At 68.4% G+C, this 57,671-nt stretch carries 44 protein-coding genes and 1 tRNA gene (2 of these 45 running past the window's edge); 11 read left to right on the top strand and 34 right to left on the bottom strand.

Going from position 1 to position 57,671, the window contains the following annotated elements; translation table 11 throughout:
* The 19 genes from AC3WQM_RS03550 to sctV form a co-directional block, all read right to left on the bottom strand.
* Positions 1 to 973, bottom strand: the 5' portion of a protein-coding gene (locus AC3WQM_RS03550) for an ABC transporter ATP-binding protein (RefSeq protein ID WP_099789430.1). The gene continues 74 nt to the left of window position 1, outside the view; 973 of the gene's 1,047 nt are visible here — the first part of the coding sequence; it begins with the start codon at positions 971 to 973; its stop codon lies off the left edge, out of view.
* A gap of 31 nt (positions 974 to 1,004) precedes the next feature.
* Positions 1,005 to 3,266, bottom strand: a complete 2,262-nt coding sequence (locus tag AC3WQM_RS03545) for an ABC transporter permease (protein WP_492676961.1) — start codon at positions 3,264 to 3,266, stop codon at positions 1,005 to 1,007.
* Positions 3,267 to 3,294: 28 nt separating this feature from the next.
* Complete coding sequence (locus tag AC3WQM_RS03540) at positions 3,295 to 4,347, bottom strand: ABC transporter substrate-binding protein (RefSeq protein ID WP_492676960.1); 1,053 nt, start codon at positions 4,345 to 4,347, stop codon at positions 3,295 to 3,297.
* A gap of 123 nt (positions 4,348 to 4,470) precedes the next feature.
* Positions 4,471 to 5,811: a sensor histidine kinase gene (locus tag AC3WQM_RS03535; RefSeq protein WP_492676959.1), complete on the bottom strand. Its 1,341-nt coding sequence runs from the start codon at positions 5,809 to 5,811 to the stop codon at positions 4,471 to 4,473.
* 12 nt (positions 5,812 to 5,823) lie between these two features.
* Positions 5,824 to 6,564: a response regulator gene (locus AC3WQM_RS03530; RefSeq protein WP_492677185.1), complete on the bottom strand. Its 741-nt coding sequence runs from the start codon at positions 6,562 to 6,564 to the stop codon at positions 5,824 to 5,826.
* Positions 6,565 to 6,664: 100 nt separating this feature from the next.
* Entirely contained in the window at positions 6,665 to 14,791 is an 8,127-nt protein-coding gene (locus AC3WQM_RS03525; protein ID WP_492676958.1) for a DUF4781 domain-containing protein, read from the bottom strand.
* 63 nt (positions 14,792 to 14,854) lie between these two features.
* A complete protein-coding gene (locus tag AC3WQM_RS03520; RefSeq protein WP_489056635.1) occupies positions 14,855 to 15,886 on the bottom strand; it encodes an EscU/YscU/HrcU family type III secretion system export apparatus switch protein in 1,032 nt (343 codons plus the stop codon).
* Between the two features lie 8 nt (positions 15,887 to 15,894).
* A complete protein-coding gene (gene sctT / locus AC3WQM_RS03515) occupies positions 15,895 to 16,677 on the bottom strand; it encodes a type III secretion system export apparatus subunit SctT (RefSeq protein WP_099789444.1) in 783 nt (260 codons plus the stop codon).
* A 21-nt stretch (positions 16,678 to 16,698) separates the two neighbouring features.
* On the bottom strand, positions 16,699 to 17,187 hold the full coding sequence (locus tag AC3WQM_RS03510; protein WP_492676957.1) for a serine kinase: 489 nt from the start codon (positions 17,185 to 17,187) through the stop codon (positions 16,699 to 16,701).
* On the bottom strand, positions 17,184 to 18,530 hold the full coding sequence (locus tag AC3WQM_RS03505; RefSeq protein ID WP_492676956.1) for a FliI/YscN family ATPase: 1,347 nt from the start codon (positions 18,528 to 18,530) through the stop codon (positions 17,184 to 17,186). Before AC3WQM_RS03505 ends, AC3WQM_RS03510 begins: the two co-directional genes overlap by 4 nt.
* Complete coding sequence (gene sctL / locus AC3WQM_RS03500; protein ID WP_492676955.1) at positions 18,527 to 19,165, bottom strand: type III secretion system stator protein SctL; 639 nt, start codon at positions 19,163 to 19,165, stop codon at positions 18,527 to 18,529. The genes AC3WQM_RS03505 and sctL overlap by 4 nt, the downstream gene beginning before the upstream one ends.
* Positions 19,147 to 19,851: a SctK family type III secretion system sorting platform protein gene (locus AC3WQM_RS03495; RefSeq protein ID WP_492676954.1), complete on the bottom strand. Its 705-nt coding sequence runs from the start codon at positions 19,849 to 19,851 to the stop codon at positions 19,147 to 19,149. Before AC3WQM_RS03495 ends, sctL begins: the two co-directional genes overlap by 19 nt.
* Before the next feature lie 6 nt (positions 19,852 to 19,857).
* Complete coding sequence (sctJ, locus tag AC3WQM_RS03490) at positions 19,858 to 20,667, bottom strand: type III secretion system inner membrane ring lipoprotein SctJ (RefSeq protein WP_492676953.1); 810 nt, start codon at positions 20,665 to 20,667, stop codon at positions 19,858 to 19,860.
* 7 nt (positions 20,668 to 20,674) lie between these two features.
* Positions 20,675 to 21,088, bottom strand: coding sequence for a hypothetical protein (locus AC3WQM_RS03485; protein WP_489056630.1), 414 nt, complete (start codon positions 21,086 to 21,088; stop codon positions 20,675 to 20,677).
* Positions 21,089 to 21,143: 55 nt separating this feature from the next.
* The gene (locus tag AC3WQM_RS03480) at positions 21,144 to 21,350 is read right to left on the bottom strand and encodes a hypothetical protein (RefSeq protein WP_021004014.1); all 207 of its coding nucleotides are present in this window, start codon (positions 21,348 to 21,350) and stop codon (positions 21,144 to 21,146) included.
* A 143-nt stretch (positions 21,351 to 21,493) separates the two neighbouring features.
* Complete coding sequence (locus AC3WQM_RS03475; protein WP_492676952.1) at positions 21,494 to 22,684, bottom strand: FHA domain-containing protein; 1,191 nt, start codon at positions 22,682 to 22,684, stop codon at positions 21,494 to 21,496.
* 20 nt (positions 22,685 to 22,704) lie between these two features.
* Positions 22,705 to 24,483: a type III secretion system outer membrane ring subunit SctC gene (sctC, locus tag AC3WQM_RS03470; protein WP_492676951.1), complete on the bottom strand. Its 1,779-nt coding sequence runs from the start codon at positions 24,481 to 24,483 to the stop codon at positions 22,705 to 22,707.
* Entirely contained in the window at positions 24,480 to 24,746 is a 267-nt protein-coding gene (sctS, locus tag AC3WQM_RS03465; RefSeq protein ID WP_099789463.1) for a type III secretion system export apparatus subunit SctS, read from the bottom strand. The genes sctC and sctS overlap by 4 nt, the downstream gene beginning before the upstream one ends.
* Positions 24,747 to 24,788: 42 nt before the next feature.
* A complete protein-coding gene (gene sctV / locus AC3WQM_RS03460; RefSeq protein ID WP_489056627.1) occupies positions 24,789 to 26,864 on the bottom strand; it encodes a type III secretion system export apparatus subunit SctV in 2,076 nt (691 codons plus the stop codon).
* Between the two features lie 323 nt (positions 26,865 to 27,187).
* Here sctV and sctQ point away from each other — a divergent pair, with 323 nt between their 5' ends.
* From sctQ to AC3WQM_RS03445, 3 genes are all read left to right on the top strand, one after another.
* Positions 27,188 to 28,321 (top strand): type III secretion system cytoplasmic ring protein SctQ, encoded by a 1,134-nt coding sequence (sctQ, locus tag AC3WQM_RS03455; RefSeq protein ID WP_492676950.1) that lies wholly within the window; start codon positions 27,188 to 27,190, stop codon positions 28,319 to 28,321.
* A gap of 2 nt (positions 28,322 to 28,323) precedes the next feature.
* Positions 28,324 to 28,983 (top strand): type III secretion system export apparatus subunit SctR, encoded by a 660-nt coding sequence (gene sctR / locus AC3WQM_RS03450; RefSeq protein ID WP_099789470.1) that lies wholly within the window; start codon positions 28,324 to 28,326, stop codon positions 28,981 to 28,983.
* Between the two features lie 135 nt (positions 28,984 to 29,118).
* On the top strand, positions 29,119 to 29,808 hold the full coding sequence (locus tag AC3WQM_RS03445) for a DJ-1/PfpI family protein (RefSeq protein WP_492676949.1): 690 nt from the start codon (positions 29,119 to 29,121) through the stop codon (positions 29,806 to 29,808).
* On the opposite strand, the gene AC3WQM_RS03440 is transcribed toward AC3WQM_RS03445, so the two are convergent.
* The gene (locus AC3WQM_RS03440; protein WP_492676948.1) at positions 29,805 to 30,806 is read right to left on the bottom strand and encodes a GlxA family transcriptional regulator; all 1,002 of its coding nucleotides are present in this window, start codon (positions 30,804 to 30,806) and stop codon (positions 29,805 to 29,807) included. The two genes, AC3WQM_RS03445 and AC3WQM_RS03440, sit on opposite strands and share 4 nt — an antisense overlap.
* A 354-nt stretch (positions 30,807 to 31,160) precedes the next feature.
* Here AC3WQM_RS03440 and AC3WQM_RS03435 point away from each other — a divergent pair, with 354 nt between their 5' ends.
* On the top strand, positions 31,161 to 32,939 hold the full coding sequence (locus AC3WQM_RS03435) for an amidohydrolase (RefSeq protein ID WP_492676947.1): 1,779 nt from the start codon (positions 31,161 to 31,163) through the stop codon (positions 32,937 to 32,939).
* Complete coding sequence (locus AC3WQM_RS03430; protein ID WP_492676946.1) at positions 32,936 to 33,322, top strand: YybH family protein; 387 nt, start codon at positions 32,936 to 32,938, stop codon at positions 33,320 to 33,322. Before AC3WQM_RS03435 ends, AC3WQM_RS03430 begins: the two co-directional genes overlap by 4 nt.
* Positions 33,323 to 33,353: 31 nt before the next feature.
* On the opposite strand, the gene AC3WQM_RS03425 is transcribed toward AC3WQM_RS03430, so the two are convergent.
* The 3 genes from AC3WQM_RS03425 to AC3WQM_RS03415 all read right to left on the bottom strand — a co-directional run bounded on the left by AC3WQM_RS03425 (position 33,354) and on the right by AC3WQM_RS03415 (position 37,502).
* The gene (locus AC3WQM_RS03425; protein WP_492676945.1) at positions 33,354 to 35,867 is read right to left on the bottom strand and encodes a TonB-dependent receptor; all 2,514 of its coding nucleotides are present in this window, start codon (positions 35,865 to 35,867) and stop codon (positions 33,354 to 33,356) included.
* Positions 35,868 to 35,997: 130 nt separating this feature from the next.
* Positions 35,998 to 36,978 carry a FecR domain-containing protein gene (locus AC3WQM_RS03420; RefSeq protein WP_492676944.1) on the bottom strand — a complete coding sequence of 327 codons (981 nt, stop codon included), beginning with the start codon at positions 36,976 to 36,978 and terminating at the stop codon, positions 35,998 to 36,000.
* Positions 36,975 to 37,502 (bottom strand): sigma-70 family RNA polymerase sigma factor, encoded by a 528-nt coding sequence (locus tag AC3WQM_RS03415; protein ID WP_492676943.1) that lies wholly within the window; start codon positions 37,500 to 37,502, stop codon positions 36,975 to 36,977. The genes AC3WQM_RS03420 and AC3WQM_RS03415 overlap by 4 nt, the downstream gene beginning before the upstream one ends.
* Before the next feature lie 276 nt (positions 37,503 to 37,778).
* On the opposite strand from AC3WQM_RS03415, the gene AC3WQM_RS03410 reads away from it, so the two are divergent.
* On the top strand, positions 37,779 to 38,669 hold the full coding sequence (locus AC3WQM_RS03410) for a hypothetical protein (protein WP_492676942.1): 891 nt from the start codon (positions 37,779 to 37,781) through the stop codon (positions 38,667 to 38,669).
* Positions 38,670 to 39,179: 510 nt separating this feature from the next.
* Here the strand turns inward: AC3WQM_RS03410 and AC3WQM_RS03405 are convergent.
* The 5 genes from AC3WQM_RS03405 to AC3WQM_RS03385 all read right to left on the bottom strand — a co-directional run bounded on the left by AC3WQM_RS03405 (position 39,180) and on the right by AC3WQM_RS03385 (position 45,279).
* Positions 39,180 to 40,427: a PepSY-associated TM helix domain-containing protein gene (locus AC3WQM_RS03405; protein ID WP_492676941.1), complete on the bottom strand. Its 1,248-nt coding sequence runs from the start codon at positions 40,425 to 40,427 to the stop codon at positions 39,180 to 39,182.
* Between the two features lie 20 nt (positions 40,428 to 40,447).
* On the bottom strand, positions 40,448 to 41,182 hold the full coding sequence (locus tag AC3WQM_RS03400) for a DUF4198 domain-containing protein (RefSeq protein WP_492676940.1): 735 nt from the start codon (positions 41,180 to 41,182) through the stop codon (positions 40,448 to 40,450).
* A gap of 10 nt (positions 41,183 to 41,192) precedes the next feature.
* Entirely contained in the window at positions 41,193 to 43,574 is a 2,382-nt protein-coding gene (locus AC3WQM_RS03395) for a TonB-dependent siderophore receptor (protein ID WP_492676939.1), read from the bottom strand.
* 183 nt (positions 43,575 to 43,757) lie between these two features.
* The gene (locus tag AC3WQM_RS03390) at positions 43,758 to 44,780 is read right to left on the bottom strand and encodes a FecR domain-containing protein (RefSeq protein WP_492676938.1); all 1,023 of its coding nucleotides are present in this window, start codon (positions 44,778 to 44,780) and stop codon (positions 43,758 to 43,760) included.
* Complete coding sequence (locus AC3WQM_RS03385; RefSeq protein WP_492676937.1) at positions 44,770 to 45,279, bottom strand: sigma-70 family RNA polymerase sigma factor; 510 nt, start codon at positions 45,277 to 45,279, stop codon at positions 44,770 to 44,772. The genes AC3WQM_RS03390 and AC3WQM_RS03385 overlap by 11 nt, the downstream gene beginning before the upstream one ends.
* Positions 45,280 to 45,563: 284 nt before the next feature.
* On the opposite strand from AC3WQM_RS03385, the gene AC3WQM_RS03380 reads away from it, so the two are divergent.
* On the top strand, positions 45,564 to 47,921 hold the full coding sequence (locus tag AC3WQM_RS03380; protein WP_492676936.1) for a TonB-dependent receptor: 2,358 nt from the start codon (positions 45,564 to 45,566) through the stop codon (positions 47,919 to 47,921).
* Between the two features lie 220 nt (positions 47,922 to 48,141).
* Here AC3WQM_RS03380 and AC3WQM_RS03375 read toward each other — a convergent pair.
* The 5 genes from AC3WQM_RS03375 to tolB form a co-directional block, all read right to left on the bottom strand.
* Positions 48,142 to 48,217 (bottom strand) — tRNA-Lys (locus tag AC3WQM_RS03375).
* A 51-nt stretch (positions 48,218 to 48,268) separates the two neighbouring features.
* A complete protein-coding gene (locus AC3WQM_RS03370; RefSeq protein ID WP_492677184.1) occupies positions 48,269 to 49,087 on the bottom strand; it encodes a tRNA threonylcarbamoyladenosine dehydratase in 819 nt (272 codons plus the stop codon).
* Positions 49,088 to 49,150: 63 nt separating this feature from the next.
* The gene (gene ybgF, locus AC3WQM_RS03365) at positions 49,151 to 49,903 is read right to left on the bottom strand and encodes a tol-pal system protein YbgF (RefSeq protein WP_489061296.1); all 753 of its coding nucleotides are present in this window, start codon (positions 49,901 to 49,903) and stop codon (positions 49,151 to 49,153) included.
* Positions 49,903 to 50,421 carry a peptidoglycan-associated lipoprotein Pal gene (gene pal / locus AC3WQM_RS03360; RefSeq protein ID WP_489061297.1) on the bottom strand — a complete coding sequence of 173 codons (519 nt, stop codon included), beginning with the start codon at positions 50,419 to 50,421 and terminating at the stop codon, positions 49,903 to 49,905. Before pal ends, ybgF begins: the two co-directional genes overlap by 1 nt.
* Before the next feature lie 36 nt (positions 50,422 to 50,457).
* On the bottom strand, positions 50,458 to 51,774 hold the full coding sequence (tolB, locus tag AC3WQM_RS03355; protein ID WP_492676935.1) for a Tol-Pal system beta propeller repeat protein TolB: 1,317 nt from the start codon (positions 51,772 to 51,774) through the stop codon (positions 50,458 to 50,460).
* A 163-nt stretch (positions 51,775 to 51,937) separates the two neighbouring features.
* On the opposite strand from tolB, the gene msbA reads away from it, so the two are divergent.
* Positions 51,938 to 53,722, top strand: coding sequence for a lipid A export permease/ATP-binding protein MsbA (gene msbA / locus AC3WQM_RS03350; protein WP_492676934.1), 1,785 nt, complete (start codon positions 51,938 to 51,940; stop codon positions 53,720 to 53,722).
* A 3-nt stretch (positions 53,723 to 53,725) separates the two neighbouring features.
* Here msbA and AC3WQM_RS03345 read toward each other — a convergent pair whose 3' ends face one another.
* A complete protein-coding gene (locus AC3WQM_RS03345) occupies positions 53,726 to 54,475 on the bottom strand; it encodes a GntR family transcriptional regulator (protein WP_492676933.1) in 750 nt (249 codons plus the stop codon).
* A gap of 99 nt (positions 54,476 to 54,574) precedes the next feature.
* Here AC3WQM_RS03345 and AC3WQM_RS03340 point away from each other — a divergent pair, with 99 nt between their 5' ends.
* The 3 genes from AC3WQM_RS03340 to AC3WQM_RS03330 form a co-directional block, all read left to right on the top strand.
* A complete protein-coding gene (locus AC3WQM_RS03340; RefSeq protein WP_492676932.1) occupies positions 54,575 to 55,357 on the top strand; it encodes an SDR family oxidoreductase in 783 nt (260 codons plus the stop codon).
* Positions 55,358 to 55,404: 47 nt separating this feature from the next.
* Positions 55,405 to 56,337, top strand: coding sequence for a 3,5-dioxohexanoate:acetyl-CoA acetone transferase (kce, locus tag AC3WQM_RS03335; protein WP_492676931.1), 933 nt, complete (start codon positions 55,405 to 55,407; stop codon positions 56,335 to 56,337).
* A gap of 108 nt (positions 56,338 to 56,445) precedes the next feature.
* A protein-coding gene (locus tag AC3WQM_RS03330; protein ID WP_489061306.1) for an MFS transporter crosses the window boundary here: on the top strand, positions 56,446 to 57,671 show its 5' portion. Its footprint extends 106 nt past the window's final position; only the first 1,226 of its 1,332 coding nucleotides appear in the window; the start codon lies at positions 56,446 to 56,448; its stop codon lies off the right edge, out of view.

The following is a 57,671-nucleotide window of genomic DNA, read 5'->3' as shown; positions in this document are numbered from 1 at the left end:
GGCGCACCTCGGGCGACACCACGAAGATGTCGCCCAGCGGGCTGCGGAAGGTGTATTCCACCAGGCTGCCCACATAGGTCTGCTTGAGCACGCGCGCCGCCAGGCCGGTGCTGGCGACGGGCCCGATCACCCAGGCCTCGGGCCGCACCGCGATCTTCACCGGGCCGGGGCGCACGCCCGGCGCAGCCACCACGGTCAGCGCGCCGAGCGACACGCGCCCGTCTTCGCCGCACTCGCCGTCGAACAGCATCGCCTCGCCCATGAAGCCGGCGACGAACTCGGAGTTCGGCGCTTCGTACAGCTCGTGGGGCGTTCCCTGCTGCGCGATCACGCCCTGGTCCATCACGATGATGTGGTCGCTGACGGCCAGCGCCTCGTTCTGGTCGTGCGTGACGTAGGCCACGGTCAGCGCCAGGCGCTGCTGCAGCGCGCGGATCTCCTCGCGCATCGAGCGGCGCAGGCGGGCATCGAGGTTCGACAGCGGCTCGTCGAACAGCAGCACCGCGGGCTCCAGCGCCAATGCGCGCGCCAGTGCCACGCGCTGCTGCTGGCCACCTGACAGCTCGCTGGGCGTGCGCTCGTTCATGCCGCGCAGGCCGACCGTCTCGAGCATCAGCGCGGCCTTTTCGCGCGCCTGCGGCACGGGCAGGCCCGACATGCGCAGCCCGTACGAGACGTTCTCGATCACGTTCATGTGCGGGAACAGCGCGTAGCTCTGGAACACCAGGCTCACGTTGCGCTGCGCGGCGCCCAGCGCGGTCACGTCCTTGCCGTCGATCAGGATGCGCCCGGCGCTCGGGCTCTCCAGCCCCGCGAGCATGCGCAGCGTGGTCGTCTTGCCGCAGCCCGAGGGGCCGAGGATGGTGGTCAACGTGCCCTTGGGCACGCCGAAGCTGATGTTCTTCACCACCAGCGGCGCGTCGGAGGCCGTGCCGTAGCGCTTGGAGACGTTCTGGAATTCGAAGCCGTACATCTGGATCTGTCTTTCGCTTGTGAAAACTCAATCAAAGCTGCGCGGCCACCGGCGCCGCGCGCTCGGGGCCGGCGGGTGCAACGTCGACATCCGGGCGGGCCGTGCCCGCTGCACGCCGGCCCAGCTTGCGGTCGCCCACCAGCCACTGGATGGCCGCGGTCGCCAGCGCCATGAACACGATCAACGCGGTGCTGTAGGCCAACGCCACGCCGTAGTCGCCCTGCCCCACGCGCCCGATGATGAAGGTGGTGGCCAGTTCGGTCTCGGCCGTCACCAGGAAGATCACCGCCGACACCGTCGTCATCGCCCGCACGAAGCTGTAGATCAGCGAGGCCGTGAGCGCCGGTTTCAAGAGCGGCAGCACCACCGACCACAGCGTGCGCGCGGTGGAAGCGCGCAGCATCAGCGAGGCCTCGTCGAGCGACTTGTCCAGCTGGCGGAAGGCCGCCGAGCCGGCGCGCACGCCCACCGGCAGGTTGCGGAAGATGAAGCACATCACGATGATCAGCCCGGTGCCCGTCATCTCGAAAGGCGGCACGTTGAAGGCCACCACGTAGCTCACGCCCAGCACCGTGCCCGGGATCGCGAAGGCCATCAGGGCCGAGAACTCGAAGGCGCCCTGCCCGCGGAACTGCACCCGCGCCAGCAGCCAGGCGATCAGCAGGCCCAGCCCGGTCGTCAGCGGCGCCGCAATGGCCGCCAGCTGGATGGTGGTGAAGAGCGAGTTCCACGCCAGCCCCACCCACTGCAGCCCGCCGCCCTCGAAGGTGATGGCAAAGGCCGAGCGGAAGTGGTCCAGCGTGGGCGTGTAGTTGCGCCCCCAGGTCTGCACGAAGCCGCCGGTGAAGGCAAAGCAGTACACCACCAGCGTGAACACCAGCCACGGCACCGCGATGGCCAGCGCCACCCGGCGCAGGCCATGGGGCAGCCGCATCGGAATGCCCGCGTCGCCCTTGCCCGACACCGTCGTGTAGTTCTTGCGCCCGAGCACGCCGCGCTGCAGCGCGAACACGCCCAATGCGAACAGCGTGAGCACCCAGGCAAGCGCCGCGGCACGGCCCTGGTCGAACTGCGCGCCCACGATGGCGAAGAAAATTTCGGTCGACAGCACCGAGAACTGGCCGCCCGCCACGATCGGGTTGCCGAAGTCGGCAATGCTCTCGATGAAGCCCACCAGGAAGGCATTGGCCAGGCCCGGCAGCATCAGCGGAAAGGTCACGTGACGGAAGGTGCGGCCCGCGTCGGCGCGCAGCGTCTGCGACGCTTCTTCCAGCGACGGGCTGATGCCCTGCACCACGCCGCGCACGATCAGGAAGGCGATGGGCGTGAAGGCGAACAGCTGCGCCAGCCACACGCCGAACCAGCCGTAGAACCAGCGCCCCGGCTCGATGCCGAAGGCCCATTCGAGGAACTGGTTGACCAGCCCCGCGCGCCCGAACAGCAGCACCAGCCCGAGCCCGACCACGAACGGCGGCGTGATGATCGGCAGCGGCGCCAGCAGCCGCAGCGCGCGGCGCACCCGCGAGTCGCTGCGGTCTTCGATCAGTGCCAGCAAGGTGCCCAGCGCCGTGGTGCTCAGGCCGGTGAGCACCGCAAGAAAAAGCGTGTTCCAGGCCACGCCGCAGTTGCGTGCGGAGTTCAGGCAGCCCAGGCCCCAGGTGCGCTCGTTGCCCACGCGCGCCAGCCAGGCGCCCAGGCTGATCGCACCGCTCTCGTCGACGAAGGCGCTCGCCAGTGCGCGCAGCACCGGGAAGGCCACGAACACCATGAGCAGCCCGCCGCTGCCGACCACCGCCGCCGCCACGAACAGGTCGCCACGGAAGGCGCCCGAACGCGCGAAGCCGAAGGCGGTGAGCATCATCAACGCCGTGAGCACGCCCACGGCGCCCCAGCCGAAGCCGGGCTGGCCGATGCCCGCCGCGCCGAACAGGCCGGACCAGGCGCCGGCATCGGGCGCGTTCGGCAGGCCGATGGCAAAGCCCTGCGCCAGCACGCCGAACACGCCCAGCGCCCCGCTCCACGCGAGCAGGCGGCCCTGGGTCTTGCCCGGCGCCATGCCCAGCGCCACGAGCCCGGCGAGCAACGGCCACAGGCCCAGCAGCAGCCAGGGCCGGTGGTGCAGCAGCACCTGCGCCAAGGCCGACGAGGTGTCGTGCCCCGCCGCCAGTTCGCTCAGCCCCTGCAGCCCGAACAGGCCCTCGGGCAGGCTGTACCAGGGCAGCAGCACGAAGGCCGCCAGGCCCAGCGCAGACCACAGCCCGATCGCGCGGTTGTTGTTGTCCTTGAATTTCATGGTGTCGGCTTTTCCCGGTCGCTTGAACTCAGCGCGGCAGCGCGTTCACTTCGCGCTCCCAGCGCTCGATCAGGCGCTTGCGTTCGGCCGACTGGCCGTACTTGGCGTAGTCGTAGTGGATGAACTTGATCTTGCGGAAGTCGGGAATGCGGCTGTCCAGCGGCGTGGTCTTGTTCGAGGGCAGCTGGAACTGCTTGGCCGCCACGCCCAGTTGCTGGGCGGCGGGCGTGAGCGCCCATTCGTAGAACTTCTTCGCGTTCTCCAGGTTGCGCGAGCCCTTGACGATCGACAGGGAGCCGATCTCCGCGCCCGTGCCTTCGCAGGGCGTTTCGGTCGCGATGGGAAAGCCCTGCATCTGCTCGCCCGGCGCGTCGTGCACGAAGCTGATCGACACCGCGGTCTCGCCGCGCGCCGCGGCCTTGATCGGGCCGGTGCCCGAGCGGGTGTACTGGCTGACGTTCTTGTGCAGGCCCTTGAGGTAGTCGTAGGCCTTGTCCTCGCCCATCAGCTGGACGATGGTCGCGATCATCGTGTAGGCCGTGCCCGAACTCGCGGGGTTGGCCACCTGCACCTCGCCGCGCAGCGCGGGCGACAGCAGGTCTTTCCAGCACTTGGGCACCGGCAGCTTCTTCTTGGCCAGCAGTTCGGTGTTGTAGGCAAAGCCCAGCGGCCCCGAGTACACGCCCACCGTGCGCCAGCCCGACTGCTCGGCCTGCGCCTGCGCCCACGGATGCAGTTGCGCCAGCGAGGGCGACTTGTAGGCCAGCGTGAGGTCCTGCTCGGCCGCCTGCAGGTGCGGGTCGCCGGTGCCGCCGAACCACACGTCGCTCTTCGGGTTGGAACGCTCGGCGATCAGCTGCGCCAGCGCCTCGCCGCTGCCGCGCTTGAGCACGTTGACCTTGATGCCTGCGCTGCGGGCGAAGGTGGTGCTGATCAGCGAGCACCACTCGTCCTGCACCGAGCACACCACGTTGAGCTGGCCCGAGCCCTGGGCCCGCGCCTCGGCCTGGACCCACAGGGCTGCGGCCGCCAGCGCGGTGGCGCTCAGGATCTTTCGTGTGCTTGCGGTCGTTGTCGTCATCGTCGTCATCTCCGGGTTGTGCTTCATCAAGGTTCTTGCGGCGACACCTGTCCCCCGGCTGCGATGGCGCCGGATGGAACGGGCAGAAAGGGAAGGAAAGAAAGAGGCGCGGGAACGCGCGCGTCAGGGCCCCTGGCCCCAGGTGACCACCGCATCGACGCCGATCACGCGGCCGTTGTCGATGCGGTTGTAGAGGTCCATGCTGGCGCCCATCGCATCGGCGATCTGGCGGCAGATCGACAGGCCCAGTCCCACGCCGCCCTTGGCGGCAGAAAACGCCTGGAACAACCGGGGCCGCACCTCGTCGTCGAGGCCCTGCCCTTCGTCCCACACCACCAGCTCGGTGTTGCCCGCATAGCCGCGCAACAGCACGCCGAGCCGACCGGCCGCCGGCGTGTGATGGATCGCGTTGGCCAGCAGGTTGCGCAGCAGCTCGCCGAGCATCAGCGCATCGGCCGGGGCCCACATCTCGTCGCCTTCGAGCGCGAAGTCCAGCCGCTTGGCGGCGATCAGCGGCGACAGCTCCATCACCGCATCGCGCGCCACGCCGCGCAGGTCGATGGGCTTCAATTCACCGGCGCGCTTGATCTGCTCCAGCTTGGTGAGGCTGAGCAACTGGTTGGCCATGCCCGTGGCCCGGTCGACCGTGTGCAGCATTTGCGGCAGCGCCTCGCTCAGCGGCACGTCGCCCGCCATGGCCGACTGCAGCTGCGTGCGCAGCACCGACATCGGCGTGCGCAGCTGGTGCGAGGCATCGGCCAGGAAGCGGCGCTGCTGGCCCACCCATTCGCGCTGGCGCCGGTGCAGGCCGTGCATGCGCTCGACCGCGGGGCGCAGCTCGGCCGGGCCGTCGTAGTCGAGCGCATCGACGTTCGGCGCATCGAGCGCCTGCCGCGCTCGCTCGAGCCAGCGCGCGGCCACGGCCACGCCGCTGCAGACCACCACCGACATCAGCGCGGCACTGGCATAGAGCCAGGCCAGCAGGCGTTGCGGCAGGGCCTGCCACAGCGCAATGCGCTGGCGCAGCGGCTCCGCCACCTGCACGACCACGCCTTCGGCCATCGCCGCACCCGGCACATGGCGCAGCGCCGCAGCAGCGCGCATCGGTGCGCCGCCGCGCTGCGTGATGTACAGCGCCGGCAGGCCCGACGCCGGCAATGCGCCGCGCCAGGGATACGCCGCCAGGGCGCGGTCGCCCGCGAGCCAGTCACCCTGCATGCTGCTCACCCTGTACGCCAAAGGTTCGAGCGTGGACGCGAATGCCACACCTTCGGCTTGCACCACGGCCTGCTGGACCACCTGCGAGATCGCCGCGCCCAGGCGCTCGTCCTGCGCGCGCGCCACCTCGGCGAACGCCAGCAGCACGTGCCACAACGTGACGGCCGCCACGATCAGCCACAGCCCGCCGAGCATCCAGGCCAGCAGGAACTGCCGCAGCGAGACCGCGCGAAGGAGGCGTTGCACCCATGCCTTCACCTACCGCGCCGCTCGTTGTTGTTGCTGTTGCAGCGACTGCTGCTGCTGCTGCTGCTGTTGCTGCTGCTGCACCGCCGCGCTCGCGTCGTCGCACAGCAGGTAGCCCACGCCGCGCAGCGTCATGATCTCGACACTCGCGCCGGCCAGCTTCTTGCGCAGGCGATGCACGATCACCTCGATGGCTTCGGCATGGGCCGTGTCGTCGGCGCCGAACACCGCGTCGCGCAGGGCTTCCTTCGGCACCACATGGTCGACGCGCGACATCAGGCTCTTGAGCAGCTCGGCCTCGCGCGGCGACAGCTCCAGCGGGCTCTCGTCGCGGTAGAAGGCGTTGGATGCCGCCTCGTAGTGCAGCCGGCCGCAGCGCAGCTCGCCGTCGCGCCCTAGCCGGCGCGTGAGTGCGCCCAGTCGCGCGATCAGCTCGTCCAGGTCGAAGGGCTTGGCCAGGTAGTCGTCGGCGCCGGCATTGAGCCCGACGATGCGCTCACCCACCGCGCCGCGTGCCGTGAGTACCAGCACCGGCGTGCGGTTGCCGTCGCCGCGCAGGCGCTGCAGCAGCTCCAGGCCGTCCAGGCCCGGCAGTGACAGGTCGAGCACCACCACGTCGAAGCGCTTCTTGCGCGCCGCCGCCAGCGCCTCGATGCCGTCGGCGCAGCACAGCACCTCGAACCCGCGCGACGAGAGGCTTCGGCCCAGCACGCCCGAGAGATCGAAATCGTCTTCAACCAGCAGCAGCTTCATGCCTTGCATCGTGCCATTCCTCTGCCGGCTGCGAACCGGGAGTTGCCCGCCTGAACGGTGAAAGGGAGTCGAAAGGCAGGCACCCGGCGTGTGGCGCGGTTCAGGTGGCCGGCCTCTGTCCGACCTCGATCTGCCAGCCGTTGAGCAGCGTGTCCGGGTCGCCCGCGACGTTGCTGGCCACGCCGTCCATGAGCCGCCTGTCGAAGCGCGGGTTCAGGTTGAAGAGCTGCGACAGGGCCTCGTCGATCACACGGACCTCCCCGCCCTCGCGCCGGGCTTCGCCGAGTTGAAGCGGCGTGAGCAGCGTCTGCTCGTTGTGCTCGGAGATGCCCCAGAGCGTGGCGGTGTCGGGGTCGTTGCCGTCGACGGTGACGAGGATGGGCGTGGGCTTGGGCGGCGTGGGCGTGGGGGTCTTGTCCGGCGGCGGCGAGCCCTCCGTCTTGCCAGGCGGCGGCGGGCTGACCGATGCCGACGCACTGGGTGTTGGCGTGCTGCCGGATGCCGAGGCGCTGGGCGTCGGCACCGGTTGGTCGGGCCTGGACGGGTCTTGCGCGAACAGTCCCGTGCCCCAGTCCCAGCCTTTCTGCAACCAGCTGCTCTGCTTCTCCTCCTTCTTGTCGGAAGCCAGCTTGGCTATCACGATGACTGCAGGAACGACCACCATGGAACCAATCGCGCCCCACTTGAGTGATTTGGTGAGTGTCGGAGCAGCACCATTGCGAAACTTCGGAATCTGCTGCAAACCAATCCACGCGCCTGTGAGTCCGGCTTGGGTCCAGGACAAGGTAGCGAGCCCTGTCATTCCCGACTCTTGCAGAGAGAGTCCAACAGCGATGGCCCGAAGAACGCTCGCTCCGCCCGAGTAATCGCGGAACGTATTCCACCAGGATTTGTTTTTCTGAGCCTCCGTCAGACGCTTGACCGAATCCAGATCCGGGTTTTCTCTGGCGTATTCATCGATCGATTTGTTGACTGCATCGGCTTCCTTCTTGACCTCCGCTTTGATGGTGTCGAGTTTCTCCACCTTGTTGTTGTAGACGTAGTTCGAGAACAAGGAAATGCTCGCAAAGCTGTCGGAGATGTTGCCCGCGAACGTCCGGATTGAATCCCCCGCAGCCAACGGCTTGAGGAGGGAGCCGAGAAACACATTCGTGCTCAGGGCAATGGTCCCGCGCCGACTGAACTTGCCGAGACGCGTGCTGGGCGAGTTGGTGCTTCCGCTCAGGTCCTCCGCCTTCTTCGGATCGATGATCGGTTTCTTGTCGTGGGGGAACATTTCCAGCAGCTTGTCATAGAGCTTCGTGTGCGCCTCGCGCATTGCCGCGCGCGTCTCGACGGAGTTCTTGAACTTTGCGTGAACCTCGGGAACCGCCCGCAGCAATTGGGCTTCGGGCGTAGTGGCGGGCAGCGCCGGATCGACGGCTTGCTGCAATTCGTCGGAACTCATCCTGTCGATGCGCACCAGCAGCTCATCGCGAATTCTGGAAATTCTCACGCCGCCAAACTCTCCTGCCGAATCGCTCTTCAGCCGGACCAGGAACTCGTCCACGCCCGGCACATCCTTCAGATAGCCTTCGGGCAACAGTGCTTTGGGGTTGTCGTCGGCCGAACGGATGGTGTGCAGGCGAAAGTCCTTTTCCGAAGGGCCGCCCGTCACTTTTTCTCGTGCCTTCTTGAAGGCGGTGCCCAGTGCCAGAACGGTATCCACATCGCGTGCGAGAGACGTCTTCTTCGCCTCGTCCATGATCTTGTCGCCGCGCCAGCCACTGCCCTTGATCACCTTGCCAAGGATGTCCTTGGCCTTGGTTGCGTCGCCGAGCGTGGCGGCAGCCATTGACTCTTTCATCCGCTGGGGCCCGGTGAGATACGCACCGCGGCCAAAGGCGGAGAACCCATAGGTCAGGCTGCCAACGACCGGATGTCCCGCGGCGGCCGCAGGGAGGCCGAACACGGGCTTCAGCACTTCAACCCCGGCACGAGCGCCGGCGCTCAACAAGGTCGTCATCCTGGCGTTGATGACCGAACTCTTCGTGCCTGTCGAAACCTGGACCTTCACGCCCTGCTTCCAACTGGGGGTCTGCGTGATCGCGGCCAGCGTCGCGGCGTCCCTTGCATTGGGAATGCCGATCGGCATCAACTGCCCATCGGCGCCGACGTGGACGGCGCCCATGATCTCGTCGGCGCCCACCTTGCGGCGCGCTCCGAGCGGCACCTTGTCGGGGTCGGGTCGCACACGGTGAATCCAGCCACCGCCCTCGCGTTCCATGGCGGCCTTGGCATCGGCGAAGTTGTCGTAGGTCCTGCGGCCCGGCACGCGCACACCGGCCTGGCTGCCGTAGATCGTCTCGCCCGGTGCCAGCTTCGAGAGCACGAAGCTGTCGGCCGAACCGGGCACCGGATCTTCGATCAGCGATGCGGTCACCGCGGCTTCATCGGCGGAGGGTTGCAGCGGGAGCAGCGTCGAATCCGGGTCCGCCGCCGCTCGCTGCCTTGCAAACAGGTCGCCGACATGCGCGGCCGTGCCTTCCCAGTCGGGGTGGCCCGACGTGGTCGGCGGCTTGGGCACGCCGTCCGCATCGAAGCCCGGCCGCCCGCCAGCGGCCGGCGTGCCCGCCAGCCGGCCCTGCGGACCATCGGCCGGCACCTTGTCCGCAGAGGCGTCGAGAAAACGCGCCATCCGCGGGCCCGACAACACGGTCTGGTCGACCCGGGGCTGGCCGCCTTCATGCGTCACCATCACCTTGACGTCGGCGGCGTCGAAGCTGTCGACCAACCTTCCGGCTTGGGCATCGACGAGTTCCGTGCGTCCACCGCGCCGCACGAAATTGACGACATGGGCCTCTGCGTTCGGGTCGCCCATGAAGACGAAGCCGCGCGAGCCGTCCGGCAGCGCCGACATCGCGGCCCCCGCCTCTCGCGAACTGCCGAACGATGAAAGGGGCGCGTCGCCGTACAGCGCAAGGATTTGCGCCCAGGTCTTCGGTCCCGAAGGAACGGCCTGCATCTTGATGCCGGGCGCACTCAGCATCCGGTCGAAGGTGACGGCACTGTTGACGCAGTTGGTGTCGGAGCCGGTCGGATTGATGTCCCGCGCCAGCGGGACCGCGTCGCCGTGGGCCACGCGCCAGGCATGGCTGCTGCCGCCGGTGTTCCCGGCCACGCGCTGGCGCTCCAGCGCGGCACGCTGCGGTGCATTCGCCGCGGGGCCCTTGTCGTTGGCCGCCGTTGTCGCCCGCTGGACGTCGGGCCTGCGCGCCGAGGCGGGCATCGCGCCGCCACTCGTACCGGGGTCGTCGCTGGAACGTCGCAAAGCGAGCGAAACCACCGGGTTCAGCGCGGTGTCGGCGGGCACCTCCGCCACCGGCTTCGATGGCGCCTTCGTGACGGGCGCATCGACCCCGACGGGCGGTGTCGCGCGCACCGGTGGCACTCGCCCACCGCTGTTCAACGGGGCGACAGGGGCATTGACCGGGGCGTCGGCCGGCAGCGACGAGGCTTCGCGGAAGTCGGTCAGGGCATCCTTCTTTCCGGCGGCCGGCAGCAGGTGGGCGGGCGTGCGCGCGTTGCCGGATGCCGCGACATCCCCGCCCGGCGTCCCGTTCGTCACGTGGCTGGCGGGCACGACGTCAGGGCCGCCCTTGCCGGCAAGCCACGTCTTGACCGCGTTGTACCCACCCTGAGTGCCGCGCACAGCCACCCCCGTGGCAAAGCCGCCCGCGTTCAGGCCCAGCATGCCCAGCTGCTGGTTGCGCTCGGAGGGGGTCATGTGGTCCCAGTTTTCCATCAGATAGCGTGCGCCTTCCTCGAAGGCATAGACACTGCCGACGGTCAGTGGCACCGCCGCCGTCGAGGCGGGCTTTCCCCAGGCCTTGGCGCTCTGCAGGTAGCGATTGGCATCCGCGAGGTGGCCTTCGGCCGCCGCCCCTGTGGCGCTGTTCGCCGACTTGAGGGCCCTGCCGGCGCGCACCGTCTGCATGGCCGCCCGGGCGGATGCACCGACCACCGGAACGCTGAATGCGGACAAGCCCAGATTCAACCAGTCCATCCGTGCCTGCGTGTTCGTGAAGGGATTCACGCTCTGTCCGTGGTCGGCCTGCCGGACCAGGCTTTGCCGCGAGGTCTCGACGCCGTAGCCGGCCGTGAGCACGGTGAGCGAGCCTGCCGCGAGCATCATGCCGGGGCCCACCAGCGTCCCGAACGAGCCCACGGTCAGCACCACGCCCGCGACGAGCCCGACACCGCCCGCGATCCAGTCGAGCTTGTAGCGGCGCCGCGCGGATTCAAAGTCGGTCTCGGTGCGCGCGTCGCCGCTGAACAGCTCGACGTTGCCCTTGTCGTCGACCGAGAACTTGCCGTCTTTCGCCGTCACGAGGTTGACGTCTTCCACCGGCAGGCTGTTGTTGGCCCGGTAGTCGTCGAGATCGTCGTAGCGCCAGCCTTGCTCGTCGACGAATTTCACCTGCCCCGGCTTGTCCCGGCTCTCCACCTTGAACAGGGCCGTCTTGACAATGCCCCCCTTGTCGCCGTCGAGTGCATAGACCACCGGGAGCACCGTCACGCGGGCCTTGTCGCCGCCGGTCTCCACCAGCTTGTCCACCGCCTTGTCCAGCATCTCCCGCTGTTCCTTGGGCAGGTTGCCGAACAGGTTCTGGGTCTGGCGGATCCTTGCGTTGTCCGCGGCGGTTTCGCCGTCGAGCGGTTTTTCGGGGCCCCAGCCCAGTGCCAGCGCCACCTCGTTCTCCAGGTGCAGGCGGCTTTGCATCTGCATCGGCTCGGGGCCGTATTGCAGATAGTGGCTGTTGATGATGGACTGCGCCATCACCTGCGGATTTTTCTCGAACAGGCTGTAGAGCGAACGCGGATCCTGGAACTTGTCGGGCGTGAGGTTCTGCGAAATGAAGCTCTTCTCGCGCGCGATCGCACTGTCCGCCGCGCCAGCCACGTGGTTGACGTCGGCGACATTCATCTGGAGCCTGGCATCCTGCAGCGCCGTCCAGGTGGCCGAGCCGGTCTCGGCCAAGGTCGGGTTCGCGCTCTTCCATTGGTCGTGGGCCGTCTGTGCCAGGCCCAGATCGCGCTTCGCGGTGTCGACCAGAAACTTGTTGCGCGAATCGATCCAGTCCTTGCGTGCCAGCTCCGCCTTGTCGCGCGACTTGTCGGCCGTGACCGTCGGCAACTCGGCATAGCAATACGCGGTGCGCCCCGCGCGTTCGTCGGCTTGGTAGATCTGGCGATTGCGGTTGTCCGTCTGCCAGGCGAGCATGGCATTCACCGCCGTCTGCTCGTTCTGGGCGATCTGCACGCGCGACTTGGCGTCCGCGAGATCGTTGCCGAGCCTGGTGCGGTCGCCGGTCGCTGCGTCGTAGGCCGTCTGGGCCTTGTCCCTTGCGGCAATGGCATCGACCACGCCCTGGTCCACGGTCTTCTTGCGCGGCCCCAGGTCTTCGTTCATGCGCAGGGTCGGCACGGGCTTTCCGTCGGGCCCCGGCTGCGGCAGCGCATTTTCCGCAGGCGGTGCTTCTGCCGCCGCCTTGGCCAGTGCGCCATTGACTTCGTTGCGGGCGTCGTTGGCTTTCGCAAGCCGCCCGCCGCCCGTGTCCGAGGTCTGCCACACGTGGGCGGTGACAGGGTTCATTTCATAGCTGCCCGCCTTCACCACGAAACTGCGCTTGCGTCCATCGACGGGCGACTCCTGCAGACCCACGACCTTGGAGTCCTTCTTGAACGTGACGATGTAGCCGCCACCACAAGGGTTGAGCTCGATCTTCACGTCGTCCGGCGAGATGCCCTTCGGCAAGGTCTTGGGATCGGCCTTGCCGTCGGCGCCGCGCCGGATCCCCGCCGTCGGGTCGTAGTTCTGGGGATAGACGTCGCCGCTGTGGGTCTCCCCGTCCTGGACGTACATCTCCAGTTGGGGCTTGGCGAATGTCGTCTTTTCCAACCGGTATTGCGCTGCCCGAAAGTCGCGCTTCGCGTCGATCAGCTCGATCTGCGTTTCCTTGTCGCGCACCGTGAGCTTCAGGGTGTCGAGTTCGCCCAGCACCTTGTCGCGCGCCGCCTCTTCCTCGGGCGTCCTGGGCTGCGGGAGCTTGCGGTATTCCTCGTCCTTGGCCTTGAACGCGTTGCGCGCGTCGGGCAATTGCTTGTCGCGCAGGTCCTTCTCCTGCTCCGGGGTCATCGAAGGGGTCCACGCAACGTCCTGGCTCTGCGCCTTGCGCGCCGCCTCGCGCAGCGTTTCGAGCCGGGCCTCGTCCACCGGCTTGCCGGCCGCCTGGTCGCGCTCGGCGCCGCGCAGTTCCTGCATCGCCTTCATGGCGTTGAAGGCGGCTTGCGCGGTGTATTGCTTCTCGACCAGCTCACCCAGTTGCAACGGCGTGGGGGGCGTGGCCACCGGCCCGACGAAGCCCGCAGGGCGCGGTCCCGCATCGACGTTGGCATAGGCGGCGGCCAGTGCCTTGTTGGCATCCAGGAGGCGGTTGTTGATCCCGTCCGCGTCGGCATAGCGGGACGCATCGAGCTTGGGCGCGCTGCCGTCGGCAGCGGGATACAGGTCGTTCACGACGCCGCGCAGCGCGTTGTCGGTCTGGCCGACGCGCGCCGTGGCCGCGTCGCGTTTTTCCTTCGCGGCAAACAGGCGGTTCGTGATCGGGTCCAGCTCCGTTTTCTTGTTGCCATCGACGTAGTAGCGCTTGCCGTCGATCAGCTGGACCTTCTTGCCCTCTTCGCTGTCGGGCTTGGCCCGGAACGCCGGGTCGTAGCCCTCCATCCTGACGGTCTTGGTCGTCTCCTTGCCGCCGTCGCGCTCGGTCACTTGATAGGTGCCGGGCCGCTTTGCGGCTTCCGCGTTCCACGCCGCTTCCGCATCGGTGTACTCCGTCGCGGCGTCGCGCAGGTCGACCTTGGCAGCCTGGTCGTGCCGGAAGGCATGGATGTGACGCTGCGCCCCCTGCGCCTCGCGCAGCGCGGTGTCGGCCTCATCGATCTTCTTCTTGTCGCCACCGGCCAGCGCCTTCTGGTACTTCTCTCCGAAGTCCTGGACCTGCAGATCGGCCGCGCGCGCTTCGTAGTCGGTGTTGACGGCACCGAAGACTTCGGCCTTGGGGTCGGTGCCTGTCGGATCGTCCGGGTGGTGGCCGCCGAAGGTCTCGACCAGCCCTTTGTATTTCGCCGCCGCCTGGTCCGATGCGGCGCCAAGCTGCGCCGCTTTGGCCCGTGCGTTTTCCCGGGCCGTGAACCGGCTGTCGCTGGTGATCGGACCGTCGCCGTACGCCGCGGCATCCGCCTTGGCCTTGGCTGCCGCATCCGCCGCCTTGCCCGCCTCGGTGCGTGCATCGGCAATCTGCTGCTTGCCGGACTGGTTGACGTCGTACTGCTCGCTGCGCAGTTGCCGAACCTCGGGTGACTCGGCCTGCACGCTGTCGCGCACCTCCGCAACGCTCTTTGCCATGTCCTTGGGCACGAACAGGCCGCCTGCCACGACCTCCTTGTTGACCCGTTCCCCTTCCTGGGCGATGGCTGCCTGCGGGTCCTTGCCCTGGGCCTGCGCCTTCAGTCCGGCCGTGCGCATGTCCTGCTGGGCGGCTTCCAGCCAATCGCTGAACGCTGCGTTGCGAGCACTCTCCTGCGCCGGGGTGGCCTTGTCGCCCTTCGCTTGCGCATCGAACACAGGCCTGGCGGCATCCTGGAGCTTCTCGAGGGCGGCCTTGGTTCCTGCGCTGGGCGGTGGTGGCGGCTCGGCGCCCGGTTGAGCCGCCGGTGTTTCGTAGAGTGCATTGAGTTTCTGCGCCGCGGTCACCTCGCTCTGCGCGGCGCGCGTCGCATCCGATGGATTGCCCTTCGCGCGGCTCTGGCACACGTCGTCCAGCTTGCTGGCCGCCAGGGTCGACTCCTTGCTGCTCAGATTGGAAGCGGCCTCTTTCTTCAGCGCATCGAGTTCGTCGGTCTTGGCCTGGGCGCGCGCCTTCTGCGCTTCGGCCTGGTCGGCCTCGGCCTTGCTCTGCGCAGCCTTGAGCTCGGCCGCTTCGGCAGCCTTTCTTTGCGCCTCCGCTTTCTTGCGGGCCTCTTCCGCCAGGCGCAGGGCCTCGGCCGCCTTGCGCGCGGCCTCTTCGGCGAGCCGGCGTGCTTCGGCTTCGGCCGCGCGCCGCGCGTCTTCGGCGGCACGCGCGGCGGCCATCTGATCGAGGACGGACTGCGATGGGCCTGAAGAAGAAACGGCAGCTGCGACCATGGGACCTCCGAAAATGAACGGGTTCAGACAAAGAAGAAAGACGACGGGTGCGCGGCCATGGCGTCACCCCTGGCCCTGCGCCCAGCGCAGGAGCGTGGCCACGGGCGCATACAGCGAGCGCGGAATCGGCTGGTCGACCGGCACCTCGGCATAGATGCGCTCGGCCAGCGACGGCTCGAACTCCATCGGCACCAGGCCCTCGCCGGCAAAGCGGCGGATCTGCGCGGCCACTTCGCCCTCGCCGCGCGCGATCACGCGCGGCAGGTCGGCCTCGCCCAGGTACTGCAGGGCCACGGCCGTGCGGGCCGAATGGATCACGGCCGAGGCCATGCGCACCCGGTCGCCCAGGCTGGCGTACACGGCCTCGAAATGGGCGGAGCGGCGGCGCGACTGATTGATCGGGTCGCCCTCCACTTCCTTGTATTCCTGGCGGATGTCGTCGATGGACATGCGCTGCTGCTTCATGAACTCGAAGTGCTCGTGCGCGTAGTCGACCGCAGCCATGAGTGCGTAGATCACCACGGCCCAGCCGAAAGCCACGAGCACCATGTGGGCCGAGGCGGTCATGATCGCGGCCGGAGTCGCGTGGCCGAGCTTGAGCGAGGTGTCGACGAAGCCGCGCACCACCACGAACATCAGGCCCGCGAGCAGCGCGGTCTTCACGCTCATCTTCAGCAGGTTGATGAGGTTGCGCGTGGAAAAGATGCGCTGCAGGCCCTGCGCCGGGTTCATGCGGCTCACGTCGGGCTTGAGACGTTCCCACGCGGCCACGCCGCCCACCTGGGCCAGCGATCCGACGATGCCGGCCACCGCCGCGATGGCCGTGACGGGCAGCGTGCCCCACACCAGCGCCGCGCCGGTGTGCAGCAGCAGCTCGGCAAAGCGGTCGTCGGGCTGCGTGAGCAGGCTGGTGCTGGTGGCGTGCAGCCACAGCTCGCGCAGCAGGCTGTAGATGGCGCCGCCGCCCAGCCACATGCAGACCACGACCACGGCGAACACGAGGGTCGAGGCCACGTCGTTGCTGAACACCACTTCGCCGCGCTTGCGCGCATCGCGCAGGCGCTTGGGGGTGGGGTCCTGGTCTTTCTCGGCCATGGCGTGCGCTAGAGCGTGGCCCGCAGGAAGTCGAGCACGCCGTTCTCGGGCCGCAGGAATTCCTGCAGCGACTCGTACACGAAGAAGACGAACAGCAACATCATCAGGTGCGCCAGCAGGCTCTTGAGCGGCTGCGAGAACACGAACACGTTGAGCTGCGGTGCCACGCGGCTGATGAGGCCCATGCCCAGCTCCACCAGCAGCAGCACGAACACCACCGGCGACGCGAGCTTGACGATCCACAGGAACAGCGTGTCGCCCTGGCGAACGGCGAACTGCTCGATCACCAGGCCCAGGTTCGGAAAGAACGAGGCCACGGGCCACAGCCGGTACGAATCGACGATCACGCCCAGCATCGCGAGCAGCCCGCCGGCCGAGACGAACAGCGTGATCACCATCCAGCCGAGGAACTCGCCCGTGGGGCCGTTCTCGTGGCCCGCCACGGGGTCGAAGAACGAGGCGTTGCTGGAACCGGTCTGGAAGTCGATCAGGTCGCCCACGCTCTGCACGGCCCAGATGAAGATGCCGAAGCCCAGGCCCAGCATCAGGCCGATGAAGGCCTCCTTGCCGGCAATGAGCACCCAGGTGCCGATGGAGGCCACCGGCATGTCGCCCGCCACCGGCGACATGAAGAGCGCGAGCAGCAACAGCAGGCCGTTGCGCACGGTGCCGGTGATCATGCCGCCCGACAGAAAGGGCACGACCGCGAAGATCGCGAACAGGCGCGGCAGCGTGAGCACCACCGACGAGAAGAATTTCTCGATGCTGGCCAGTTCGATGGTGGGGTCCATGGGCTGTGCCTGTCCTTCCGCCTAGGCCGGGCGCCGCGCGGCCCAGGCCTGCGAGGCGCTTTCCTCGGCCGCCTCGTCCAGCCGCAGGTCCTGCACGCGCAACTGCTCGGTGCGCGCGCGTTGCTGCATCTGCTGCGCCTTTTCCACATCGCCGCTGGCGGCGCGCAGCTTCTGCCGGCTGGCATCGAGCGTCTGCTCGCGCAGTGCATGGGCCTGCCCGGCCTGCGCCGCGCGCTGGCCGGCCTGGGCGATCTGCGCATCGAGCGCGCCGCTCCAGGCGCCGGCATGCCGCAGTTGCGCGACGCTGCATTGCCCGTGCGACAGCGCGCCGACGGTCGACTGCCAGTGCGCCGCCTTGTTCTGCACCTGCTGCTGCTGCCATGCCTGGGCCTGCTGCAGCTCGGCGTGGCTCTGCGCGGCCGCCGCGCGGTCGCGTGCGACGACGCCCATGGCGACGGTCTTCTGGCGCTCGCGCACGCCGACCAGCGTCTTCCAGTCGATGCCGCTCACCGCGTCACCTCTGCGCCCTCGCCCACCTGCAGCAGCTGGGCGAGCGACTGTTCGTAGGGCAGGCTCGCACCCGACGGCTGCGACAGGAACGCGAGCATCGCCGGCCGCGCGCGGATCGCCTCGTCGGCCAGCGCATCGGCGCCGGGCTTGTACTCGCCGATCTGCACCAGCAGCTCCATCTCCTGGTACTTGGCCAGCAGGCTGCGAAAGCGCGCCGCCGCCGCGCAGTGCGCGCGCGAGGCCACCAGCGGCATCACGCGGCTGATGCTGGCCAGCACGTCGATGGCCGGGTAGCGGTTGGCCGCCGCGAACTTGCGCGACAGCACGACGTGGCCGTCGAGGATGGAGCGCACCTCCTCGGCAATGGGGTCGTTCTCTTCATCGCCCTCGGTCAGCACCGAGTACACGGCGGTGATGGAGCCGGTCTTGCCCTGCCCCGCGCGCTCCAGCAGCTGCGGCAGCATCGAGAAGATCGACGGCGGGTAGCTGCGTCGCGTGGGCGGCTCGCCGCTGGCCAGGCCGATCTCGCGCTGCGCGCGCGCAAAGCGCGTGAGCGAATCGACCAGCAGCAGCACCTTCTTGCCCTGGTCGCGAAAGTGCTCGGCGATGGTGGTCGCCACATAGGCCGACTTGATGCGCTCCATCGGCGGACGGTCGGAGGTCGACACCACCATCACCGTCTTCGCCAGGCCTTCGGCGCCCAGGTTGTGCTCGATGAACTCCTTCACCTCGCGCCCGCGTTCGCCGATCAGCGCGATCACGTTCACGTCGGCCGTCGAGCCGCGCGCCAGCATGCCCAGCAAGGTGCTCTTGCCCACGCCGGGCGGCGCGAACACGCCGACGCGCTGGCCTTCGCCCAGCGTCAGCAGGCTGTCGAGGGCGCGGATGCCGGTGGGCAGCGGCGCGTCGATCATGCGGCGCGCCAGCGGGCTCACGGGCTCGCGGTGCACCGGCAGCTGCATGTGGGTCTTCAGCGGGCCGCGTTCATCGATGGGCTGGCCCAGCGCATCGAGCACGCGCCCCAGCAGGCTGGCGCCGACCGGGCACACATGGCCGCGCCCGGTGGGCACCACCTCGGTGAGCGCCGAGATGCCGGTGATCGGCCCCAGCGGCGTGAGGATGGCCGTGTTGTTGCGAAAGCCCACCACCTCGGCCAGCAGCGGCGGCTCGCCCGGTGTGACCAGCTCGCACAGTTCGCCCACGTGGGCCTGGATGCCCGAGGCGTCGATCAGCATGCCGACCGCCTTGCTGACGCGCCCGCGCATGGCCACCGGCGTGACGCGGCCGAAGGCCTGCGCCAGGTCGGCGACGACGCCCAGGGCCGCGTCGGACACCGGGTTCATCGGCCGCCCTCCGCGCCGTCGATGACGCCGCTGCGCTCCACGGCGCGGCGAAAGGCCTCGAGCTGTGCGTCGACGCCGATCTCCAGCACGCCCGATGCGGTCTGCACCACGCAGGCGCCGGCAGGCAGCGCCGCGTCGGCCACGAGGCTCACGGTCATGGTCCAGTTGGCATCGGCGCGCAGCCGCGCCAGCACGTCGCGCAAGGTGGCCTCCTGCGCAGGCGCCACGCGCACGGTGATGAAGGGCTCGTGGCGGATCAGCGTGTCGACGCGCAGCAGCGCCGCCTCGAACAGCGCCGCCGGTTCGGCGTCGGCGACGAACTGGCCCACGGCCTTGACGACGATCTGCGCCATGGACGCGCGCAGCGCATGCAGCTGCCGCTCGCTGGCCATGGTGTCGCTCAGCAGCTGGCTCGCGTACTCGGCCTTGGCGCGCTGCAGGCCTTCTTCGTAGCCCTGCCGGCGGCTGGCCTCGGCGTCCTGCACGGCCTGCTGCACGATGCGCCGCGCCTCGCGCCGCGCGGTATCGACCACGGCCGAGGCGTCGAGCAGCGCGGCGTACTCGTTTTCCTTGAGGACCTTGCGCTCGCTCAGGAGCTGCAGGTTCTCGGTGGTGATCAGAAAAGCCAATCCCATTGGGGCAGTCTTTCGGGAACGATGCACGAGAGCACCAGTTCGTTGAGTTGCCGGGCCTGGGGCCGCTGCAGCAGCGGCACGCCAAGCGTCGAGATGCGCCGCGGCAGCTTGCGGCGCAGGCGATGCAGCACCGCCTCGCCTTCGGCGGCGGCCAGGCCCAGGAGCAGGCGATGGCCCCGGTCGACGACCACCCGGCCCGTGGCCAGGGGTCGCTGCTGCAGCGCGGCGTTGTCCATGTGCAGCTCGGTGAGCTGCGGCACGCGGTCGAGCACGAAGTCCACCGCGTCGGCGTCGAAGCGGCGGGCCTGGCGGCGGATCTGCGCGCCCGCGCCGCCGCGTTGCCTGAAGAGCGGCAGGTGCACGCAGAACCCCAGGTACACGGCGAGCCGGCGCAATGCGGCGGCGTCGAGCAGCGCCAGGCGCTTGAGGCGCGCATCGAAGTTGTAGTCGGCACCGGGGTCGCCCGCCGGTCCCTGTTCGCGCCGCAGCTGGTTGGCGAGCACCGCGCGCCCGCCCTCGCCCAGCCGCGCCAGGCTGCGGTGGCGGGGCGGCCAGTGGGCGGGCAGCCAGCTCGGATGCAGGTCGGCCTCGGGGTGCAGGTTGAAGCGCATCACCAGGCGCACGAGGTCCATCGGGCCGTGCGCAACTTGCGGCGTTTCGGGTGCGGTGACGGGTGATGCAGGCATCGGTGGTCAGCGCCTGAACACCTGGCGGCGCGTCCAGCTGCGCCAGTCCAGCCCCTGCCGGCGCAGCAGCGTGGGCAGCACCATCAGGCAGACCGCGGCCACGAGCAGCAGGCCCAGCAGCACCATCGCGGTCGAGGCCGAGAACAGGCCCAGCACCATCGGCTGGCCCCGACCGCCCTCGCCGCCCGGTGCCACCGCCGCGGGCTTGCGCGCCTCGAACAGCGACAGCGAGACCTGGTCGTGCGTGAGGCCTTCGATGCTGTGCGCCACCATGTCCTTCACGGCCGGCGCCAGCAGGCGGATGTCCACGTCGGACCGGTGCTTGATGAACACCGCCGCCGACGAGGGGCGCAGCTTCTCGCTCAGCGGATCGTTGGCCGGAATCACCACGTGCACGCGCGCGGACACCACGCCGTCGACATGGCGCAGCGTCTGCGACAGCTCCTGCGAGATGGCGTAGATGTAGCGCATGCGCTCCTCGGACGGCGTGGACACCAGGCCCTGCTTCTGGAACACCTCGCCCATGGTGGCGAAGCGCTCGTTGGGCAGGCCCTGCGCGCGCAGCACGTCGAGCGCGGCGCCCATGCGGCCTTCGTCGACCTCGACCTGCCAGTTGCTGCCTTCCACGCGGCTCTTGGACGCGTCGATGCCTTCGGCCGACAGCGCGGCGACGATCTCGTTGGCCTCCTGCTCGTTCAGGCTGGAATACAGGCCGACCTTGCAGCCGCCCAGCGCCAGCAGCAGGGCCAGCGCCGCAAGCCATCGGCCGCGGCGCGAAAAAATGGAAAGGGAAAGGGGGTGACGCAGCGGGTTCACGGCATCCTCATTGCTGGTTCTTCAGCAAGGTGCCGAACAGGCTGGTGGCGGCGCTCGCCAGGCCCGTGGAGATGTGCATCTTCGCGAACATGGTGTGGGCCTCCATCGAGTGGTCGGTCATCGCGAACATGGTCTTGATGGGGTCGGACATGTCGATCGACTCGAGCATGCTGCGGCGCATTTCCTCGTAGGAGCGCACGTTGCCCGAGAACTGCGCCGCGAGCGCCTTGGCGGCGTCGCCGAGTGCACTGGGCGCGGCCACGGAAGACGGCGGCGCCTGCACGCCCTGCATCATGTTGGCGAACATCCGGGTCTCGCCCGGATCGAAGCGCGAAGCGTGGGCGGCCTGCTGCGGCGCCGCCGGCCCGGACACGTCGGCCGGTGGTGCGCCCGCAGCGACCAGCGCGGTGGGATCGGTCATGGTTCACCTCCTGGGGAAAAGGCCGCGCGATGCACCGGGCACCGCGCGGACCTGCTTACGAGGACTTGGCCGACTGGCGGATGTCGTTGCCGGTGGACTTGGCCACCTCGCCGCCCGCGGCGCTCGCACCGTTGACCGTGTGCGCGGTGGAAGCCGCGCCCTGGATGCTGGTGGAAGCGGCCATGCTGGCCGACATCAGCCGGGCGTTGTCCGCCGCGGCCTGGTTCATCTGCTGGATAGAGCTGTCAACTGCGCCTGCCATATGTATCTCCTGGTCAAGTGGAACGATTCACGAGGGTTGAAGCGCTCCGTCCCGGCGGGACGAAGCCATTCCATGCGGCGCACGAACGCGTCGCCGCATGAAATCGGGGGTGCGCGTGGTGCAGGCTGCGTGGGTCCATGCCTTCATCTCGCGCGTCTGTTGTTGTTGCCGGTGTCGGGCACGCCGCCGCTGAGCACCAGCCCGTCGGCGTCGATGCGCTTGAGCTCGGCGCCCGAGCGCAGCACCGAGCCTTCGTAGTAGCGGTTGCCGTTCGACAGCTGGATATGGCGCAGGCCGTTGCCGTCCTCGGTGATGCTCACCATGCGCGCGGGCAGCACGCTCTGCCAGCCGTCCCACTGGGCGCGGATGTCGGGCTCCTTGGCCTCGACGGCGGGCTTCTCGCGGTACTGCACCTTGTCGGACACGAGCACCGAGGGATGCAGGTCTTCGCTCAGGCGCCGGATCTTCTGGCGCACCGCCGCGTCTTCCACCGTGCCGGACAGCACCAGCCGGCCCTGCCCCGTGTAGGTGACGGCCACGCCGGGATCGGCCACGTAGCGGCGCGCCTGCTCGACCATGTCCTCGGCCGAATGCACGTTGACGCTGACCTTGCTGCCGAAAGGCGCCATGGCCTGCTGCAGGGCCTGGCGGCGCTGCTTCGACTCCACGTACCCCTTCACGCCGAGCAGCCCGCCCTGCGCGGCCACCACCTCGACCTCGGGGAACGGCACGAGGGCCTTCTCCACCTCGGCCAGGTTGACGCTGCCCTTGGCGCGCGCACCCGCGCCCGCATCGCCCAGCGATACGGCGGCCAGCCCGACCACGGCCAGCAAGGCCATCACGCCGCCCACCCAGTAGCCCAGGCGCCGCGACGACGGCACGGGCTGGCCCACTGGCGCGCCCTCGCCGGCCTGCGCCTCGCGGGCCGGGGCGAACATGCGGTCTTCGCGCGCGTTGGCGGTGTAGCTGCGGTCGAGCTGGAAGTCGATCTGGCCCAGGCTCACGACATCGCCCGCCACCACGCTCTTGCGCGGCTGCTGCATCTCTTCGCCGTTGAGCCGCGCCGAGGCCGTGCCCAGGCGCTGCATCGACACCACCAGCTCGCCGACGGTGAAGGCCAGGTGGCGCGGCAGCACGTCGCCGCCGGGCAGCATCACTTCGCAATCGCCGCCGGAGCCCAGCACGTTGAGCCCGGGCTTGAGCGCGATGGTGCGGCCCTTCACGGCACCGCTCAGGAAGCGCAGGCACCAGCCTTCGCCCAGGGCCGGGCCGGGCCGCGGGTCTTGCGCAGCCTCGCCGTCACTGCTGGCGTGACTGCCGTTGTCGAGGGACATGTCTTCGGTGTCGCGCACGTTCAGCCTCCCACCGATGCAGGGGGCGGCAGCGGCAGCGACGGCACGTTCGCCGTGGCGCCGGGCACCACGAGGCGCGGCGTCAGCAGGTAGAAGCGTTCCATGTTGGCCTGCTTCTTCTCGGTCGAGCGGAAGAGCCCGCCGACGCCGGGAATGTCCTTCAGCAGCGGCACGCCCGTGACGGCATTGGTCTTTTCTTCCGACGAGTAGCCGGCGATCAGCAGGCTCGAGCCCTCTTCCACCAGCGCCTGCGTGTTGACGGTGCGGCGGCGCACGATCGGGATCTTGTCGACCGACATCGGGCTGAGGTCGCCGTCGACGATGTCGATGGACATCATCACGCCGCGGCTGGCCTTCTCGTCGATGACCAGCGGCGTCACCCGCACGGCGGTGCCGGCGGTGATGCTGAACAGGCCCGCGTCCTGGAAGCCGTCCACCCGCACATAGAACTCGCTCAGGTTCTCCAGCACGGCCTCGGTGTTGTCCAGCGTCATCACCTTGGGGCGGGCCACGAAGTTCGCGTTGCCGTTGGTGGCCAGCGCCGTGACGCGGGCCAGCAGGTAGTTGCGCGCGCTGTTGCCGATGGCAGCGGTGAGCATGCCGCCCAGCGGCGTGAGCGGGTTGCCCGTGCCGTCGAAGCTGCCGATCTGCCCGGCCTCGCTGCCCGTGCCGCCCCAGGTCAGCTGACCGCGGTCGCCGCGCCCGGTCTGGAAGTCGGCATGCCGACCGTGCAGGCGCCAGTCGATGCCCAGGCTGCTGAGCGTGTCGGAGCTGATGTCCATGATGGTCACCTCGATCTCGACCAGGCGCGGGCGCACGTCCATCGATTCGATCAGCCGGGCGTACTGCGCCATCTTGTCGGGCATGTCGCGCACCAGCACGGCGTTCATGCGCGTGTCGGCCTGGAACTGCGGCAGCTCGCCGCCGACGATGCTCGACATGCCGCCCAATGTCGCGCCGTCGCTGCCACCGCCGCCCGCACCGGCGATCTCGACCTTCGGCGCGTTGATGGTTTCGCCGCTGCGCAGCTTGATCTGCCGGTTCGGCCCGAGCGACATGCCGCCGCTCATGCCCCGGCCGCCGCTGCTGCCCGACGACGCATTGCCGGTGCTGCGCCCGTAGAGGCTGCGCAGCACGTTGGCCACGCCGGGAATCACCGTGTCCTTGCCGGAGCGGTTGATGCGGAAGTCGGCGGCCCAGGCGTACTTGAGCGGGAACAGGCGGATCTCGGCGCCCTCGGCCATGGCGCTCTTCTGATCGGCCAGCTTCACGGCCTGGCGCACCATCTCCACGTAGCGGCGCGGACCGGTGACATACACGCTGGCATCGCGCTCGCTGATGCTCAGCGGATAGCGTTCGTCGGAGATGTGCAGCCGCACCAGCGTCTCGGCGATGCGCCCCGCGTTCTCGCCGGCGATGGGCAGCACCTCGCTCTTGGCGTCGGCCGCCAGGTCGACGAAGAGGAACGCGCCGTCGAAGTACCAGGTGAGGCCGTTGACCGAGCACACGCTGTTGAGGATGCCCAGCGCCGGCCCGGCGAACTTGCCGCTGATGACGCCGGCTACCTTGGGGTCGATCACCGCCGTGACGTTCTGCGACGACGCCAGCTCGCGCAGGAAGTCGGGCAAGGGCTTCTCGTTGGCGACGATCTGGAACGGCCGGTTGTGCCAGCGCAGCTCGGCAGCCTGGCTGTGCTGGTGCGCGGCCAGCAGCACCAGCGCGGCGCAGCCGAACAGCAGGAAGGCCCGCTGGCGCAGCAGGTTCAGGTGCGCGGCGATCACGGCAAGGAACTCAGTGTCTGCAAGGCGCGTTCGGCGAAGCGCATCACGTCGCGCCCCAGCCAGCCCGCCGTGGCGATGATCGCCACCATCACCGCGATCAGCCGGATCGACTGGCCGATGCTCTGGTCCTGCACCTGCGTCACGGCCTGCAGCACCGCCACCACCAGGGCCGTGAGCGTGGCCACCGCCACCACCGGCAACGAGATCCACAGCACGAGGAGCAGCCCCTCGCGCGTGATGTCCAGGATGTTCTGCGGTGTCATGGTGCTTCTTGGGGAGTGCCACGGAAGGCAAGGAAAAGTTCATCAATGGGCTTGCGGATTCGTGACCCAGCCCACCGGCTGCAGGGCCACGTCTTCGTCGACTTCCTGGTAGGACAACACGGGCAGCAGCGGCGCCACCGGCTCGATCAGCGTCTTGATGTAGCGGCGCACGTCCGACGAGGCGATGGCCACCACGCGCGTCGCGGCCGAGCCGAGGATGCGGCGCACCTGCTCGCGGATGTCCTGCGTGACGGCCGGGCTCAGCAGCAGCAGGTTGCCGCGCGGCGAACGTTCGATGGCGTTCTGCACGCGCTCCAGCAGGCTGGACTCGAACAGGATGGCCTCGAGCTGCCGGTTCGGCCCCACGTAGCGGCTGGTGATGTAGCGGCCCAGGTCGATGCGCACCAGCTCGGTCAGCGCGATGGCGTCTTGCTCCTTCGGTGCCCAGATCGCGAGGCACTCGAAGATGGCGTGCAGGTTGCGGATCGGAATGCCCTCCTGCAGCAGCCGGCGCAGCACCTCGGCGATGCGCTGGCTCGAGGCCACGCGCGACACCTCGGCCGCCAGCTCGGGCGCATCGCGCTGGACCGAATGCAGCAGGCGCTGCACTTCCTGCAGGCCGATCAGCTGGCGCACGTTGCGGCGCACCGCGTCATCCAGGTGCAGGCCCACCACCTCTTCGTTGTTCCAGCTCTTGAAGCCGGAGGCTTCGCCCGGCGCCCACACCACGCGCGTGAACGGACCGAAGGGCTCGGCCACTTCGGCGCCGGCCGGTGGCGCGGCGGCCTCGGCCGGATCGAGCATGCGCCAGCCCGGGCGCAGCGTGCCTTCGGTCACCGCCACGTCGTGCACCAGCACCTGGTAGCCATGCACAGGCAGGCCGTCCGCATAGGCCACCTGCAGGCGCGGGAACACGGGGCCCAGGTCGGACTCGACCGCGGTCTTCACCGTGGCCAGTTGCTGGTCGAGCGCATGGCGGTCGACGCCGCCGCGCAACCGGCTCGACAGGCGCACCGCCAGCGGCGCGGCGATGGCGTGGTCGCCCTCTTCGTCTGCCTGCGAGGCCTCGCCTTCGCGGTGCGAGATCCAGCCCGGCGTCTGGTTCTTCTGGCGCAGCATGCGCACCGCGAAGCCCAGCCCCAGCAGCACGGCCGCGAGCAGGCCGAACACCCACTTCGGAAAGCCCGGCACCAGCAGAAAGCTCGCCACCGCCAGGCCCGCGATGATCAGCGCGCGCGGGTGCGCCATGAGCTGCTGGCCGATCTGGTTGGCGAGCTGCGTGTCGCGGCGCTCGCCGGTGCTCACGCGCGTGATGACGATGCCGGCCGCGATCGACACCAGCAGCGACGGAATCTGCGACACCATGCCGTCGCCCACCGTGAGGATCGCGTAGCGCTGCAGCGCGGCGCCCAGGCTCATCTCGTGCATCAGCGTGCCGATGGCGATGCCCGCGAGGATGTTCACCAGCGCGATCACGATGCTCGCGATGGCGTCGCCCTTGACGAACTTCATGGCACCGTCCATCGCGCCGTGCAGCTGGCATTCCTGCTCCAGCATCTGGCGGCGCTTCTGCGCCTGCGCGGACGAGAGCACGCCGGCGCGCACGTCGGCGTCGATGCTCATCTGCTTGCCCGGCATTGCATCGAGCGCGAACCGCGCCGCCACTTCGGCCACGCGCTCGGAGCCCTTGGCGATCACGATGAACTGCACGATCGCGATGATGAGAAACACCACGCCGCCGACCACCACGTTGTTGCCGACGATCAGCTTGCCGAAGGTGTCGATGATGTGGCCCGCATTGGCATGCAGCAGGATCAGCTTGGTCGATGCGATGTTCAGCGCCAGCCGAAACAGCGTGGTGAACAGCAGCAGCGACGGAAAGGTGGAGAGCGACAACGCTGAGGGCACGTACATCGCCACGATCAGCAGCACCAGGCTGATGGCCAGGTTGCTCGCGATCAGCAGGTCGAGCAACGGCGTGGGCAGCGGCAGCACGAACAGCGCGACGATCACCACCAGCAGGCCTGCGAGCAGCAGGTCGTTGTAGCGGCCCGCACTGCCCAGCAGGTCGCGCACACCGCCACGGTAGGTTGAAAGTGATCGCGGAGAACTCGCCATTGCTACTTTTCTACTTTTGTCTTGCGGTGTGTTCGGCATGACGGGCGATGCCGTTTGCATCGCTCGCCACACCCTCGTCGAACGTGAGGGATGTCACGTCGCGTCGGACTCTATGCGCCGCCATCCATTCACGGCAACCACGAGTTTTCGTAGATGCCTTCGGTGTGTGGCGCGCGCGGCACTACGTGTTTGCGGACTACCTGCGCGAGAGGCCTCTGGCTAAGCTGCCGGTCCCGATGCGAGCTGCCTCGCGTTGCTTCAAGGCATGAAGACAGTGACAAGACGTAGGACCGCCCGCACCGCCATGTCGAACGAAAGCGTGCATGCCGAACACAGGCGCTGAATCGGTGACCGAGCTCGGCGAAGCCCGCGCATTGCCGCGCGCCGATGCCGCGAACGTGCGCGCACTCAATCGCCTGTATGCCGCACCGCCGCTGCCCGAAGCCGTGTCGGCGCGCGGCACGCGGTATGCCATCGGCTGGCACCACGACGCAGTGCTCGGCCACACCGCACACGAGAGTTATCGCTTCAGGCTCGGCGCGCACGTGGGCCACCTCGCACTGGATGCGCCGAGCCTGCAGCTGCTGCTGGGCGAGCGCCGCATCGACCTGCTGCCGCGCGACCTGCGCTACATCCTGCTGGCCGATGCACTGCATCCGGTGATCGACGCGCTGGAGAAAACACTGCGCCTGCATTTCGAATGGCAGCCTTCGGAAACCGAAGCGCGCGACGCGCAGGAGCGGCGCGAGCACAGCACCGCGTCGCGCGTGCACTGCGACCCCGAGCGCGCTGCGTTCTTCACTGCCACGCCCACCGAGGGCGGCGCGTTGCTGCGCGGCTTCGTGCAGTTCGAGGATGCCGCCACGCTCGACACGCTGGTGCCCATGCGCGACGCCACGCACCGCCACAACGCGCATGCGGACGAGGCCTTCGACGCCTTGCGCCTGCCCGTGAACTTCAGCCTCGGCAGCACGCCGATCCAGCTGCGCGAGATCCGCAGCATCCGCCCCGGCGACATCGTCGGCATCGAGCAATGGCGCTCCTCGGGCGCCGCGATCGTGGTCACGGCGGAACTGGGAGGCCCCGCGGGGCGGCATCTCTCGGCCTTTGCCGAGGGCTCGCGCATCACCGTTCAGCAATCGAGAGACAGTGCCATGAAGCCAGACTCCCCCACCCCGGCCGCGCCCACAGCGGGCGTCGCGGACAACACCCATTTGCCGATCGACCGGCTCGATGCGCTGGAGGTGACGCTGCGCTTCGAGGTCGGCGACCTGTCGCTGTCGCTGGGCGAACTGCGCAGCATCCGCGCCGGCCATGTGTTCGACCTGGGCCAGCCGCTCAACCGCAGCCCGGTGCGCATCCTGGCGCACGGCAACGTGCTGGGCAAGGGCTACCTCGTCGCGGTGGGCGACCGTCTCGGCGTTCGCGTGTCGGAGTTCGCCCCCGGCGAAGTCTGAGCATGCAAGGCGGCCTTCCCGAACCCCTCACGCTGGTCGCGCTCATCGTCGCCTTCGGCATCGCGCCGTTCGTGGCGCTGATGGTGACCAGCTACACCAAGCTGGTGATCGTGTTCGGCCTGCTGCGCACCGCGCTGGGCCTGCAGCAGACACCGCCCAACATGGTGCTCAACGGCATCGCGATCATCCTGTCGGTCTACATCATGGCGCCGGTCGGCATGGACATCGGCGATGCGCTGCGCGGGCGCACCTTCGGCGCCAAGGGCGAAGGCCTGGGCGACATCATGGCCGTGGTCGATGCGGCCAAGGCGCCGGTGAAGGAGTTCCTGCAGAAGCACACGCACGAGCGCGAGCGGCAGTTCTTCCTGAAGTCGGCCGCCAACATCTGGCCCAAGGCGCGCGCCGAGCAGCTGAGGGACGACGACTTCATGGTGCTGGTGCCGAGCTTCACGCTCAGCGAACTCACGCGCGCCTTCCAGATCGGTTTCATCATCTACCTGGTGTTCGTGGTGGTCGACCTGATCGTCGCCACCGTGCTGCTCGCGCTGGGCATGTCGATGATCTCGCCCACCACCATCTCGCTGCCCTTCAAGCTGCTGCTGTTCGTGATGCTGGACGGCTGGACGCGGCTGGTGCACGGGCTGGTGCTGTCGTACCGCTGAGACTGCAGCGCAGCGGCGCGCCCACTGGGCCTTGGCTGTTTTTGACGCAGGGTTGGCATCGCGGCCCAGGGGTGCGCGTGCCATGATTTTGGCCAGCCCTTTCGGGCTCCCCCTTCTCTTCGTCAAAGGCCAACGATGCGCATCCTCGCCCTGCTCTTTCCCCGCTTCACCGCCATCGACCTGATCGGCCCGGCCAATTGCTGGGGGTTGATTCCCGGCGCGCAGTTCCAGTTTGCCGCCGCGCAGGCGGGTGCCCTGCCCATGGACTTCGGCGGACCGCACGCGGACATCGTGGCCACGCACGACTTCAGGACATGCTGGCAGGACCCCGATGTGCTGCTCGTGCCGGGCGGCGGCAGGCCCGCATTCGAGGCACTCGACAACGACGCCTACCTCGACGCAGTGGCGCGCATCGGCGCCCGGGCGGGCTGGGTGACCAGCGTCTGCAACGGCTCGCTGCTGCTGGGCGCGGCCGGGTTGCTCAAGGGCTACAAGGCGGCCTGCTACTGGTACTCGCGCGACTACCTCGAACTGTTCGACGCCCAGCCGGTGAACGAGCGCATCGTCATCGACCGCAACCGCGCCACGGGCGGCGGCATGACGGCCGGCGTGGATTTCGGCCTGCACATGATCGGCCAGTGGGCCGGTGCACCCAACGGCGCGCTGACGGAGCTATTGATGGAATACGCACCCCAACCGCCCTTCGGTTCGGGCCGGCCCGAGATCGCTTCGCAGGAGACGCTGGCGACGGCACGCGGCATCCTGCAAGGAGAAATGCCCAACGACCTCGTGGCACAGGCGGCTCGCCGGCGCGGCTTTGCCTAGTTGAGCGCAACGGCGGTTCCGACAGCTTCCGAGTGCCGGTAGCTGTCCGGCCCGACGCCCAGCACGCGCACGAACGAGCGCCGCATGTTCTGCTCGTCTCCGAATCCGCAGTCGCGCGCGATCTTCTTCAGGCTCAGCGTCGGCTCGGCGAGCGAGCGCAATGCGGCCTCGATGCGGAAGGCCTCGATCGTCTTGGCCGGCGTGCGACCGACCTGCTCGGTGTAGCGGCGCGCAAAGGTGCGGGGCGCCATGCCCACGCAGTCGGCCAGCGTTTCCACGCTCAGCTCGTCGGCCAGGTGCTCCATGAGCCATGCGTGCAGCTTGCTGAAGCCGCGATCGCCCGCGATCTGCGACGACAGCGCCGCCGAGAACTGGGACTGGTGGCCCGGGCGCTTGAGAAAAGTCACGAAGGAGCGCGCGGCTTCCATCGCGATCTCGTAGCCGTGGTCTTCCTCGAGCACGGCCAGCGCGAGGTCGAGCCCGGCGGTGAAGCCGGCCGACGTCCACAGTTCGCCGTCGCGCGAGTAGATGTGGTCGGCCTCGATGCGGCCCTGCGGATAGCGCTCGGCCATCACCCGGGCGGCCTGCCAGTGCGTGGTGACCCGCTTGTTCGTGAGCAAGCCCGCTTCCGCCAGCAGGAAGGTTCCGGTGCAGATGCCGCAGATGCGGGGCACCTGGCGGCCTTCGCGCGCCAGCCATGCCACCAGGTCGGCGGGAATCGGCGGGTCCGCGGGCGGCCCGCCGCCGGGCACGACCAGGGTGCCGATGCGCTCGGTGGCGATCTGCGACAAGGGCTCGGTGGCCATGCAGATGCCCGATGACGTGCGGATCGGCTGGCCACCGATGGACGCGATCGCGATGCGGTAGCCCGGCGTGGCGCTGCCGAGAAAGTAGCGCGTCGCCATGGCAAAGACATCGGCGGTGCCGGTGATGTCGGAGGCCGTCACCTCGTCGAACGCGAGGATCACCACGAGGTGGCTGTCGGCGGGGTGTGTCATCGAGGTGCTCCAGGGAGCGCAGCGCCGATCGGAGGGGCCGGGCCGCGCGTGCTTTCGGATCGTACGTGCTGCCCCGCGGGAACGCGAGAGGGGCAGGCCCCGGCCTGCCGTCGCGTGTGGTCGATGGCCGGAATTGACAGCAGTTTGTCTGTGCGCGGGCGCCCCGCCTCTCTACGCTGACCGTCCGTCATCCCGTGAGAGTGAGCCCGCTTCATGACCGCCCTTCATCCGCACGCCGCACAGCCGATGGCCATGCCACCCGTGCCGGCACCCTCGCCCGCGAAGAAGAACAGTGCGCACTACCGCTGCGCCTGTTGCATCCCGCGCGCGGCGTTTTTTCAGCTGCTCCACGATATGCACGGCGCAGAGAACCCGGCCGACTGGCGACAGCCCGCACCGCTCACCCGACCGATGCTGTGGACGTGCATGGCCGCGGCCTGGCAGGCGCAACCGCTGGGCCTCTCGGGCGCGGCCTTGCCGGCCGCTGACAGCGACGGTGCGGCACCGCTCGTTCGAAGGCGCGGTGGCCCTTCCAAGGCGCCAGTTGGCGCCGAGCGCGTGCTGTCCGGCGGGCGCATCTTCACGGCCGACCGCGCGCATCCGTGGTGCGAGGCGCTCGCCATCGACGGAGGCCGCATCGTCGCCACCGGCACGCGCGCCGAGATCGAGGCCTGGATCGGCGAACGCACCGAAGTCATCGAGCTGCAGGGGCGCCTGGTGATTCCCGGTTTCAACGACGCGCACATGCACCACACGCCCGACCCCGCGGGCATCCGGCTGCCGGTCGATCCCGTCGTCGACCCCGGCTTCGCGCAGGTGGCACCGATGATCGAGGAGGCCGTCGCCGCCTCGCCGGCGGGCACCTGGATCTACGGGGTGATGGGCATCGGGCTGTCGATCGACCGCTCGGTGACGCGCGACGCCCTCGACGCGCTGGCGCCCCGGCACCCGGTCATCCTGCTGGGCATGACCAACCACACCAACGTGGTGAACAGCGCCGCGTTGCAACTGCTGGGCATCGCGGACGACGAGCCCGATCCGCTGGGCGGCACCTACGAACGCGTGGCGGGCACCCAGCGGTTGTCGGGGCGCATCAACGAGTACGCGCAATGGGCGCCGCAGCGCACCTTCGCGTCGATGGCCACGTGCGACGAGGGTGTGGACAGCCTTCGCGCGCTGGCGGCCGATTGCGTGCGCTGGGGCATCACCACCTTGCAGAACATGTCGTGGACGCCCGCGGCCCGCTACGTCGAGATGCTGAAGGCCGCCGACCTGCCGATCAAGGTGCGGGTGATCCGCTTTCCGCCGTCGGGGCCGCAGGGGCGCCTGGTGAGCGAAGGCCGGGAGCTGCCGCGCCAGGTCGCTCCGCGCATCCGCGTGGACGGCACCAAATGGATTCTCGATGGCACGCCCGTCGAACGGGCTTCGGCCATTGGCCGTGCCTACGGCGACGATCCGACGACGCGGGGGCGCGAGAACTTCGCGGCATCCGACGTGCGCGAGATGCTGCGCGAAAGCATCGCCGCACGCGAACCGCTGCTGCTGCACGCGATCGGCGCGCAGACGCTGGAGACGGTGCTCGCCTGCGCGGAGTCCTTCGGCCCCGATGTGGACTGGCGCGACCCGGGCCTGCGCATCGAGCATGCCGACGGCATCACGCCCGCGCAGATCGACCGCGCGAAAGCCCTGGGCGTGACGGTGGTGCAGAACCCGTCGCACTTCCTGTTCGGCGACCTGTATGCGGCGCGCTTCGGTGCCGACACGCCCTTTGCGGCATTCCGCTCGCTGTTCGGCGCCGGCATTCCGGTGGCCCTGGGCTCCGACGGGCCGCTGAACCCTTTTCTCAGCCTGTATGCCGCCGTGGTGCATCCGGCCAGGCCCGAAGAGGCCGCCAGCCTGGAGGACGCCCTGAGGGCCTACACGCACGGCGGCGCGGTGGCCGAGGGGCTGGGTGATCGCAAGGGCCGCCTGGTGCCCGGCGCCTGCGCCGACCTGGCCGTGCTGTCCCAGGACCTGTTCTCGATCGCGCCGTCGGAGATTCCGGCGACCCACAGCCTGTTGACGCTGGTCGATGGCCACATCGTCCACGAACACGTCTTCACTCCCGCTTCTTCAACCACGGAAACACCATGACCCTGACTCAACAGATCCAGCAGCAAGAGGACGCGCTGGCACGCGCCATCGCCGACCGACGCATTTCCGACGCCCTGGCGCTCTATACGCAGGAAGCACAGCTACTGCCCGAGGGCGCGCCCACCTTCAAGGGCCATGGAGAGATTGCGCGCTTCTTCGAGGGCGTGTTCGCCCAGGGCATCGTGGCCGCGAGCTTCGTCTCGCTCGATGTCGAAGGGAACGAGCACGAGGCCTCGGAGGTCGGGGCGTATGAACTCCAGGCCGCGACACCGGAGGGCACGAAGGTCACGGCGGACCGCGGACGCTACCTCGTGCTGTGGCGCAAGGTAGAAGGCCGCTGGCTGATCCACCGGGACATGATCAACCACGGCCCACAGGGGTAGCCGTGCGTGGGCGCGGCGCGCGCCGCTCACCCTACCAGCGGTGCGAGTAGCTCACCTTCAGCACCGCGCCCGCGGCCGGCAGCCGGCTCGTGTTGTTGCTGTTGCGCAGCAACTGGCTGTACAGCGGGAAGTACTTGCGGTTGAACAGGTTCTCCACGCCGATGACGACGTTGTTCTTCTCGTCGATCTTGAAGCGGCTGACGAGGTCCACGGTGGTGTACCCGCTGGTCTCGCGGCGCCCGAAGCTGTTCACGCCGTCGAGCCGGTAGTCCTTCGAGCCGTATGACACGGCCTGCAGCCGGTGGCTCCAGCGCGCGCTGGGCTTGTACTCCACATAGGCGGTCAGCTTGAGCGGCGGGATGCGGTAGCCCCACATGTCCTGGTAGCGCGTGCCGCCCTGCGGCAGCTCGCGGCCCTTGATCCAGGTGAAGGAACCGCCCGTGGCCCAGCGGTCGCCGCTGCCGGCGTAGTCGATGGCGCCTTCGATGCCGTGGATGCGCTCCTTGGTGCGCGTCATGACCAGGCCGTTGAACGAACTCTGGACTGCGCCCAACGCCGATTGCGACTGGAACACGCTGAGGTTGGCCACCGCGTTGTCGAAACGGCCGCGCCAGCCCAGCTCCACCGTATCGGTCTTCACCGGCTGCAGGTCGGAACTGCGGATGTTGAAGCTCGGGGTCGCGTTGCGCACCTGCAGGCCGATGTCGGGCAGCTCGAAGCCCTGGCTGTACGAAGCGTAGATGTCGTGGCGCTTGCTCGGGTTGAACACCACGCCGGCGTTGTAGGTCCAGGCACCGTAGTCCACGGTGCCGCCCGTCACCTGGGCGGGGTTGCGCGCGCGCAGCTGCGACAGCGGCGTGAAACTGTCGAAGCGCGCGCTGGCCTTGTCGTAGCGCGCCCCGCCCTCCACCGACCACTGGTCGTTGAAGCGGTGCTGCAACTGGCCGAAGGCGCCCAGGCTGCGCGTGGTGATCGGCGGCATGAAGATCAGCGTGCCGGTGCGGTTGAAGCTCAGGCCGCGGCTGGCGTCGTAGAGCCTGGGGTCGAACACGTCCAGCGGCATGTCGGTGCGCTCATGGTTGAAGTCGGCGCCCCAGGTGAGCTGCGTCTTCTTGTCGGCACCGAACGGCGTCTTGACCGTCAACCGGCCGCCGTACACGCGCGAGTTCTGCATCACCTGGTCGACGCTCGAGCCGCGGGCCACGACGCCGCGTGCGTCGAAGGGCGCGAAGCGGGTGAAGAAGTCGCGGTAGTACAGCTGCGCGGCGAGCGTGCTGCCGGCGATGTCGCGGTTGGTGTAGTCCAGGCCGAGCAGGCTGTTGGTCACGCGGTTCTGCTTGTCGAGCTGCAGGCCCTTGAGCGGGCGCGCCGCGACGCTGCCCGCGGGCAGCTTGGCCACGGACGGGTCGGAGGCGTAGTCGGTGTCCTGCTTCGCGTCGTAGTGGCTCGCCGACAGCTGCAGCCGCTGGTTGGCGTCGATGCGGTAGCCGATCTTGGCGGAGGCGTTGTAGATGTTCGAGTCGAACAGGTCGCCCTGGCTGGGTTCGGGCGCAATGCGGTCGCCGCGCGCGTCGTACGAGCCGCCCACGCGCCGCGCACCGAGGCTCACCGAATAGTCAAAGACCTCGCCGCCGCCCGAGAGGTAGTGCTGCACCTCGCCGCCCAGCCCCGCCCCGCCCGGTCGCGACAGCGGCAGCACGCCGGTGACGGTGGTTTCGGCGCGCGCCTCGCCGCTGGGCTGGCGCGTGCGGATCGACACGATGCCGCCGGCCGCGCCGCTGCCGTAGATGGCGCTGCTGCCACGCAGCACTTCGATCTGCTCGACGTCGGCGGGGTTGATGTTGGCCAGGTTGCGCGACGAATCGCGGTTGGTGTTGAGCGGAATGCCGTCGACCATCACGAGCATGTTGCGCCCGCGCAGGGTCTGGCCGAAGTCGGTGATGGTGTGGCTCGAGTCGGCCATGCCGGGCACGACCTTGCTGAGCAGCGTGGCGACGCTGTCGGAGCCCTGGCGCAGGGTGTCGAGCTCTTCGCGCTCGATCACGGTGATCTGCCGGGTCGGCGCCATGAGGTTGCTCTGCGTGCGCGCGGTCACGGTGACGGCGGGCAGCGCGTCGTCCGCCGGTGCGGATTCAACGGCCGACGCGGCGGCGATGGGGGCCGGCGTTGCATCCAGCGTGAAGTCGCCGCTGGCCAGTCGCCGTGCGCGCAAGCCGCTGCCTTGCAGCAGCCGGCCGAGCCCTTCTTCGGCGGAGAACTCGCCGGTCAGGCCCGGCGTGGTCAGTCCGCGCGTGCGGGCCAGGTCGAAGCTGAGGTTGAAGCCGCCCTGCCCCGCGAAGCTCAGCAGCGCCGGCCCCAACGGACCGGCCGGCACGCGGTAGGCCTTGCGCGCCGGGGCCGCCACGGCGTCGGCCGCATGGGCCGGCAGCGCGGCCAGCCCGACGGTGGCCAGGCCCAAGGCGCACAGCGCGCCCTGCACGGCGCGCACGGCGAGGCGCTGGCGGTGCTGCGTGGCATCGCGGGAGGTCGGGAGAACGGAGGTCATGAAGGGTGTCCTTGTCGCGTGTCGGGATGTGGATGGCAGGTGGGCTTTCAACCGACATGACAGGCGAGACGCGAAAACCGGACACGCACCGGCAAGTTTTTTTCAGGGCGCTGCGCAAGGCAGCCGGGCCTCACCGGGCGGTCACCGTGACCCAGTAGCGCGTGCGTGCATCCACGCGCACGGGCAAGGTCTGCGCGAGGACGGCGAGCACGCGGTCGGTGTCTTCGAGCTGGAAGGCGCCCGACACGCGCAGGTCGGCCACCGCGGGGTCGCAGCGCAGCACGCCGCTGCGGTAGCGGCCGATTTCCGCGAGCACATCGGCCAGGCGCATGTCCTCGGCGTAGAGCACGCCTTGCGTCCAGGCTTCGGCGCCGCTTGCAGCCGGCGTCAGGGGGCCCGTCGCATCGGCTGTGAAGCTCACCTGCCGGCCGGCCGGCACGATCACCGGCGTGCCGGTCGCGCGGGTCGGGCTCACTTCCACCGCTCCGGCCAGCACCGTGAGGCGGTTGTGCCCGTCTTCGTCGATGCGCACGATGAAGCGCGTGCCCAGCGCGCGCAGCCGGCCTTGCGGCGTTTCGACCAGGAACGGTCGAGGAATTCCGGGGTTCGTGTCGGGTGCGGTCTCGACTAGGATTTCGCCGCTGCGCTGTCGCACCAGCCGCTGCGTGGCGTCGAACGCCACGTCGATGGCCGTCGCCGTGTTCAGCGTGGTGCGGCTGCGGTCGGCCAGCTCGACGGTGCGACGCTCGCCCGTCGCCGTGCGGTACTCGGCCCCGAGCGATGGCCAGGGCACGGCGCGGTAACCCAGCCAGGCCGCGGACGGCGCGGCCACCAGCACGGCCACGGTGCGCAGCAGGGCGCGCCGGTTCGCCAGGCCCCGGCGCCGGTCGAGCACCGGCATGCCCACGTCCGGTGGCACTGCGCCGAACTTGCGGCTCAGTTGCTCGGCGCTGTGCCACACGCGCTGGTGCTCGGGGCTCTGGTCGCGCCACTGCACCCAGCGCTGCGCGTCGGCCTCGGACAGGCGGCCCGCGTACATGCGCGCGAGCCACTGCGCGGCCTCATCGACCAATCGCGGATCGACGGCGCCCTCCGCCTGCGCCGCACTCACGGCGGGGTCGCCAGCATGAGGCGAAGGCACTGCGCGAACCCTTGCGCCATGTAGCGTGTCACGGTGCGCACACTGACCCCGAGCTGCGCGGCGATGTCGTCATAGCCGAGGCCTTCGAGTTGCGACAGCAGGAACGCGGTGCGCGCGCGGGCAGGCAGTTCGTCGAGCAGCGCATCGAGTTCGTGCAACGTTTCGAGCAGGATCGCGCGCTCCTCGACCGAGGGCACCAGTGCTTCAGGCAGCAGCGCGAGCGACGCCTGGTAGGCGCGCTCCAGCGACTGGCGTTCGTGGTGGTTGATCACGAGGCGCTTGGCCACCGTGGTCAGGTAGGCGCGCGGCTCGTGCAGCGTGGGGATGGCACCGGCGCGCAGGCCGGACCAGATGCGCAGGAAGGTGTCGTGCGCGATGTCCGCCGCGTCGAAGCTGTTGCCCACCCTGCCGCGCAGCCAGCTGAAAAGCCAGCCGTGATGCTCGCGGTAGAGGGCGTGCGCCTGCTGTTGCGGGGTCGACTCGCCGACAACCATCGATGCCTCTTTTCAGTTGAGAAACTTTCTCATTCATTATAAATGCGAATACTTCTCAACAAACTGAAGCGTGCCGCGATAAATCCGTGTCAGCCGGTACGACAAATCGTCTTGACGCCCGTTACCCAAGCTGAAACAGAATTGCGTCAAGCGCCAAGGGCGCACGCATCGCAACGAACGAAATGGCGCTGACATCCAAGCGTCTCATTCAGTTCACGGAGGAAACTGGACATGGGTGAACTTTGCAGACTCTGTGGAGGGGACCGAACCTTGCTTTTGAGCCACATCCTGCCAGCGTTTGTGTTCCGGTGGGCGCGTGAGAGCTCAGGTGGCTCGCCCCTGCGCACCACGACGCAACCCAACGTTCGCATTCAGGACGGACTCAAGAAGAGCTTCCTCTGCAGTGAATGCGAAGAACTCTTTAGTCGGGACGAGCGCGAGTTCGCCAATAGGATCTTCTACCCATACGTAGAAAATCCTGGCGCGCAACTCTCCTATGGACCATCACTGCTTCGTTTTTGCACGTCTGTTTCCTGGCGCGTCCTCCGTCTAGCCTTGGAAGAAGGAAGGCTTGAGCCCTGGCAGGATCCGGAGGCAGTCGACCTCTGCCGTAGAGCCGAGGTGGTGTGGCGCGAGTTTCTTCTTGGCGAACGTGCGCACCCGGGCGATTTCCGGCAGCAGTTGCTCCCTTTCGATCTCATCGAGTCGAGCAGCGGCAGCAGTAGTGGTAAAGAGTCGTCCAGCATCAACCGCTATCTGACCCGTGCAATCCAAACGGATCTTTGCTACAGCCCTTCCCAGACGTTCACGTTTGCCAGGCTTGGGCCGATTGCAATCTTCGGCACGATTCGTCAGCGCTCTGCGCCGTGGAAGGGCACAGGGATTCAAGCGAATGAAGGTGTCGTCGGCGGGAAGCGTCAATATGTGCTTCCTGGCTCGCTCTGGGAGTATCTGAATGCCAAGGCCCAACAGAGTGCAGACGCAATGACAGGGCTCTCCAAAAAGCAGAGGGAGAAGATTGACCAGTCATTCCGAAAGAACGTTGATGCTTTTGTGGAAAGTGCAGCGTTCCGCGCGATGGAAGCGGACGTGAGAATGTTTGGGATCGACGCCTTGAGCGATTTTGAGGGTTTGGATGAACGACGCGATGGCAACTTGGACGGTTGAGTCTGTTGGCATGCCTCGACCGAAGCAACGCCCCCCGAAGTGCTGCTAGTCACCAAACCAAAAAATCACCCAGAGACCGACGGTGCCGTACGCGAGCAGCATTGTCAGTGTTGCGCTTTGAAGGGCAAGGCGCGCGCGCTGCAAACGAATGCGAATCATCATTTCAACCCTCTCTCCACAGACGCTCCCCTCGGCTGAGATTGCGCGAGGCCCATCCGTTCGTCAAGCCGAAATTAGTTCACACCAGGTACGGAGCGCCGCGTGCCGCAGGCAGATGCGGTCAGGGGCAAGAATAGGATTGTTGGAGCGACTGCAGTGGGCCCCGAGTCGCCTCCAATCTGCGCTGCCAGTTGTGCGGAAGCAGTGCGTCGATGCGGCCATCATCAAGCAGGTGGCCGCGGACGCTTGGCATGCTGGCGCCCCACAAGATCGCTCAAGGTGAGCGATCCTGTGGGGCGCGCTTTACCACCGGCGTAGAGTCGTTGCACGCCCCGTCCCAAGCGATCCCATTCAGTCCCGACAGATCCCGATTCTTCGCGTTGTTTTGGGTTTTCGTTTCTCAATACCGTTCATCCTTCTGCGGTACCAGAGGAGCAGCCCGGCCAGCGACAGCGTTGCAACCCCCAGCCCGAACAGCGACACCAGCACCTTGTAGGGCGTGCCGAAGGCCCGTGCCATGTGCAGCGCACCCAGCCACTCTTCGAGCCTGTGGCCCCGGGCATCGCCCGCAAAGCCGCGCACCGCGCCGGTCGTAGCATCGATGAGCACGGTGGTCGTGCCCGGCGTTCCGGGCACGTCGAGGCTGGAGTGCACGCGGTACGCATAGACGCCATGGGCGCGGTCCAGGCGCAGGTCGCGCTCCGTGCTCACCGTGAAGTGCTTTTGTGCAGCGAGCACGGCCATCGCCTCGCGGGCGGCTGCATGTGCCGGCTTCCAGTCGATGGCGGGCTCCCGCATCGGCGTGCGCTGCATTGGCACACCGGCCCAGAGATCAGGCGTCGCGGCGACGACCGACATGAGCGGCCGGTAGACGCTCTCGCGCAGGTTGAACATCACGCTCGACCAGGCGAAGACCAGCATCACCAGCCACAGCCAAAGGCCGGCGACGCGATGCACATCCAGCGTCGTGCGCATCGCATTGCCGGAGGGACCGACGCGCCACGCCGCACGCCAGCGCCGCCACCCTCCGCGCGCCGAAGGCTGGGCACTGCGGCGAGGCAAGGTCAGCCAGAGACCGATGAAGCAGTTGAAGGTCCAGAGCAGGCCGACCGTGCCGAGAATGCCCGCGCTCCATGGCGCTGGCAGCGCGAACGCGTAGTGCAAGCGGTAGAGAAAGCTCACCGCCGTCTCGCGCTGGAACAGCGACGCGCCCCACAGGCGTGTGCCCTGCACCCTGCCGTCGTAAGGGTTCAGGAACAGCTCGTCCACATCGAGCGGCATCGTCAGGCCGGTCGCCGGATCGGTTCGGGCCGACAGGATGTAGCGCAACGACCGGTCGGCCTGGCAGTCCAGCAGCACCGTGTCGACAAGCGCCTGCGGTGGTGCGACGCGCTGCGCCATCTCGCGCAACGCGAAAGGATCGAGCGGCCGAGCCCCGCCTGACGGTGGCGACGCCGTCACGAAGAGCGCCGGGTTGAGCCAGGCCTCGAGCCGGTCCTCGAAGGCCAGCAGGCTGCCGGTCAGGCCCGCCAGCACCAGGAAGAGCCCGGTGGCAAGGCCGGCCCATCGGTGCAGGCGCAGCAGCAGCGGTCGCGACATCGCGCGGCGGCGGCGCGCGCTCAGTCGCCCGCGCGCGGCAGGGTGAACGCCAGCGTGGCTTCGAGCCCGTCTTCGTCGGCTTCGCGCCGGTCGCTGCGCGGCCGGTTGAGCGACACCGCCACCACATTGAGACCGCTGCTGCCCACCACGACCGTGGCGCGCCCCGCCTTGTCGGTCTTCACACGCGGGCCTGCGGTGTGGCCGATGAAGTCGGCGATGACCGACACGCCCGCCACCGGCTGCCCCTTGGAGAGCACGCGCAGCGGCAGCGGCTGGCCCCGGCGCAAGGTCGACGGATCGACCAGCGGCACGATCTCGAGGTCAGTGCCCAGCGGCTGCAACGGCATCCGCACCGGCTTGAGCAACGTGGTGCCGTACTTCATGTAGTAGCCCGCGCGGCGCGCGTCGGGCACCTTCAGGCGCGAGCCGCTGACCCACTTGCCGTCGGCGCCTTGCGACCAGAAGCCGTCTTCCACCGCCACCGAGAGCACGGCCGCATCGGCCGCGGGCTCGACGACGACGTTGCGCTCGCGCGGCAGCAGCTTGACGGCCGAGGCCTCGCCGTTCGCGGTGAAAGCCTTCACCGCGTGCACCTGCTTCGGGTCGTAGGCTTCGTCGAGCGCGCCTTCGCCGAGCACCAGGGCCAGTTCACCCGCACGCTGTGCCACCCACACGCCGTGGGCCGAGACGACACCGCTTGCCAGCAGCATCGACAGGCTGCATGCGGCGAGTGCAAGGATCTTTTGGGTCGTCATGGCGGCCCCTTCAGAAGTTCACCGTCGTCGCCAGGCGGACGATGCGCGGGTTGCCTTGCGTCACGCCGCCGTAGTTGACGGAGCTCCAGTAGCGCTTGTTCGTGACGTTCTCGATCGACAGGCGGATCACCGAGGCCTTGCCCATCACCTTCGTGACGTAGGCCGCGCCGAGGTCCCAGCGCGTGAAGCTCGGGACGATCATGGTGTTGGCGCGGTCCAGCGGCCGGTTGCCCACGTGGTAGACGCCGGTGTTGAACGAGAGGCCCGGCACCGCGCTCAGGCGGTAGTCGAGGAACACGTTGGCCTGGAAGCGCGCGACGTTGCTGGGTCGGCGGCCTTCGAGCGCCGCGTCGCCGGTGTCGCGCTGCTCGGCGTCGAGCCAGGACACGCCGGCGATGCCGCTCAGCTGCGGCGTGATCTCGCCGTTGGCGGTGAACTCCACGCCGCGGTGGCGCTGGTTGCCCTTCTGGCGAAAGATGTTGTCGGCGGGCGTGACAGCCTGCAGCGGCTTGTCCATGTCGAAGATCGCGGCGGTGAGCATCAGGCCGTCGCGCACGCGGCTCTTCACGCCGATCTCGTACTGGCGACTCTTGATGGGGCCGAGCTTCTGCAGCGCGTTCTCGGCATAGCTCGGTGCGTAGGCGCCCTGCTCGAAGCCTTCGCCGTAGGTGGCGTAGACGGTCGTGTGCTCGGCCGGCTTGTACATCACGCTCAGCGTGGGCACGGTGACGCGGGTCGTGTACTTGGGCGTGCCGTCGTACTTGCTGCCGATGTCACTGCTGTAGCTGATGTGGCGCGCGCCCAGCAGCAGCTGCCACTGCGGCGTGAAGCTGATGGTGTCGCTCACGAACACGCTGCGCTGGCGCGCGGTGCTCGCGGGGAGGTGCGTGTCGTCCGACAGGAAGGGCTGCGGGTAAGGCAACGGCCGGAACACGTTGCCGATCATCTGCGGGAAGCGCTGGTAGTCGCCGTCGGGCGATTGCAGGCTGGAATACGAATAGCCGATGACCGTCTCGTGCCCGATGCTGCCGGTCTTGAAGCGGCCGGTGGCGAACACCTGCCCCGCCGCGGTCGGGTATGGCTCGGCCTCGTAGCGCGTGTTGCCCTTGAGCACGTCGCCATTCGGTGCGATCTGCGAGGCGTTGAAGAAGATCGCGTTGCGCTTGCTGCGGCTGAAGCCCAGCTGCGCGGTCAGGTCCCAGTTGCTGTTGAGCGCGTAGTCGAGGCGCGCGCCGATGTTCCAGGCGTCGGTCTTGTACTGGCCCCAGGGCTGGCCGACCAGCGTGCGCGGGTCGAAGCGCGAGGCGGCGAGCACGGTGCCGTTGCTGAGCGGGCCGATCATGCCGCTGGCTGCGAGCGATTTCTTCTGCCAGTCGAAGTCCAGCTGCAGCAGTGCGTCGCGGTTGATCTTGATGTCCACCGCGCCGCTCAGGAAGTCGCGCTTCAGGTCGCCGAAATGCGTGAAGTCGCCGACCTTCTCGGTCGCGGCATTGAAGCGGTAGCCCACGGTGCCGTTGGCGTCGAGCGGGCCGCCTGCGTCGATAGCTGCATAGCGGCCGCCCTGGGTGCGCACCTCGGCCGTCACGCTGGCAAAGCGCTCGCGCGTCGGGCGCTTCACCACATAGTTGACGATGCCGCTGGGCTCGCCCACGCCATACAGGAAACCCGACAGGCCCTTGAGCACGTCGACGCGCTCCTTGTTCTCCAGCGGCACGTCGCTGTACACGTTGGCCAGCAGGCCGTCGCGGCGCACGTTGTTGAAGGTGTTGGCCGAGAAGCCGCGCACGGCCACGCCGTCGAAGGACGAGAAGCCCGAGGTCGGCGTGACGGACGGGTCGTTGCGCAACACGTCGAGCGCGGTGCGGGCGCGCTGCGCCTCGATGGTGTCGACGCTGTAGGAGCCCACGGCGAACGGCAGGTCTTGCAGCGAGCGGATGCCGAGCGCGCCGGCGTTGACGTCCTGCACGTCGTACAGCCGCTCGCGCTGGGCGCTGACGGTGACCGGGGCCAGGGTGGCGCCTTCGGCCGGTGCGGCTGCTGCATTCGGTACGGCTCCAGCGCCCACGGTCTTGCGCAGGCGCCAGCCGCCGCTGGCACCGGGCACCGCCTCCAGGCCGCTGCCCGACAACAGATGACCCAGGCCTTCCGACACGCTGTAGGTGCCCTGCAGGCCGGCACTCTCCAGGCCCCGCGTCAGCGTGGGGTCGATCGCGATCATCACGTTGGCTTCGCGGCCGAAGCGGCCGAGCACGCTGTCCAGCGAGCCGGGGGCGATGGCGTAGGGCCGGCTCGGGCCGGCGGCCTGCGCCGTCTGCGCCCAGGCCGAGGGCCCGCCCGTGGCCGTCACGCCCAGGGCGGCGGCCAGGCAGGCGGCGCGGGCGAGCGTTGCCAACGGAGAAGGCCGGAAACGGAGTCCGGGCCGTGCGATGAATGCCATGTGAAGCGCTCTCTGTGATCGATGGAATGAAGGAAGCCCGAGCCGCTTGCTTGCATCAAGCATTTCGCAGCTCCTGTTCCGTTGATGCACGAGACTTCGAAACCTGCCGCTTTTCGGCAGATTTTTTTGCAAGCCGCTTCAGCGGGCCGCGACCGTGACCCAGTAGCGGCTCAGCGAACGCACCTGCACGGGCAGCGTTTCCTCCAGCATGCGCAGCACGGCGTCGGTGTCGGCGAGCGGGAAGGCGCCGCTCACGAGCACCTCCGACACCGCGCGGTCGCATCGCAACACGCCGGGACGGTAGCGGCCCAGTTCGGCGAGGAACTCGGCCAGCCGCATGCGCTCGACCACGAGGCTGCCATCGGTCCAGGCCGCGGCGCCTTCGCCGGGCGGCCGCAATGCGCCGATGCCGCCCGCGCCGTAGCCGACCCGGCGGCCGGCCGGCACGCGCTGCACCGGGGTGCCCTCGCCCACCTGCAGATCGACCGCGCCTTCGAGCACCGTCAGCTCGCTGCGGGGACCGTCGGCGTCGTCGAAGGCGCGGACCACGAAGCGCGTGCCGACGGGCACGAGGCGGCCGTCGCGGCCCAGCACCACGAACGGTCGGCCGGCGGCATCCTTGGCGGTGGTCACCATGATTTCGCCGTCGAGCAGGCGCAGCGTGCGGCGCGTGGCGTCGATGCGCACGTCGATCGCGGTGCGCGTGTTCAGAAAGACCTGCGTGCCATCGGCGAGCACTACCTGCCGGCGCTCACCGGCGACCGTACAGTGGTCGGCGTTCAGCGCGGCGATGTCGTGCCGCAGCGTCCAGGCCGCCACGGCGCCGACGCCCAGGCCTGCCACCGCCTTCAGCGCCCATCGGCGCTGCTGGTGGTCGACGCCGCGCAGGGTCGAGCGGACGATCTGCGCAGGCACGGCGCCGGTGCCTTCGCGCAGGTCGCGGCCCAGCCCGCTCAGGCGCAGCCAGGCGCGTTCGTGATCGGGATGCGCGCGGCGCCAGAGGTCGCAGGCCTCGGCCTCGCGGACCGAGGCGCTGCCGGACTGGATCTTCACCAGCCACGCCACCGCCTGTTCGACGATGGCCGGGTCGATCGATCGTGCGGAATCGGCGGCCGGCTTGAACACCAGGCGCTCGCCCCAACGGCCGGGCTCACTCGCCATAGACAGCGTGGTAGCAATGCAGGTAGGCCTTGCCCATCGCCTTCTGCACGACGTTGAGCGACAGCCCGAGCTGCGCGGCGATCTGCGGGTAGGTCAGGCCGTCGAGCTGCGCCATCAGGAAGATCTCGCGCACATGCGGCTTGAGCCCGTCGAGCACGCGGCTCACCGCGGTGAGCGCCTCCAGCACCAGCATCCGCGTTTCTGGCGACGGGCTGGTCGCCTCGGGCAGGTGCGCGATCGCGTCGAGGTAGGTGCGCTCCAGCGCCAGGCGGCGAAAGTACTGGGCGGCGATGCGGCTCGCCACCGTCGTCAGGTAGGCGCGCGGCTCGCGCAGCGGCCCTGCTTCGTTCGACGAGAGGATGCGCGCAAAGGTGTCCTGCGCCAGGTCGGCCGCGTTCTCCACGTTGCCGAGCTTGCGGCGCAGCATGTCCAGCAGCCACGGCTGATGCTCGCAGTACAGCGTGCGCACGAGGTGGATGGAAGCGTCGGAAGGAGGCATGGGAGCGTGCGGTGCGCAGCATCAATCTGATTGCGAATCGTTCTCATTGTAGGACAATGGTTTCGAATTCGGGCTCCCCCGCCGGGCCGAAGGTGTGGCAATCCTGCGACAAGAGTTCCCGTCTATTTGCAAACCAAAGGTAAAGCCAGTCACGAGACTGATTGCGAGTCATTATCATTTCTTCTCTTGCTTCGTGTCTCGCACCAGCGTCCGCCCTGCTGTACGGAACCGGCCAAGGCAAGACCGCCCTGCCCGACGGGGCCACTCCAACACCAAGAATCGCAATGACCCATATCCAAAGTCGCAAGCACTCGCCTGCACGCTACCTCTCCGGCCGAGCGGCCACCGCCACCCTCGTGGCCCTCGGCGCCTCGGTGTCCGCCCATGCACAGTCCACGCTGAACGAAGTCCGCGTCGAAGCCTCGACCGATTTCAAGACCGAGAAGTCGGCCTCGCCCAAGTTCACCGCCCCGCTGCTGGACACGCCCAAGTCGATCACGGTGATCCCCCAGGAAGTCATCCGCCAGACCGGCGCGACCACGCTGGTCGACGCGCTGCGCACCTCCCCCGGCATCACCTTCGGCGCCGGCGAAGGCGGCAACCCGGTGGGCGATCGCCCGTTCATCCGCGGCTTCGATTCGCAAAGCGACACCTACGTCGACGGCGTGCGCGACGGCGCCGCACAGACGCGCGAAATCTTCAACGTGGAGTCGGTCGAGGTCGTCAAGGGCCCCAGCTCCGTGTTCGGCGGTCGTGGCTCGGCCGGCGGCTCGGTCAACATCGTCAGCAAGGCCCCGCAGGCCGAGAACTTCTTCAGCGGCTCGATCGGCCTGGGCACCGATTCGTACCAGCGCGAAACGATCGACATCAACCGCAAGCTCTCCGACAGCGTGGCGGCGCGCCTGAACGCGATGAACTTCAAGTCGGACATCGCCGGCCGCGGCCCGGTCAACGTCAAGCGCTGGGGCATCGCACCGAGCGTGACCTTCGGCATGAACTCGCCCACGCAGGTCACGCTGAGCTACTACCACTACGAGACGAACGACCTGCCCGACTCGGGCATTCCGTACAACAACCCGTTCAGCTCGGGCGCCAACATGGCGCTCAACGGCGACGGCCAGCCCATCGCGGTGCCGCGCGGCACCTACTACGGCATCGTCGGGCGCGACTACCAGCGCACCAAGGTCGACGCCGGCACGATCGACGTCAAGCACGACTTCGGCGGCGGCATGGTGCTGCGCAACGTCACGCGCTCCAGCCAGTCGACCAACGACTACATCTGGACGCAGCCCGACGACAGCCGCGGCAACTTCCTGGTCAACGGCGGCATCTGGCGCCGGCCCAACAACCGCGTGTCCGACTCCGATTCGCTGGTCAACCAGACCAGCCTGTCGGGCAAGTTCGAAGCCGCCGGCATGAAGCACACCTACGTGGCCGGCCTCGAACTCGGCAAGGAAGCCACGACCAAGGGCAACTACCTGTTCCTGCAGGACCTGAAGACCGGCTACGAGACCTACCCCCGCAGCGCCGTCAGCGGCACGAACTGCGCCGTGGGCTCGGGCGTGCGCAGCGCCTTCAACTGCACGACGATGCTGAACCCGAACCCGTACGACCCGTGGACCGGCGCGATCACCCGCTCGCCCGCCGTGACCGAGGTCAAGACGCGCACCACCTCGCTGTATGCCTTCGACACGATCGAGTTCAACCCGCAGTGGTCGCTGAACCTGGGCCTGCGCTGGGACGACTACAAGACCCGCGCGGTCACGCCGGCCTATGCCACGCCCATCGCCGTCACGGCGGCGGTGCCGAGCACCGCCCTCACCGGCTCGACCAGCCTCGCGGTGCGCCCGGGCGGCGTGGTGCCGGGCATCGAGCTGGAGAACAAGGCCTCGTTCCTGAACTACCAGGCCGGCCTGGTCTACAAGCCGGCGCCCAACGGCAGCATCTACGTGTCGTACGGCACCTCGTCGACGCCTCCGGGCACCGACGGCGGCGACGGCGCCGACGGCATCTCGGCGGCCATCCGCAACCTGAAGCCGCAGGAAAGCCGCAGCTTCGAGCTCGGCACCAAGTGGGAAGTGCTGGACCGCCGCCTGGTCCTGACCTCGGCGATCTTCCGTACCGACATGAAGAACGCCCGCACCGTCGCGGCGGACGGCAGCACGCAGAACGTGGGCAAGAAGCGCGTGCAAGGCGTCGAGTTCGGCCTGGCCGGCAGCATCACCCGCGACTGGCAGGTGTTCGGCGGCTACACCTACCTGGACGCCAAGCTCACGGACAACGGCTTTGCCCTGACGAACGGCGTGTACACGCCCTCGCCTTTCAACGGCAATGCGTTCCCGAACACGCCGCGCAACAGCGCAACGCTGTGGACCACCTACACCGTCATGCCCGGCCTCACCATCGGCGGCGGCGCGACCTACGTGGGCAAGCAGTACGGCAACGTCAACAACACCAAGTGGATTCCGTCGTACGTGAAGTACGACGCCATGGTGAGCTACGTGGTCAACAAGAACTTCAGCCTGCAGCTGAACATCCAGAACCTGACCAACAAGTACTACTTCGACAAGGCCTACGCCTCGCACTACGCGACGGTGGGCGCGGGCCGCTCGGCCTCGCTGACGGGTACCTTCTCGTTCTGATGATGCCCGGCGCCTGAACGGCGCCCACAAGACAACGCCGCGCGGATGCATCTGCATCCGCGCGGCGTTGTCGTTTGTTCAGGCGCACAGTCGAAGGCGAACCCGGCCCGCTCTCTGCCGCACTGCCGGGCGACCTGCCGCGAAGCCAACCACCGGCTTCGCGCCGCCCATAAAAAAATCCTCAGGTGCTTGCAGCACATGAGGATTGATTGGGGGGTTCTGGTAGGACGTACTGGATTCGAACCAGTGACCAACGGATTAAAAGTCCGCTGCTCTACCAACTGAGCTAACGTCCCGGAACCATTTTTCTTGCTTCTTGCCGACGTCGAATCCGGCAAAGCCTTGGATTATAGCGTGCTGTTTCTCGCAATTTCGTCGAGCACCCACCCTGCCGCACATTGACCGAAGGTGGCGGTCACGCTGACCACCGATCCATAGCCGTGGCAGTTGAGCGAACCGTCGCCCGAATCGATCTGGCACGACGCATCGGGCGGTGCCACGCTCTCGCGGCTGAACACGCAGGCCAGGCCGATCTTGCGGCCTTCGCGCGGCGCGCCGTGCAGCTTGCGCAGCCGCTGGCGAAGCTGGGCCAGCAGCGGGTCGTGGGTGACGAGCGACAGGTCGTCGATGTCGACCTTGTGCGCCTGCCGCTTGCCGCCCGCCGCACCGACCGTGATGAACGCGGTGCTGCGCGACACCGTGCGCGCCCATGCGGCCATGGCGAGCTTGGCCTTCACCTGGTCGCAGGCGTCGATGACCGCGTGAACGGGCCCATGAGTGGCTTGCGCGGTGTCGAGCAGCGAAGCCCAGTTGTCGGGCTCGACGAACTCGTCGATGGCGAGCACCTGGCACTCGGGATTGATCTGCGCGATGCGCTCGCGCATGGCTTCGACCTTGGCCTGCCCCACCGTCGAGTCGAGCGCGTGGATCTGGCGGTTGATGTTCGACTCCGACACGTGGTCGAGGTCGATCAGCGTGAGGCGCCCCACCCCGCTGCGCGCCAGCGCCTCGACAGCCCACGAGCCCACGCCGCCGATGCCGACGACCAGCACATGGGCATGGCGGATGCGCGCGGCACCGGCCACGCCATAGAGGCGCTCGAGGCCACCGAAGCGGCGCGCAAAGTCAGGCGCCGCGGTGTCGGTGACGACATCCGCGGCGGCCATGGGGAGCGAGGAGGCTTCGGGTGAAGCGCTCAAGCGGACAGCTCCGCTGAAACGGTCATTGCGTCAACGCAGGCGCGACAGACGCTCACGGCCGGCCTGTGCGGCTTCCGACTGCGGGTAGGCCTTGGCCAAGTCTTCCAGCGTGCGGCGTGCGGCGCGCGTGTCCTTCAGTTCGATCTGGCAGTTCGCGATCGACAGCACGGCTTCGGGCGCCTTGGCGTGGTCGGGTGCGAGCGAGAGCATCGAACGGAAATTGGCGATGGCTTCGTTGTAGTTGCGCGTGGCGTACTGCGCATTGCCGAGCCAGAACAGCGCGGACGCGTTGTAGCCGCTTTGCGGATAGCGCTTCACGAACTCGGCGAAGGCGGTCTGGGCCTGCGCGAACTGGCCCGCGCGGAAGATGCCCAGGGCAGCTTCGAAATCGGCCTTTTCCTTCGGATCGGCGTTGAACTCGCGGCCGTCGATCGAGACCTTCGAAGGCTCGTTCTGCTTGAGCTTGTCGTCGATCGTGGTCTGGCGCGACTGCATTTCGCTCAGCGTGCGCGTGAGCTGCTCGTTCTGGCCGGTCATGCGTGCCAGTTCGCCGCGCATCTGCTCGATCTGGCTTTGCAGGTCGAGCAGGCTGCGACGCAGCTGGCCGTTTTCGTCGGCCAGGCGCTGGTCGGTCTGCTGGCGCATGGCTTCGACGCGCTGGCGCAGGTCGAGGATGGCCTTGCGGGCCTCGTCGTCCTCGAACAGCGCAGCCTGCGAGCCGGCCGACGCGCAGAGCAAGGCGGCGGCGAGGGCCGCGCCTCGCCACAGGGCACGTGGCTGCATCACCGGGTGTAGCGGATTTCAGCGCGACGGTTCTGCGCCCACACTTCTTCACCCGAGCCTTGGGCCGCGGGCTTTTCCTTGCCGAAGCTCACGGCTTCGATCTGGCTGTCGTTCACGCCCAGCAGCGTGAGCGCACGGCGCACGGCTTCGGAACGCTTCTGGCCGAGAGCCAGGTTGTACTCGCGGCCGCCGCGCTCGTCGGTGTGGCCTTCGATCGAGATGCGACGTTGCGTGGCGCCCTTGAGGAAGCGCGCATGGCCGTCGATCACCGACTGGAACTCGGGCTTGACCGTGTAGCTGTCGTAGTCGAAGTACACGATGCGTGCCACGCCGACCGGACCTTGCGCCGTGTTGGCGTTGGGGTCGATGGTCACGGGCGCCACGGCGGTCGCGCCGCCTTGCTGGCCGCCAGCCGTGCCGGTGCGGTCGGAGACCGGCGTTTCGTTGAGCTTGGTGCCCGACGAGCAACCGGCGATGAGCGCCACGATGGCGAGCGAATAAATCGTACGTTTCAACATTTGCGAACTCCTCAAGTAAATTTATCTGGTCAATGCTTATTGCTTTTGAAACGGACCCCAGTCCGGTTCGCGGATGTCTCCCGCCTGGCCCGCGAGGCGGGCCTTGATTTTTCCGTCCAGCGTGGTCGTCATGAGCGCCTCGCGACCTTGCAGGTGCGTCGCATAGACGATCAGCTTGCTGTTGGGTGCGAAGCTCGGGCTCTCGTCGGCCGTGGTGTCGGTGATCGCGGCGACATTGCCGCTGGCCAACTCCATCACGTGGAGTTTGAACGCACCGCCGACCCGCGAGATGTAGGCCAACCACCGGCCATCGCCGCTGACAGATGGAGAAATGTTGTAGGTGCCGCTGAAGGTGACCCGCGTCGGGTTGCCGCCGCTGGCGCTCATCTTGTAGATCTGGGGCGCGCCGCCGCGGTCGCTCACGAAGTAGATCGTGCTGCCGTCGGCCGAGTACACCGGCTCGGTGTCGATGCTCGAGCTCTGGGTCAGGCGGCGCGGTTCGCCGCCGCTGGCCGGGATGGTGAACAGCTGCGAGCCGCCGTCGCGGCTGAGCGTGACCGCCAGCGAGCCGCCGTCGGGTGCCCACGCCGGGGCGCTGTTGGAGCCCTTGAAGTTGGCGAGCAGCCGACGCTGGCCGCTGGCCACGTTGTGCACGTAGACCACGGGCTTGCGCGACTCGAAGGACACGTACGCCAGTTGCTGGCCGTTGGACGACCAGCAGGGCGAGATGATCGGCTCGGGGCTGGCCAGCGCGGCCTGCGCGTTCTCGCCGTCGGCGTCGGCCACCCACAGCGAGTAGCGGCTGCCGCCCTTGGTGACGTAGGCGATGCGGGTCGAGAAGATGCCCTTGTCGCCGGTCAGCTTTTCATAGACGTAGTCGGCGATGCGGTGGGCCGCCAGGCGCAGGTCGCCCTGCGGCACGGTGTAGCTCTGGCCGCCGAGGTCGCGGTCTTTCACGACGTCCCACAGGCGGAAGCGCACGTCGTAGCGGCCGTCGGCCAGCCGGCTCACGCTGCCCACCACGAGCGAATCGGCGGTGCGCTGGCGCCACAGGGCGAGGTCGGGGCGCGAGGACTCGTCGAGTGCCTGGCCCGAGGCATCGACGCCGCGGAACTGGCCGCTGCGTTCGAGGTCGGCCTGAACGATGTCGGAAATCTTCTGCGGCGAGGCGTCCTGCCCCTTGAAGGGCACGAGCGCGATCGGCAGCTGCGTCAGCCCCACGCCCGACACCTCGACCCGGAACTGGGCCATGGCAGGAAGCATGGGAGAGGCAGCAAGGGCCGCGATGAGGCTGCGGCGCGCAATCAACGATGAAGAAGGAGTTGGGGAAAGATCTGGCAACGGCTTGTTCATGCGGTTCGGAGAGGTTTCCGGGTAAAAAGTTTCTCCCCGGCGTTTCACGGGCCACATGTTACACACTGGGTTGAACCCGCCGTCACAAAACGTTTATCCGGCGAAATGGTCCTACAGCCCCTCCAAAAGGCGGTCGGAGCCGCCCCGTAAAATCCGCCGCCATATGCAAGCATCCCCCGGCAGCGAGAGCGCCCGCCCTCCCCTCATGCGCCGGCTGGCGCGACTCATGACCTGGTTCGGCAGTTCGCGCCAATGGTGGGCCGTGGGGCTGATCGGCGCCCTGCTGGCCGCACTCACCGAGCCGCTCATGGCCGCCCTGCTCAAGCCGCTGCTCGACCGGGGCTTCACGCGCGGCGAGATGCCGCTGTGGTTCATTCCGGCCGCCGTGCTGCTGCTGTTCGCGGTGCGCGGCATCGCCCAATTCATTTCGCAGTACGCGCTCTCGCGCATCGCCAACGAAGGCATGCAGAAGCTGCGCCGCGTTCTGTTCGAACGGCTGCTCGGCGCCGAGCTGGCGCTGTTCGCGCGGCAGTCGGCCAGCGCGCTGTCGAACACCGTGGTGTACGAGGTGCAGACCGGCGCCATGCTGCTGGTGCAGGCGCTGCTCGGGCTCTCGCGCGACGGCTTCACGTTGATCGCGCTGCTGGGCTATCTGGTCTACCTGAACTGGAAGCTCACGCTCATCGTCGCTTTCCTGGTGCCCAGCATCTCCTGGATCATGAAGGTGTTCTCCAAGCGCCTGTACAAGCTCACGCAGCAGGGCCAGCAGGCCACCGACGAGCTGGCCTACGTGGTCGAGGAAAACGTGCTGGCCCACCGCGTGGTGCGGCTGCACGGCGCCGAGCAGGCGCAGGAGCGCCGCTTCGAACAGCTGAGCCAGCGCCTGAACCGCCTGGCCGTGAAGTCCACCATCGCCCAGGCCGCCACCACGCCGCTGACGCAGATGATGGCCTCGCTGGCGCTGTCGGTGGTGGTGATGATCGCGCTGTGGCAAAGCGGCAAGCAGGGCTTCACGGTGGGTGGCTTCGTCGCCTACATCACGGCCATGCTGATGCTGATCGCGCCAATCCGCCGCCTCGCCGAAGTCGCCGGACCGATCACGCGCGGACTCGCAGCGCTGGAGCGTGGCCTGATCCTCATCGACGAGGTGGCGCCGGAATCGCAGGGCACCTTCAGCGTCGCACACGCCCAAGGCCACATCGAACTGCGCAACGTGCAGGTCAGCTACCGCGGCGACGACGAACAACGCGCGCTCGACGGCGTGAACCTCGTCATCGAGCCGGGCCAGGTGGTGGCCTTCGTCGGCCCCTCGGGCTCGGGCAAGACCACGCTGGTCAACCTGCTGCCGCGCTTCGTGCAGCCCAGCGGCGGCCAGGTGCTGCTCGATGGCCATGACACCAGCGAATGGCAGCTCAAGAGCCTGCGCGCCCAGTTCGCGATGGTGAGCCAGGACGTGGTGATGCTCAACGACACGCTCGCCGCCAACGTGGCGCTGGGCGGCGACATCGACCTCGCCCGCGTGCAGTCCTGCCTCGAGGCGGCCAACCTGAGCGCGCATGTCGAGACGCTGCCGCAGGGCATCGAGACCGTGCTGGGCCACAACGCCACGCAGCTCTCGGGCGGTCAGCGCCAGCGGCTGGCGATTGCCCGCGCGCTCTACAAGAACGCGCCTGTGCTGCTGCTCGACGAAGCCACGTCGGCCCTGGACACCGAATCGGAACGGCTGGTGCAGGACGCCCTGCAACGCCTGATGCAGGGCCGCACCACGCTGATCGTGGCGCACCGCCTGTCGACCATCCAGCATGCCGACCGCATCATCGTGATGGAGCAAGGCCGCATCGCCGAGCAGGGCAGCCACGAGCAGCTGATGGCGAGCGACGGGCTCTATGCGCGACTGCAGACGCTGGCGGTGCGCAGCGCGGCGCCGGGGCAGGACCCGACGCTCTGAGCGTCAGCGCGCGGTGCGCGCCTTCTTCGCCGCTGGTGCGGCGTTCTGCGGCGGCAGCGTGCCATCGGACACCAGCACGCCCGTCGACAGGATGAACTCCGCAGCGCTTTCGATGTCGCCCTGCAGCGCGGCCCGGGCCTTGGCGCCGTCGCGGCGCTTCAGCGCGGCCAGCAGGGCCGCATGGTGCGACATCGCCACCTTGTCCCCGACGCGGCGCGAGCCGGCCCGCAGGTCGTAGTTGAGGATGGGGCCGATGCGCAGCCACAGCGCCTCGATCATCTGCAACAACACCGGCATGTCGGCGGCGGCGTAGACCGCGAAGTGGAACTCCTTGTTGAAGGTGACGAGCTTCGAGCCGTCCGGGCTCGCCGCATTCATCTCGGCCGCGAATTCGTCGTGCCAGCGCGTGATGTCGCGCAGCGCCACCGCGCCCGATGCCGAGGCCGCCAGCTCCGTGGCCAGGCCTTCGAGGTTGGTGCGGATGGTGGTGATTTCCTTGAACTGCGCCGCCGTCATCCGGGGCACGCGCAAGGTGCGGCTGGGCGTGAGTTCGAGCGCCTGCTCGGCCACCAGGCGCTGCATCGCCTCGCGCACCGGCATCACGCTCACGCCCAGCGCCTCGGCCGCGCTGCGCAATGAAATCTGCTCGCCCGGCATCATCTGCCCGCTCATCACGAGGTCGCGCAACTGGTCGTAGACGTTGGCGCTGAGCGTCTGGCGCTTCAGGGGGGTGACGAGATCGGTGAGGCTCATGCGTCGAAGTATATGGCCGGGGTATTCCCTATGAATTATCTGTGATCACAGATATACGATCCCCGTCATTCCAAAATCGACCTCAAGGATCTCTTCAGCATGTGGAACAACAACTCCCTCGCCGGCCGGCGCGTGCTCGTCACCGCCGGTGCCAACGGCATCGGCCTGGACATCGTGCGCAGCTTCGCGGCGGCGGGCGCCAAGGTCTTCGTCTGCGATGTGCAGGCTGCCAGCCTCGACCAGCTGGCGCGCGAGCTGCCCGAGGTGGGCCGCTGCGTCGCCGACGTGTCCAACGAGGACGACGTGGCCCGCCTGTTCGAGGCCGTCGACCGCGAACTCGGCGGCCTCGATGTGCTGGTGAACAACGCCGGCGTGGCGGGCCCCACCGGCCCGGTCGAGACCGTCTCGCTCGCCGACTGGGAACGCACGATGGCCGTCAACGTCACCGGCCAGTTCCTCTGCGTGCGGCTGGCCGTGCCGCGGCTGCGCAAGGGCCGCCTGCCCGCCATCATCAACCTGTCCTCGGCCGCCGGGCACCTGGGCATGCCGGGGCGCTCGCCCTACTCCGCCTCGAAGTGGGCCGTCATCGGCTTCACGAAAACGCTGGCACTCGAACTCGGCGCCGACGGCATCCGCGTCAACGCGATCCTGCCCGGCGCGGTCGATGGTCCGCGCATCCGCGCGGTGATCGCCGCCAAGGCCGAGACGCTGGGCAAGCCGCTCGACGAAGTGACGCGCGCCTACACCGCGCAGGCCGCGCTGGGCCGCATGGTCACGGCCACGGACATCGCGAACATGGTGCTGTTCGCCGCCAGCGACCTGGCCGCCAGCGTCACGGGCCAGGAGCTCGTGGTGGACGGCCACACGCAGGCACTGAGCTGATCCGCTCGCACGCCCTTTCTTTCCCTCTTCTTCTCTCCGGACACCTCATGGCCCAACGCCCCAAAGCCATCATCACCTGCGCCCCCACGGGCGCCATCCACACGCCCAGCATGTCGCCGCACCTTCCCGTGACGGCCGACGAGATTGCGCAAGCCTCGATCGAAGCCGCCCGCGCGGGCGCCGCGATCCTGCACTTGCATGCGCGCGACCCGAAGGACGGCCGCCCCTCGCAGGACCCGGACCTGTTCCGCCCCTTCCTTTCGAAAATCAAGGCCGCGACCGATGCGGTGATCAACATCACCACCGGCGGCAGCCCGCACATGAGCGTCGAGGAGCGCATGCGCCCGGCCACCACCTTCAAGCCCGAGCTCGCGTCGCTCAACATGGGCTCGATGAACTTCGGCCTCTTTCCCATGCTGGAGCGCTTCAAGTCCTTCGCGCATGAATGGGAGCGCGAGCACCTGGAGAACAGCCGCAACCTGATCTTCAAGAACACCTTCGCCGACATCGAGAACATCCTCCAGCTCGGCAACGCCAACGGCACGCGTTTCGAGTTCGAGTGCTACGACGTGAGCCACCTCAACAACCTGCGGCACTTCCTGGACCGCGGGCTGGTGCAGGCCCCGGTCTTCGTGCAGACGGTCTTCGGCATCCTGGGCGGCATCAGCGCCGACCCCGAAGACCTGATGCACATGCGCCGCACCGCCGCGCGGCTGTTCAGCGACCGCTTCGAGTGGTCGATCCTCGGCACCGGCCGCAACCAGCTGCCGCTGGCCACCATCGGCGCCGCCATGGGCGCGCACGTGCGCGTCGGGCTCGAAGACTCGCTGTGGATCGGCCCGGGCCGGCTCGCCGCGTCGAGCGCCGAACAGGTGCTGCGCATCCGCGCCGTGCTGGAGGCCCTGAACATCGACATCGCGACACCCGCCGAAGCCCGCGAGATCCTCGGGCTCAAGGGCGCGGCGAACGTCGACTTCTAGCCCCGCGCCAGAACCGCCCGGCCCGTGACCGGGCCGCATCTGCACGTCGGCGCGCGCCGGCGACCTTCCGCCAGAACACGACACGACAGGACAGGAGAGAGACATCCCATGCAACACCCATCCATCCCCGCCACGCCGCCGGGCCTGCGCGGCCGCCAGGCCGTCGACGAACAGGCCTCGCTCAATGCGCTGATCTTCCGCAAGCTCATGCCGCTGCTGGTGCTGGCCTATGTGATCAGCTTCATCGACCGCACCAACATCGCGCTGGCCAAGAGCCACATGGCCGTGGACATCGGCATCTCGGCGGCCGCCTACGGGCTGGGCGCCGGGCTGTTCTTCCTGAGCTACGCGCTGCTCGAAGTGCCCAGCAACCTCGTGATGCACCGCGTGGGGGCCCGCTGGTGGATCGCCCGCATCATGATCACCTGGGGCCTGCTGTCGGCGGGCATGGCCTTCGTCACGGGCGAGACCTCGTTCTACGTGATGCGCATCCTGCTCGGCGCGGCGGAAGCCGGCCTGTTCCCGGGCGTGATGCTGTACCTGAACTACTGGTTCGGCCGCAAGGACCGCGCACGCGCCACGGGCTACTTCCTGCTCGGCGTGTGCATCGCGAACATCCTCAGCGGCCCGGTCGGCGGCGCGCTGCTGCAGATGGACGGCCTGTGGGGCTGGCACGGCTGGCAATGGATGTTCGTGCTCGAAGGCCTGCCCGCCGTGGCGCTGGCCTTCGTGGTCTGGCGCAAGCTGCCTGACGGGCCTTCGAGTGCCAGCTGGCTCACGCGCCCGCAGGCGCAGGCTATCGAACGCCAGCTCGCCGCCGAACGCGCCGAGGACGTGGCCAACGGCCAGGTCGGCGAGTCGTTCCGCGCCTGCCTGGTCGACCGGCAGATCTGGCTGGCGATCTTTGTCTACTTCTGCCACCAGATCAGCATCTACACGGTGATCTTCTTCCTGCCGAGCATCATCGGCACCTACGGCAAGCTCTCGCCGCTGGAAATCGGCGCGCTCAACTCGCTGCCCTGGGTGGCCGCCGCCGTCGGCGCCATTGCGCTGCCGCGGCTCGCGGTCACGCCGCAGCGCGGTCGGCTCCTGCTGCTGGTCGGGCTGGTCTCGATGGCGGTGGGCCTGCTGATCGCAGCCTTCGCGAGCCCGGCCATTGCGCTGGCCGGCTTCTGCCTCACGGGCTCGATGTTCTTCGTGGTGCAGTCCGTGATCTTCCTGTTCGCGTCCTCACGGCTGGCTGGCGTGGCGCTGGCAGGCGGACTCGCGTTGGTCAACACCTGCGGCCTCGTGGGCGGCTTCATCGGCCCGTCGGTGATGGGCTGGATCGAACA

Source organism: Variovorax sp. FW301-JW7 (assembly GCF_058788795.1).
Note: the sequence above shows the minus strand (reverse complement) of the source record. Positions and strands in the feature narration are given on the sequence as shown.

What these genes read in the sequence shown, in the direction of transcription:
- AC3WQM_RS03380 (WP_492676936.1), top strand. Translation starts at nt 45,564, where the DNA reads ATGACCCATATCCAAAGTCGCAAGCACTCGCCTGCACGCTACCTCTCC.
- sctR (WP_099789470.1), top strand. Translation starts at nt 28,324, where the DNA reads ATGCAAGGCGGCCTTCCCGAACCCCTCACGCTGGTCGCGCTCATCGTC.
- sctV (WP_489056627.1), bottom strand. Translation starts at nt 26,864, where the DNA reads ATGGCGAGTTCTCCGCGATCACTTTCAACCTACCGTGGCGGTGTGCGC.
- AC3WQM_RS03445 (WP_492676949.1), top strand. Translation starts at nt 29,119, where the DNA reads ATGCGCATCCTCGCCCTGCTCTTTCCCCGCTTCACCGCCATCGACCTG.
- AC3WQM_RS03425 (WP_492676945.1), bottom strand. Translation starts at nt 35,867, where the DNA reads ATGACCTCCGTTCTCCCGACCTCCCGCGATGCCACGCAGCACCGCCAG.
- AC3WQM_RS03435 (WP_492676947.1), top strand. Translation starts at nt 31,161, where the DNA reads ATGCACGGCGCAGAGAACCCGGCCGACTGGCGACAGCCCGCACCGCTC.
- tolB (WP_492676935.1), bottom strand. Translation starts at nt 51,774, where the DNA reads ATGAACAAGCCGTTGCCAGATCTTTCCCCAACTCCTTCTTCATCGTTG.
- sctQ (WP_492676950.1), top strand. Translation starts at nt 27,188, where the DNA reads ATGCCGAACACAGGCGCTGAATCGGTGACCGAGCTCGGCGAAGCCCGC.
- sctT (WP_099789444.1), bottom strand. Translation starts at nt 16,677, where the DNA reads ATGGACCCCACCATCGAACTGGCCAGCATCGAGAAATTCTTCTCGTCG.
- AC3WQM_RS03505 (WP_492676956.1), bottom strand. Translation starts at nt 18,530, where the DNA reads ATGAACCCGGTGTCCGACGCGGCCCTGGGCGTCGTCGCCGACCTGGCG.
- msbA (WP_492676934.1), top strand. Translation starts at nt 51,938, where the DNA reads ATGCAAGCATCCCCCGGCAGCGAGAGCGCCCGCCCTCCCCTCATGCGC.
- sctS (WP_099789463.1), bottom strand. Translation starts at nt 24,746, where the DNA reads ATGACACCGCAGAACATCCTGGACATCACGCGCGAGGGGCTGCTCCTC.
- ybgF (WP_489061296.1), bottom strand. Translation starts at nt 49,903, where the DNA reads ATGCAGCCACGTGCCCTGTGGCGAGGCGCGGCCCTCGCCGCCGCCTTG.
- AC3WQM_RS03370 (WP_492677184.1), bottom strand. Translation starts at nt 49,087, where the DNA reads ATGGCCGCCGCGGATGTCGTCACCGACACCGCGGCGCCTGACTTTGCG.
- AC3WQM_RS03480 (WP_021004014.1), bottom strand. Translation starts at nt 21,350, where the DNA reads ATGGCAGGCGCAGTTGACAGCTCTATCCAGCAGATGAACCAGGCCGCG.
- AC3WQM_RS03520 (WP_489056635.1), bottom strand. Translation starts at nt 15,886, where the DNA reads ATGGCCGAGAAAGACCAGGACCCCACCCCCAAGCGCCTGCGCGATGCG.
- kce (WP_492676931.1), top strand. Translation starts at nt 55,405, where the DNA reads ATGGCCCAACGCCCCAAAGCCATCATCACCTGCGCCCCCACGGGCGCC.
- AC3WQM_RS03405 (WP_492676941.1), bottom strand. Translation starts at nt 40,427, where the DNA reads ATGTCGCGACCGCTGCTGCTGCGCCTGCACCGATGGGCCGGCCTTGCC.
- AC3WQM_RS03415 (WP_492676943.1), bottom strand. Translation starts at nt 37,502, where the DNA reads ATGGTTGTCGGCGAGTCGACCCCGCAACAGCAGGCGCACGCCCTCTAC.
- AC3WQM_RS03440 (WP_492676948.1), bottom strand. Translation starts at nt 30,806, where the DNA reads ATGACACACCCCGCCGACAGCCACCTCGTGGTGATCCTCGCGTTCGAC.
- AC3WQM_RS03495 (WP_492676954.1), bottom strand. Translation starts at nt 19,851, where the DNA reads ATGCCTGCATCACCCGTCACCGCACCCGAAACGCCGCAAGTTGCGCAC.
- sctL (WP_492676955.1), bottom strand. Translation starts at nt 19,165, where the DNA reads ATGGGATTGGCTTTTCTGATCACCACCGAGAACCTGCAGCTCCTGAGC.
- AC3WQM_RS03345 (WP_492676933.1), bottom strand. Translation starts at nt 54,475, where the DNA reads ATGAGCCTCACCGATCTCGTCACCCCCCTGAAGCGCCAGACGCTCAGC.
- AC3WQM_RS03430 (WP_492676946.1), top strand. Translation starts at nt 32,936, where the DNA reads ATGACCCTGACTCAACAGATCCAGCAGCAAGAGGACGCGCTGGCACGC.
- AC3WQM_RS03545 (WP_492676961.1), bottom strand. Translation starts at nt 3,266, where the DNA reads ATGAAATTCAAGGACAACAACAACCGCGCGATCGGGCTGTGGTCTGCG.
- AC3WQM_RS03340 (WP_492676932.1), top strand. Translation starts at nt 54,575, where the DNA reads ATGTGGAACAACAACTCCCTCGCCGGCCGGCGCGTGCTCGTCACCGCC.
- AC3WQM_RS03530 (WP_492677185.1), bottom strand. Translation starts at nt 6,564, where the DNA reads ATGAAGCTGCTGCTGGTTGAAGACGATTTCGATCTCTCGGGCGTGCTG.
- AC3WQM_RS03540 (WP_492676960.1), bottom strand. Translation starts at nt 4,347, where the DNA reads ATGACGACAACGACCGCAAGCACACGAAAGATCCTGAGCGCCACCGCG.
- AC3WQM_RS03400 (WP_492676940.1), bottom strand. Translation starts at nt 41,182, where the DNA reads ATGACGACCCAAAAGATCCTTGCACTCGCCGCATGCAGCCTGTCGATG.
- AC3WQM_RS03525 (WP_492676958.1), bottom strand. Translation starts at nt 14,791, where the DNA reads ATGGTCGCAGCTGCCGTTTCTTCTTCAGGCCCATCGCAGTCCGTCCTC.
- AC3WQM_RS03390 (WP_492676938.1), bottom strand. Translation starts at nt 44,780, where the DNA reads ATGGCGAGTGAGCCCGGCCGTTGGGGCGAGCGCCTGGTGTTCAAGCCG.
- AC3WQM_RS03485 (WP_489056630.1), bottom strand. Translation starts at nt 21,088, where the DNA reads ATGACCGATCCCACCGCGCTGGTCGCTGCGGGCGCACCACCGGCCGAC.
- pal (WP_489061297.1), bottom strand. Translation starts at nt 50,421, where the DNA reads ATGTTGAAACGTACGATTTATTCGCTCGCCATCGTGGCGCTCATCGCC.
- AC3WQM_RS03475 (WP_492676952.1), bottom strand. Translation starts at nt 22,684, where the DNA reads ATGTCCCTCGACAACGGCAGTCACGCCAGCAGTGACGGCGAGGCTGCG.
- AC3WQM_RS03385 (WP_492676937.1), bottom strand. Translation starts at nt 45,279, where the DNA reads ATGCCTCCTTCCGACGCTTCCATCCACCTCGTGCGCACGCTGTACTGC.